The 55,492-nt window shown below is 60.3% G+C and carries 57 protein-coding genes, 4 tRNA genes and 1 pseudogene (1 of these 62 cut by a window edge); 52 read left to right on the top strand and 10 right to left on the bottom strand.

The window, feature by feature from the left end:
- Window positions 1–129 precede the first annotated feature (129 nt).
- Window positions 130–2,940 (bottom strand): Rne/Rng family ribonuclease, encoded by a 2,811-nt coding sequence (locus MKZ91_RS28775; protein ID WP_336174464.1) that lies wholly within the window; start codon window positions 2,938–2,940, stop codon window positions 130–132.
- A 749-nt stretch (window positions 2,941–3,689) separates the two neighbouring features.
- Between MKZ91_RS28775 and MKZ91_RS28780 the strand changes: the two genes are divergently transcribed.
- From MKZ91_RS28780 to prfB, 3 genes are all read left to right on the top strand, one after another.
- Window positions 3,690–4,934, top strand: coding sequence for an N-acetylmuramoyl-L-alanine amidase (locus MKZ91_RS28780; protein WP_336174465.1), 1,245 nt, complete (start codon window positions 3,690–3,692; stop codon window positions 4,932–4,934).
- A gap of 334 nt (window positions 4,935–5,268) precedes the next feature.
- Window positions 5,269–7,722, top strand: a complete 2,454-nt coding sequence (locus MKZ91_RS28785; RefSeq protein ID WP_336174466.1) for a penicillin-binding protein 1A — start codon at window positions 5,269–5,271, stop codon at window positions 7,720–7,722.
- Between the two features lie 97 nt (window positions 7,723–7,819).
- Window positions 7,820–8,951, top strand: a protein-coding gene (gene prfB / locus MKZ91_RS28790) for a peptide chain release factor 2 (RefSeq protein ID WP_336174467.1) whose coding sequence is annotated in 2 segments (ribosomal slippage) — window positions 7,820–7,888 and window positions 7,890–8,951 — 1,131 coding nt in all. Because the reading frame shifts where the segments join, the coding sequence is not laid out codon by codon here.
- A gap of 85 nt (window positions 8,952–9,036) precedes the next feature.
- On the opposite strand, the gene MKZ91_RS28795 is transcribed toward prfB, so the two are convergent.
- Both MKZ91_RS28795 and MKZ91_RS28800 read right to left on the bottom strand, forming a co-directional pair.
- Window positions 9,037–9,537 carry a hypothetical protein gene (locus MKZ91_RS28795; protein ID WP_336174468.1) on the bottom strand — a complete coding sequence of 167 codons (501 nt, stop codon included), beginning with the start codon at window positions 9,535–9,537 and terminating at the stop codon, window positions 9,037–9,039.
- Between the two features lie 107 nt (window positions 9,538–9,644).
- Window positions 9,645–10,418, bottom strand: a complete 774-nt coding sequence (locus MKZ91_RS28800; protein ID WP_336174469.1) for an NAD kinase — start codon at window positions 10,416–10,418, stop codon at window positions 9,645–9,647.
- Between the two features lie 157 nt (window positions 10,419–10,575).
- Between MKZ91_RS28800 and MKZ91_RS28805 the strand changes: the two genes are divergently transcribed.
- Window positions 10,576–10,651, top strand: a tRNA-Thr gene (locus MKZ91_RS28805).
- A 362-nt stretch (window positions 10,652–11,013) separates the two neighbouring features.
- Here MKZ91_RS28805 and MKZ91_RS28810 read toward each other — a convergent pair.
- A complete protein-coding gene (locus MKZ91_RS28810; protein ID WP_336174470.1) occupies window positions 11,014–11,955 on the bottom strand; it encodes a LysR family transcriptional regulator in 942 nt (313 codons plus the stop codon).
- 136 nt (window positions 11,956–12,091) lie between these two features.
- Between MKZ91_RS28810 and MKZ91_RS28815 the strand changes: the two genes are divergently transcribed.
- Together MKZ91_RS28815 and MKZ91_RS28820 are read left to right on the top strand one after the other, a co-directional pair.
- A complete protein-coding gene (locus MKZ91_RS28815; protein ID WP_336174471.1) occupies window positions 12,092–12,712 on the top strand; it encodes an FMN-dependent NADH-azoreductase in 621 nt (206 codons plus the stop codon).
- A 130-nt stretch (window positions 12,713–12,842) separates the two neighbouring features.
- Window positions 12,843–13,106 (top strand): hypothetical protein, encoded by a 264-nt coding sequence (locus MKZ91_RS28820; RefSeq protein WP_442892363.1) that lies wholly within the window; start codon window positions 12,843–12,845, stop codon window positions 13,104–13,106.
- Between the two features lie 70 nt (window positions 13,107–13,176).
- Here the strand turns inward: MKZ91_RS28820 and MKZ91_RS28825 are convergent, their stop codons facing one another.
- Entirely contained in the window at window positions 13,177–14,052 is an 876-nt protein-coding gene (locus MKZ91_RS28825; RefSeq protein ID WP_336174472.1) for a TrmH family RNA methyltransferase, read from the bottom strand.
- 218 nt (window positions 14,053–14,270) lie between these two features.
- Between MKZ91_RS28825 and MKZ91_RS28830 the strand changes: the two genes are divergently transcribed.
- From MKZ91_RS28830 to tuf (MKZ91_RS28840), 3 genes are all read left to right on the top strand, one after another.
- Window positions 14,271–14,355 (top strand) — tRNA-Tyr (locus tag MKZ91_RS28830).
- A gap of 23 nt (window positions 14,356–14,378) precedes the next feature.
- Window positions 14,379–14,452: transfer RNA gene (locus tag MKZ91_RS28835), tRNA-Gly, on the top strand.
- A 276-nt stretch (window positions 14,453–14,728) separates the two neighbouring features.
- The gene (gene tuf / locus MKZ91_RS28840) at window positions 14,729–15,904 is read left to right on the top strand and encodes an elongation factor Tu (protein WP_336174473.1); all 1,176 of its coding nucleotides are present in this window, start codon (window positions 14,729–14,731) and stop codon (window positions 15,902–15,904) included.
- A 114-nt stretch (window positions 15,905–16,018) separates the two neighbouring features.
- Here the strand turns inward: tuf (MKZ91_RS28840) and MKZ91_RS31695 are convergent, their stop codons facing one another.
- Entirely contained in the window at window positions 16,019–16,168 is a 150-nt protein-coding gene (locus MKZ91_RS31695) for a GrpB family protein (RefSeq protein WP_442892364.1), read from the bottom strand.
- A 536-nt stretch (window positions 16,169–16,704) separates the two neighbouring features.
- Between MKZ91_RS31695 and MKZ91_RS28845 the strand changes: the two genes are divergently transcribed.
- The 9 genes from MKZ91_RS28845 to rpoC all read left to right on the top strand — a co-directional run bounded on the left by MKZ91_RS28845 (window position 16,705) and on the right by rpoC (window position 29,158).
- Window positions 16,705–16,780, top strand: a tRNA-Trp gene (locus MKZ91_RS28845).
- Between the two features lie 198 nt (window positions 16,781–16,978).
- On the top strand, window positions 16,979–17,179 hold the full coding sequence (secE, locus tag MKZ91_RS28850) for a preprotein translocase subunit SecE (RefSeq protein ID WP_173516242.1): 201 nt from the start codon (window positions 16,979–16,981) through the stop codon (window positions 17,177–17,179).
- Window positions 17,180–17,195: 16 nt separating this feature from the next.
- Complete coding sequence (gene nusG / locus MKZ91_RS28855; protein ID WP_034795476.1) at window positions 17,196–17,726, top strand: transcription termination/antitermination protein NusG; 531 nt, start codon at window positions 17,196–17,198, stop codon at window positions 17,724–17,726.
- Between the two features lie 215 nt (window positions 17,727–17,941).
- Complete coding sequence (rplK, locus tag MKZ91_RS28860; protein WP_336174474.1) at window positions 17,942–18,373, top strand: 50S ribosomal protein L11; 432 nt, start codon at window positions 17,942–17,944, stop codon at window positions 18,371–18,373.
- A gap of 4 nt (window positions 18,374–18,377) precedes the next feature.
- On the top strand, window positions 18,378–19,076 hold the full coding sequence (gene rplA, locus MKZ91_RS28865; RefSeq protein ID WP_336174475.1) for a 50S ribosomal protein L1: 699 nt from the start codon (window positions 18,378–18,380) through the stop codon (window positions 19,074–19,076).
- 330 nt (window positions 19,077–19,406) lie between these two features.
- A complete protein-coding gene (gene rplJ, locus MKZ91_RS28870) occupies window positions 19,407–19,925 on the top strand; it encodes a 50S ribosomal protein L10 (RefSeq protein ID WP_034795485.1) in 519 nt (172 codons plus the stop codon).
- 58 nt (window positions 19,926–19,983) lie between these two features.
- On the top strand, window positions 19,984–20,361 hold the full coding sequence (gene rplL, locus MKZ91_RS28875) for a 50S ribosomal protein L7/L12 (RefSeq protein ID WP_064329845.1): 378 nt from the start codon (window positions 19,984–19,986) through the stop codon (window positions 20,359–20,361).
- Between the two features lie 267 nt (window positions 20,362–20,628).
- Window positions 20,629–24,768, top strand: coding sequence for a DNA-directed RNA polymerase subunit beta (gene rpoB, locus MKZ91_RS28880; protein WP_336174476.1), 4,140 nt, complete (start codon window positions 20,629–20,631; stop codon window positions 24,766–24,768).
- Window positions 24,769–24,952: 184 nt separating this feature from the next.
- Window positions 24,953–29,158 carry a DNA-directed RNA polymerase subunit beta' gene (rpoC, locus tag MKZ91_RS28885; RefSeq protein ID WP_336174478.1) on the top strand — a complete coding sequence of 1,402 codons (4,206 nt, stop codon included), beginning with the start codon at window positions 24,953–24,955 and terminating at the stop codon, window positions 29,156–29,158.
- A gap of 230 nt (window positions 29,159–29,388) precedes the next feature.
- On the opposite strand, the gene MKZ91_RS28890 is transcribed toward rpoC, so the two are convergent.
- Complete coding sequence (locus MKZ91_RS28890) at window positions 29,389–29,685, bottom strand: transcriptional regulator (RefSeq protein WP_336174479.1); 297 nt, start codon at window positions 29,683–29,685, stop codon at window positions 29,389–29,391.
- Between the two features lie 563 nt (window positions 29,686–30,248).
- Between MKZ91_RS28890 and rpsL the strand changes: the two genes are divergently transcribed.
- From rpsL to rplQ, 31 genes are all read left to right on the top strand, one after another.
- Entirely contained in the window at window positions 30,249–30,620 is a 372-nt protein-coding gene (gene rpsL, locus MKZ91_RS28895; RefSeq protein WP_003507760.1) for a 30S ribosomal protein S12, read from the top strand.
- 77 nt (window positions 30,621–30,697) lie between these two features.
- Window positions 30,698–31,168, top strand: a complete 471-nt coding sequence (rpsG, locus tag MKZ91_RS28900) for a 30S ribosomal protein S7 (protein ID WP_336174481.1) — start codon at window positions 30,698–30,700, stop codon at window positions 31,166–31,168.
- Window positions 31,169–31,201: 33 nt separating this feature from the next.
- A complete protein-coding gene (gene fusA / locus MKZ91_RS28905; RefSeq protein ID WP_336174482.1) occupies window positions 31,202–33,301 on the top strand; it encodes an elongation factor G in 2,100 nt (699 codons plus the stop codon).
- A gap of 70 nt (window positions 33,302–33,371) precedes the next feature.
- Window positions 33,372–34,547, top strand: a complete 1,176-nt coding sequence (tuf, locus tag MKZ91_RS28910; protein ID WP_336174473.1) for an elongation factor Tu — start codon at window positions 33,372–33,374, stop codon at window positions 34,545–34,547.
- A gap of 320 nt (window positions 34,548–34,867) precedes the next feature.
- Window positions 34,868–35,176 (top strand): 30S ribosomal protein S10, encoded by a 309-nt coding sequence (gene rpsJ / locus MKZ91_RS28915; protein ID WP_003507767.1) that lies wholly within the window; start codon window positions 34,868–34,870, stop codon window positions 35,174–35,176.
- Between the two features lie 139 nt (window positions 35,177–35,315).
- A complete protein-coding gene (gene rplC, locus MKZ91_RS28920) occupies window positions 35,316–36,002 on the top strand; it encodes a 50S ribosomal protein L3 (RefSeq protein ID WP_065776811.1) in 687 nt (228 codons plus the stop codon).
- Window positions 36,003–36,014: 12 nt separating this feature from the next.
- Window positions 36,015–36,635, top strand: a complete 621-nt coding sequence (gene rplD, locus MKZ91_RS28925; protein ID WP_034795521.1) for a 50S ribosomal protein L4 — start codon at window positions 36,015–36,017, stop codon at window positions 36,633–36,635.
- Complete coding sequence (locus tag MKZ91_RS28930) at window positions 36,632–36,925, top strand: 50S ribosomal protein L23 (RefSeq protein WP_057255571.1); 294 nt, start codon at window positions 36,632–36,634, stop codon at window positions 36,923–36,925. Before rplD ends, MKZ91_RS28930 begins: the two co-directional genes overlap by 4 nt.
- Window positions 36,926–36,968: 43 nt before the next feature.
- A complete protein-coding gene (gene rplB / locus MKZ91_RS28935; protein ID WP_336174484.1) occupies window positions 36,969–37,808 on the top strand; it encodes a 50S ribosomal protein L2 in 840 nt (279 codons plus the stop codon).
- A gap of 15 nt (window positions 37,809–37,823) precedes the next feature.
- Window positions 37,824–38,102, top strand: coding sequence for a 30S ribosomal protein S19 (gene rpsS / locus MKZ91_RS28940; RefSeq protein ID WP_018239488.1), 279 nt, complete (start codon window positions 37,824–37,826; stop codon window positions 38,100–38,102).
- A 2-nt stretch (window positions 38,103–38,104) separates the two neighbouring features.
- Window positions 38,105–38,494 carry a 50S ribosomal protein L22 gene (gene rplV, locus MKZ91_RS28945; RefSeq protein WP_057255573.1) on the top strand — a complete coding sequence of 130 codons (390 nt, stop codon included), beginning with the start codon at window positions 38,105–38,107 and terminating at the stop codon, window positions 38,492–38,494.
- Window positions 38,494–39,228 carry a 30S ribosomal protein S3 gene (gene rpsC / locus MKZ91_RS28950; RefSeq protein ID WP_113541392.1) on the top strand — a complete coding sequence of 245 codons (735 nt, stop codon included), beginning with the start codon at window positions 38,494–38,496 and terminating at the stop codon, window positions 39,226–39,228. Before rplV ends, rpsC begins: the two co-directional genes overlap by 1 nt.
- A 38-nt stretch (window positions 39,229–39,266) precedes the next feature.
- Window positions 39,267–39,680 (top strand): 50S ribosomal protein L16, encoded by a 414-nt coding sequence (rplP, locus tag MKZ91_RS28955; protein ID WP_011975175.1) that lies wholly within the window; start codon window positions 39,267–39,269, stop codon window positions 39,678–39,680.
- Between the two features lie 11 nt (window positions 39,681–39,691).
- The gene (gene rpmC / locus MKZ91_RS28960; RefSeq protein WP_034795543.1) at window positions 39,692–39,892 is read left to right on the top strand and encodes a 50S ribosomal protein L29; all 201 of its coding nucleotides are present in this window, start codon (window positions 39,692–39,694) and stop codon (window positions 39,890–39,892) included.
- Between the two features lie 12 nt (window positions 39,893–39,904).
- Window positions 39,905–40,141, top strand: coding sequence for a 30S ribosomal protein S17 (gene rpsQ, locus MKZ91_RS28965; protein ID WP_034795546.1), 237 nt, complete (start codon window positions 39,905–39,907; stop codon window positions 40,139–40,141).
- Window positions 40,142–40,319: 178 nt separating this feature from the next.
- Window positions 40,320–40,688 (top strand): 50S ribosomal protein L14, encoded by a 369-nt coding sequence (gene rplN, locus MKZ91_RS28970; RefSeq protein WP_034795548.1) that lies wholly within the window; start codon window positions 40,320–40,322, stop codon window positions 40,686–40,688.
- Window positions 40,689–40,702: 14 nt separating this feature from the next.
- Window positions 40,703–41,014 (top strand): 50S ribosomal protein L24, encoded by a 312-nt coding sequence (gene rplX, locus MKZ91_RS28975; RefSeq protein ID WP_025426674.1) that lies wholly within the window; start codon window positions 40,703–40,705, stop codon window positions 41,012–41,014.
- Window positions 41,007–41,564 (top strand): 50S ribosomal protein L5, encoded by a 558-nt coding sequence (rplE, locus tag MKZ91_RS28980; RefSeq protein WP_077961503.1) that lies wholly within the window; start codon window positions 41,007–41,009, stop codon window positions 41,562–41,564. Before rplX ends, rplE begins: the two co-directional genes overlap by 8 nt.
- Window positions 41,565–41,598: 34 nt before the next feature.
- Window positions 41,599–41,904: a 30S ribosomal protein S14 gene (rpsN, locus tag MKZ91_RS28985; RefSeq protein ID WP_104667131.1), complete on the top strand. Its 306-nt coding sequence runs from the start codon at window positions 41,599–41,601 to the stop codon at window positions 41,902–41,904.
- A 12-nt stretch (window positions 41,905–41,916) separates the two neighbouring features.
- Complete coding sequence (gene rpsH, locus MKZ91_RS28990; protein WP_104667132.1) at window positions 41,917–42,315, top strand: 30S ribosomal protein S8; 399 nt, start codon at window positions 41,917–41,919, stop codon at window positions 42,313–42,315.
- Between the two features lie 46 nt (window positions 42,316–42,361).
- Window positions 42,362–42,895, top strand: a complete 534-nt coding sequence (rplF, locus tag MKZ91_RS28995; RefSeq protein ID WP_043623391.1) for a 50S ribosomal protein L6 — start codon at window positions 42,362–42,364, stop codon at window positions 42,893–42,895.
- Between the two features lie 12 nt (window positions 42,896–42,907).
- Complete coding sequence (gene rplR, locus MKZ91_RS29000) at window positions 42,908–43,270, top strand: 50S ribosomal protein L18 (RefSeq protein ID WP_336174485.1); 363 nt, start codon at window positions 42,908–42,910, stop codon at window positions 43,268–43,270.
- A gap of 137 nt (window positions 43,271–43,407) precedes the next feature.
- Complete coding sequence (rpsE, locus tag MKZ91_RS29005; protein WP_336174486.1) at window positions 43,408–43,977, top strand: 30S ribosomal protein S5; 570 nt, start codon at window positions 43,408–43,410, stop codon at window positions 43,975–43,977.
- A 12-nt stretch (window positions 43,978–43,989) separates the two neighbouring features.
- The gene (rpmD, locus tag MKZ91_RS29010; protein ID WP_336174487.1) at window positions 43,990–44,193 is read left to right on the top strand and encodes a 50S ribosomal protein L30; all 204 of its coding nucleotides are present in this window, start codon (window positions 43,990–43,992) and stop codon (window positions 44,191–44,193) included.
- 13 nt (window positions 44,194–44,206) lie between these two features.
- Window positions 44,207–44,677 (top strand): 50S ribosomal protein L15, encoded by a 471-nt coding sequence (gene rplO / locus MKZ91_RS29015; protein ID WP_336174488.1) that lies wholly within the window; start codon window positions 44,207–44,209, stop codon window positions 44,675–44,677.
- Window positions 44,678–44,909: 232 nt separating this feature from the next.
- Entirely contained in the window at window positions 44,910–46,250 is a 1,341-nt protein-coding gene (gene secY, locus MKZ91_RS29020; RefSeq protein WP_336174489.1) for a preprotein translocase subunit SecY, read from the top strand.
- Window positions 46,247–46,825 carry an adenylate kinase gene (locus MKZ91_RS29025; RefSeq protein WP_336174490.1) on the top strand — a complete coding sequence of 193 codons (579 nt, stop codon included), beginning with the start codon at window positions 46,247–46,249 and terminating at the stop codon, window positions 46,823–46,825. Before secY ends, MKZ91_RS29025 begins: the two co-directional genes overlap by 4 nt.
- Window positions 46,826–47,057: 232 nt before the next feature.
- The gene (gene rpsM / locus MKZ91_RS29030) at window positions 47,058–47,426 is read left to right on the top strand and encodes a 30S ribosomal protein S13 (protein ID WP_034795586.1); all 369 of its coding nucleotides are present in this window, start codon (window positions 47,058–47,060) and stop codon (window positions 47,424–47,426) included.
- 228 nt (window positions 47,427–47,654) lie between these two features.
- Window positions 47,655–48,044, top strand: coding sequence for a 30S ribosomal protein S11 (gene rpsK / locus MKZ91_RS29035; RefSeq protein ID WP_003536496.1), 390 nt, complete (start codon window positions 47,655–47,657; stop codon window positions 48,042–48,044).
- A gap of 103 nt (window positions 48,045–48,147) precedes the next feature.
- Window positions 48,148–49,158, top strand: coding sequence for a DNA-directed RNA polymerase subunit alpha (locus MKZ91_RS29040; protein WP_034795592.1), 1,011 nt, complete (start codon window positions 48,148–48,150; stop codon window positions 49,156–49,158).
- Window positions 49,159–49,262: 104 nt separating this feature from the next.
- Window positions 49,263–49,688, top strand: coding sequence for a 50S ribosomal protein L17 (gene rplQ / locus MKZ91_RS29045; protein ID WP_336174491.1), 426 nt, complete (start codon window positions 49,263–49,265; stop codon window positions 49,686–49,688).
- Window positions 49,689–49,820: 132 nt separating this feature from the next.
- On the opposite strand, the gene msrQ is transcribed toward rplQ, so the two are convergent.
- Window positions 49,821–50,474, bottom strand: coding sequence for a protein-methionine-sulfoxide reductase heme-binding subunit MsrQ (gene msrQ / locus MKZ91_RS29050; protein ID WP_336174492.1), 654 nt, complete (start codon window positions 50,472–50,474; stop codon window positions 49,821–49,823).
- Between the two features lie 2 nt (window positions 50,475–50,476).
- Window positions 50,477–51,421, bottom strand: a complete 945-nt coding sequence (gene msrP, locus MKZ91_RS29055) for a protein-methionine-sulfoxide reductase catalytic subunit MsrP (protein WP_336174493.1) — start codon at window positions 51,419–51,421, stop codon at window positions 50,477–50,479.
- Between the two features lie 199 nt (window positions 51,422–51,620).
- Here msrP and MKZ91_RS29060 point away from each other — a divergent pair, with 199 nt between their 5' ends.
- Both MKZ91_RS29060 and MKZ91_RS29065 read left to right on the top strand, forming a co-directional pair.
- A complete protein-coding gene (locus MKZ91_RS29060) occupies window positions 51,621–53,018 on the top strand; it encodes a DegQ family serine endoprotease (protein ID WP_336174494.1) in 1,398 nt (465 codons plus the stop codon).
- The gene (locus MKZ91_RS29065) at window positions 53,015–54,328 is read left to right on the top strand and encodes a replication-associated recombination protein A (protein WP_336174495.1); all 1,314 of its coding nucleotides are present in this window, start codon (window positions 53,015–53,017) and stop codon (window positions 54,326–54,328) included. Before MKZ91_RS29060 ends, MKZ91_RS29065 begins: the two co-directional genes overlap by 4 nt.
- A 136-nt stretch (window positions 54,329–54,464) precedes the next feature.
- Here the strand turns inward: MKZ91_RS29065 and MKZ91_RS29070 are convergent.
- Window positions 54,465–55,007, bottom strand: a pseudogene (locus MKZ91_RS29070) (dihydrofolate reductase family protein).
- A gap of 301 nt (window positions 55,008–55,308) precedes the next feature.
- Between MKZ91_RS29070 and sugE the strand changes: the two are divergent.
- Window positions 55,309–55,492, top strand: the 5' portion of a protein-coding gene (gene sugE, locus MKZ91_RS29075; RefSeq protein ID WP_336174496.1) for a quaternary ammonium compound efflux SMR transporter SugE. The gene runs 131 nt beyond the window's last position; the window shows 184 of its 315 coding nt (coding positions 1–184); its start codon is at window positions 55,309–55,311; the stop codon falls past the right edge of the window.

Genomic DNA, 55,492 nt, shown 5'->3' on the forward strand with positions numbered 1-55,492 from the left:
GCCGGGTTTCTTCAACATGGCCCACTGAATCACAAACCCCCAGCTCTCGCCAGGGGTTTGTCAGCAGTCTGAAGGCCCGGAGCGATCCGGGCCTTTGTATTTAGAGCGTTTCCCTTCGGGAGCGGTTTCTTAGAAGAAGCCGCGGCGCTGCCACCAGCCGCCCTTTTTGGGCTTGGCCGGGTCTTCTTCTTCGCCTTCGGGTTTCGTCGCGCTCGACGTCACCACCGGCTCGGAAGCAATCTTCGAAAGGTCGCGGTTTGCCCGCGCCGGCTTGGTTTCGGCAAGATCGGCCGCTGCTTCTTCCACCGCTTCGACAGCGACGTCCTCTCCGGCAGGCTGGTCTTCGATGGCCGCCTGAGCAGCTTCGTCGACGCTTGCAACCGGCTCCTCGGCCTTGGCAGCCTTCTTGCGGGTCCGCTTCGGCTTGGCAGGCTTTGCTTCCACTTCCTCGGCTACTTCAGCGACCACGGCCGCTTCTTCAACGGCGACGACCACTTCCACCTCGGCCGCCTCGGTCGAAGCTACAACGGTTTCCGCTTCGTCTGCGTCATCGCCATCTGCGTCCGCGCCAGCTTCGATCTGGCCTTCGCCGTCACCTTCGCCTTCCGGACGGTTGCGGCGTCCACCGCGCTTGCCGCGGCGGCGACGCTTGCGCTTCTGGTCGCCATCGGTCGAAACGGCTTCGGCATCTACGCCTTCGTCGTCTGCCTCACCCTCGTCGGAACCTTCATCGCCTTCCGACGCAGCATCGGAAACCTGGGTGACGGTGCCTTCGGCCTGCTGACCGCCCTTGCCGCGACGGCGGCGACGGCGCTTGCGCTTACGCCCGCCTTCGTCAGACTGGGCGGCAGCCTTCGGCTGCTCCTGGCGCTGTTCGCCGGCGATTTCTTCGGCTTCTTCGTCGTCGAGATCCTCTTCGATCACGACATCGTCTTCTTCCGGCTCCGGCTCGAAATGCAACAGCTGTTCGATCTTGACCGGGTTTTCGACCGGCTCGCCACGATCGATCGCGAAGTGCTGCGCGCCGACATGGGCGTCAGCCTCAATGATGATCGAGACGCCGAAGCGGCCCTCGTAATCCATGATCGTGCCGCGCTTCTGGTTGAGCAGATAGAGCGCAATATCAGGGATCGTGCGCACGGTGATGTCGTGCGTCGTGTTCTTGAGCAGATATTCCTCGATGCCGCGAAGCACATGCAGGGCGACGGAGGATTGCGAGCGGACATGACCCGTGCCGTTGCAGTGCGGGCAGGTCTGCATCGTCGATTCAAGCACCGAGGCGCGGATGCGCTGGCGCGACATTTCGAGCAGGCCGAAATGCGAGATGCGGCCGACCTGGATGCGGGCGCGATCATTCTTCAGGCAGTCCTTCAGCTTCTTCTCGACGGCGCGGTTGTTGCGCTTTTCTTCCATGTCGATGAAGTCGATAACGACGAGGCCGGCGAGGTCGCGCAGACGCAGCTGGCGTGCCACTTCCTCGGCCGCTTCCAGGTTCGTCTGCAGCGCGGTGTCTTCGATCGAGTGTTCGCGGGTCGAGCGACCGGAGTTGACGTCGATCGACACCAGCGCTTCGGTCTGGTTGATGATGATGTAGCCGCCGGACTTCAGCGTCACCTGCGGCTGCAGCATGCGGTCAAGCTGCGCCTCGATGCCGGAGCGCGAGAAGATCGGGTGCACGTCGCGGTAGGGCTGAACCACCTTGGCGTGGCTAGGCATCAGCATCTTCATGAAGCCCTTGGCTTCCTTGTAGCCTTCCTCGCCGGAGACGATGATCTCGCCGATGTCCTTGTTGTAAAGGTCGCGGATCGAGCGCTTGATCAGGCTGCCTTCCTCGTAGACGAGGCAGGGGGCGGTGGAGTTCAGCGTCAGGGTGCGGACGTTCTCCCACAGGCGCATCAGGTATTCGAAGTCGCGCTTGATCTCGACCTTGGTGCGGTTGGCACCGGCGGTGCGCAGGATAACGCCCATGCCCTGCGGCACTTCGAGGCCGCGGGCGATTTCCTTCAGGCGCTTGCGGTCCTGCAGGTTGGTGATCTTGCGGGAAATGCCTCCACCACGCGCCGTGTTCGGCATCAGCACCGAGTAGCGGCCGGCAAGCGACAGATAGGTCGTCAGCGCCGCGCCCTTGTTGCCGCGCTCTTCCTTGGCGACCTGGACGAGCAGGATCTGCCGGCGCTTGATGACTTCCTGGATGCGGTACTGCTTGCGCGGCTTGCGGATCTGGCGATCCGGAACCTCTTCCATGGCGTCTTCGGCGCCGACGGATTCGATGATTTCCTTTTCCCCGTCGTGGCCGTCGTCGTCATCGTCGTCGTCGTCGTGGCGGCGACGGCTGTCGACGTCCTCGGAGATCATGTCGGTGTCGACCATGGCGGCCATCTCGCCGCCATTGCTTTCGTCGCCGTCGACGGAAGCGGCTGCCGCTTCTTCCGCGGCCTTCGCCTTGGTCTTGCGGGTGCGCTTCGGCTTGGCTTTCGGCTTTTCGGCCGGGACTTCAGCTTCGGCTTCGACGGCCGGTTCGGCTACGGCGACTTCTGCCGCCTGCACTTCAACCTCGGTCTCGGTGGCGATTTCAAGATCGACAGGGACCGAAAGCTCGCTTTGCGGCGCCGGTGCGGTCTCGACATGTTCGATGTCGTCGTCGCGGCGCGCCTCTTCAGCCTCGGCCTTCAACAGTGCCTGACGATCGGCCAGCGGAATCTGGTAATAGTCAGGGTGGATTTCGGCAAACGCCAGAAAACCGTGGCGGTTGCCGCCGTAATCGACGAAAGCGGCCTGGAGCGACGGCTCCACCCGGGTGACCTTCGCCAAATAGATATTGCCGCGGATTTGCTTCTTATGTTCCGACTCGAAGTCGAATTCTTCTATGCGGTTCCCGCGTACGACAACGACGCGCGTCTCCTCGGAGTGAGACGCATCGATAAGCATTTTCTCTGCCATCTAAGCTGTGCTCCTCGGCGCGCCAGCGGAACGGGAGACAGACTTGCTTCCTTGGGAAGACTGCCAAACACGTCAGAAGGTGCGCCGGATATGAAAGTTCCTGTTTGGCGCAGGCGATGGTGCAGCAGCCAGACGACAGCCGGAACATGTGTGTCCCGGGGCCGCGCTACTTCTGACCGATACTGCTGAGTCAACATCAATGACCAAACAAGAATGCCAATGTCCAAGGTCTCATGAAGACCCGATGAATGCGCCCGCTTGCGGGCGTTGGTGAAAAATCACCATCAAGAACTCCGGCCACCGCCGGAAATTTGCGATCCAGTATACGGGGAGGAAATGCAGCGACGGCGGATGAACATCTTGCGACCGCGGAAGTGCGATGCGTTTCAACCGGTTAAACCGGTTCGACCACTCCCTGGCGCCAAGCTTTGGAGAAGCTCCGGCTGCCCGGTCGACTGTTCTATCCCGTCAACACTTTCTCCTTGTGACGCTTTTATGTTTTCTATGTCACATTGGCAAGGGAAAAGCCCGTGCCGCCACAATAATGATCGATTCGCTTGAACACGTGGAGTAGCTCGATGCGTGTCGAATCGATCGCGTTGAAGCCGAGCAGCGGATGATCTTTGTCAAGCTTTGGTTAACCATAAGGGTTCATTGATCAGACTGTGCGTTTGGCGGCCGTGCGTCGGCCGCCTTTTGGTTCGTGCGAAAGTGGTGGAGAGCCCAAGGTGAGACCTTTGGCGTTTGGTATGCGTCGTTCGCTGTTGTCGTTTTTATCGCGCGGGGCCGGGCGCATCGTCGGTGCGTCACTGCTTGCCGGCAGTCTCCTGTTGACGGCGCCTGCGTCGAACGCCGTCGAGTCCGGACCGCTTCTTGCTTTTGCCGCGCGGATTGCCGGTGACGATGCCCGCACACGCGTTGTCGTCGAGTTCGATCGCAAGCCCGACTTTTCCATTCACTACGTCGCTGACCCGGTTCGCGTGGTTGTTGACCTGCCGGAGACGGCGTTCGGCCTCAAGGCCGACAGTCTCGAGCCGCGGGGCTTGTTCGATGCGATCCGCTATGGCGGCATGGGCGCCGGCAGTTCGCGCATCGTTCTTTCGGCAAAGGGGCCCGTGGCGGTTACGCACGCCGACGTCGTGGCGGAGGAGGGGGGCAAGGGCTATCGCCTCGTTCTCGACGCTGAGCGCGTCGACCAGGCGCGGTTTGACGCTCTGCTTGGCGAACAGCAGTGGACCGGCTCGGTCGCTGCCGCCAAGACGGACAGGCCGGTCGCGGTTGCGCCGACGACGGCGGGCGGTCCCTTTGTCATCGCGATTGATGCCGGTCATGGCGGTATCGACACCGGAGCCCTGGCCAGCGAGACGAAGACAGAGGAAAAGCACGTCACCCTTGCTTTTGCCAAGGATCTCGTCGAGGCGCTCAACCGCGGGCCCGGCATCGAAGCTTTCCTTACCCGTGACAAGGACGTCTTCCTCTCGTTGCCGCAACGTGTCCAGGTCGCCCGCAACAAGGGCGCCAATCTCTTCATCTCGCTGCATGCGGATGCGCTCAGGCAGAAAGATATTCGCGGCGCGACGGTCTATACGATCTCCGACAAGGCTTCCGACCACCTGGCGGCAAGCCTGGCGCAGCGCGAAAACCTGTCCGATGAAATCGCCGGGGTGCCGCTCCAGAGCGAGCCGGCCGAAGTGGCCGACATTCTCATTGACCTCACGCGCCGCGAAACGCAGGCCTTCTCGGTCAATTTGGCTCGCGCGGTCGTCTCGTCCTTTGAGGGCCAGATCAACCTCATCAACAACCCGCACCGTTTTGCCGGCTTCCGCGTGCTGCAGGCGCCCGACGTGCCGTCGATCCTGTTGGAACTGGGCTTCCTTTCGAACAAGGAGGACGAGAAGCTGCTCTTGGATCCGGAGTGGCGCAAGAAGGTTGCCGAGCGCCTTGCCGTTGCCGTCGAGCGCTACCGCGAGCAGGCGGTCGCCAGCGGCGGCTGACGTCTGAAGGCAAGCGCGGCGACGAAGTGATTTGTGTCGCCCCGGTAACAGCGCTATGGTTTTCAACTGGATGCGCACGCGATAATCGGAATCAAGCCCTATTTTACGCACATTCCGGGACCTAACCGGAATTGCGCCCGGTTTTGTTGAGAAACAGAGTTGATGCCCGGGTTTCCTCGCCATATGAGGAGCCGGGCAGGCGGGTAGCCGCGATGACAGGCGATTTCTGACGGAAGAGTTTGGTCGGACGCTATAAAGCCGGTGGGACAGAGCATGTGCTGTCGGCTGAACGGTCCGGCGATTGGACAATAATTAAGGTACCGGTATCTGACTGATGATCAGGCTGATTGGATATTTCTTCGGGATTGGTGCGTTTCTGCTGCTTGGCGTGGCTGCGGCCGTAGCGCTTTATCTGGGCGTCGTCACCAAGGATCTGCCGGACTACGAAGTTCTGGCCAAGTACTCGCCGCCGGTGACCACGCGCTTTCATGCCGGAAACGGCGCGCTGATGGCTGAGTATGCTCGCGAACGGCGTCTCTATCTGCCGATCCAGGCCATTCCCGATCGCGTCAAGGCCGCCTTCATCTCGGCGGAAGACAAGAACTTCTACCAGCATCCGGGCGTCGACATCACCGGCCTGGCGCGTGCCATCGCCGTGAACCTGCAGAACTTCGGTTCCGGCCGCCGCCCGGTTGGTGCGTCGACCATCACCCAGCAGGTGGCGAAGAACTTCCTTCTGTCCTCCGACCAGACGATCGACCGCAAGGTCAAGGAAGCGATCCTCTCCTTCCGCATCGAGCAGGCCTACAGCAAGGATCGCATTCTCGAGCTTTATCTCAACGAGATCTTTTTCGGCCTGAACTCCTACGGCATTGCCGGCGCTGCGCTCACCTATTTCGACAAGTCGGTCACCGAACTCACCATTGCCGAAACGGCCTATCTCGCCGCTTTGCCGAAGGGACCGGCCAACTACCATCCGTTCCGCAAGACCGAAGCTGCGCTTGAGCGCCGCAACTGGGTGATCGACCGCATGGTCGAGAATGGCTACGTCACCAAGGCCGATGGCGAAGAGTCCAAGAAGCAGCCGCTCGGTGTCAATCCGCGTCGCGGCGGCGCACATCTCTTTGCGTCCGACTTCTTCGCCGAGGAAGTCCGCCGGCAGATCATCCAGAAGTATGGCGACAATGCTCTTTACGAAGGTGGCCTCTCGGTCCGCACCTCGCTCGATCCGCGCCTGCAATCCGCGGCGCGCAAGGCCCTTCAAGCCGGCCTGTTGACCTATGACGAGCGCCGTGGCTTCCACGGCCCGGTCAAGACCATCGAGATCGGCGGCGATTGGGGCGAGCCCCTCGGCGCGGTTGTCGCCTTCAGCGATGTGCCTGAATGGAAGCTCGCTGTCGTTCTCTCCGTCGACGCGCAGGGCGCCGAAATCGGCATCCAGCCGGACAAGGAAGCCTCGGGCAAGATCGTCGCCGACCGTGTCACCGGGCACATCTCGGCCAAGAACATGCAGTGGGCCTATCGTTCGGCCAATGGTGATCGCAAGTCCGCGAAGTCCCCCGAAGGCGTGTTCGGTGCTGGCGATGTCGTCTATGTCGAACCGCTCGCCGAAAAGGGCGAATACCGTCTGCGCCAGCCGCCGAAGGTTCAAGGTGGCCTCGTCGCGATGGATCCGCAGACCGGACGCGTTCTGGCGATGGTCGGCGGCTTCTCCTACGGCCAGTCGGAATTCAACCGCGCGACCCAGGCGATGCGCCAGCCGGGCTCGTCGTTCAAGCCGTTCGTCTATGCGGCAGCACTCGACAATGGCTATACCCCGGCGTCGGTTATCCTCGACGCCCCGATTGAAATCGTCGCGGGTGGTCAGGTCTGGCGTCCGGAAAACTATGGAGGCGGCTCGGCCGGTCCGTCGACGCTGCGTCTCGGCATCGAGAAGTCGCGTAACCTGATGACGGTGCGCCTTGCCAACGACATGGGCATGAACCTGGTTGCCGAATATGCCGAGCGCTTCGGCATCTACGACAAAATGCCGCCGCTATTGGCGATGTCGCTCGGCTCGGGCGAAACGACCGTGCTGCGCATGGTCTCGGCCTATTCGGTTCTCGCCAACGGCGGCAAGCAGATCAAGCCGTCGCTGATCGACCGGATTCAGGACCGTTACGGCAAGACGATCTTCCGCCACGAGGACCGCACCTGCGACAACTGCAATGCAGGCGACTGGCAGGACCAGGACGAGCCGGTGTTGACCGACAATCGCGAGCAGGTGCTCGACCCGATGACCTCCTATCAGATCACCTCGATGATGGAGGGCGTGGTGTTGCGCGGCACGGCTGCCGGCAAGATCAAGCTCGATCGTCCGGTTGCCGGCAAGACCGGTACCACCAATGACGAAAAGGATGCCTGGTTCGTCGGCTACACCCCGGATCTGGTTGCCGGTCTCTATCTTGGCTTCGACAACCCAGCGCCGCTCGGCCGTGGTGCCACCGGCGGCAGCCTCGCCGTGCCGATCTTCAACGACTTCATGACCGAAGCGGTCAAGGGCACGCGCCCGAGCAAGTTCGTCGTGCCCGAAGGCATGAGCATGGTCGCGGTCAACCGCAAGACCGGCATGGCCGCCCAGGAGGGTGAGCCGGACACGATCATTGAGGCCTTCAAGCCCGGTACCGGCCCGGCCGACACCTTCTCGGTCATCGGCGGGCTCGACCAATACGTTCCGCCGGAGGAAATCCTGAAGAACTCGCCGCAGGCAAACCAGGCGGTCACTTCCGGTTCCAACGGCCTGTTCTAAGCCATTCCACCTCACTCAATGCCCGCCGCCTTTACATCAGCGGCGGGCATCGTTATTTGACGCTCACTTTCATATCGGGTTCACAAGAAGCAGGATCATGCGCAGCGAAATCGAGAATATTGTCGACGAAATCAAGCAGGCCATAAGCCTGCTGAGGAGGCATCTTTGACTGGGATCAGGCGGTAAGACGACTGGACTGGTTGAACAACAAGGCGGAAGATCCGACCCTGTGGAACGATGCTTCCGAAGCGCAGAAGCTGATGCGCGAGCGCCAGCAGCTCGACGATGGCATCAACGGACTGCGTCGTTTCGAGCAGCAGCTCAACGACAACATCGAACTCATCGAACTCGGTGAGGAAGAGGGTGACGCCGCGATCGTGGCCGACGCCGAACAGGCGTTGCGCGAGCTCAGAAACGAAGCGGCCAAGAAGCAGGTCGAAGCCATGCTTTCGGGCGAGGCCGACCAGAACGACACCTATCTCGAAGTGCATTCGGGTGCTGGCGGCACCGAAAGCCAGGACTGGGCCAACATGCTTCTGCGCATGTACACCCGCTGGTCCGAACGCCAGGGATACAAGGTCGAGCTTCTGGAAATCCAGGACGGCGAAGAAGCCGGCATCAAGTCCGCGACGCTGCTCGTCAAGGGCCACAATGCCTATGGCTGGCTGAAGACCGAATCGGGCGTGCATCGCCTCGTGCGCATTTCGCCCTACGACAGCAACGCCCGCCGCCACACCTCGTTCTCCTCGATCTGGGTCTATCCGGTCGTCGACGATTCGATCCAGATCGACATCAACGAGAGCGATTGCCGGATCGACACCTACCGTTCGTCGGGTGCCGGCGGTCAGCACGTCAACACGACCGACTCGGCGGTTCGCATCACGCACATGCCGTCGGGCATCGTCGTGCAGTGCCAGCAGGAGCGTTCTCAGCACAAGAACCGGGCGAAGGCTTGGGACATGCTGCGCGCGCGTCTCTACGAGGCCGAGTTGAAGAAGCGGGAAGAGGCGGCCAACGCCGAAGCCGCGTCGAAGACGGATATCGGCTGGGGCCACCAGATCCGCTCCTACGTTTTGCAGCCCTACCAGTTGGTCAAGGACCTGAGGACCGGCGTCGAAAGCACGGCCCCCGGCGATGTTCTCGATGGCGAACTCAACGAGTTCATGGAAGCGGCTCTGGCGCACCGCGTGAACGGCGGCGCCGATGCCGCGGTCGATGACCTGAATTGACGGAGAGTTCTAAGGGCCGGGATCGGCCTTTGGTGCGATTTTCTAGAAGGCCGGGTGTTGCACTCGGCCTTTTTCTTTGGCCGCATCAGTTCGATGCGCGCTCGATCTTGATATCGCCGAGGTCATCGATGAGCACGGTCCAGGTTTCCGGCTCGCGTTCGTTTGGATCGGTTTTCAGAAAGACGGTTGCAAACATTCCGGGCTGCGCGCTGACACCGGTCGAGGTTTCCGGGCGAATGTCTGTCACATAGGCCTTGAGCGTGGAAAACTCTTCGAGCTCCGCCGAGGATCGGACAACCGGACCGCCCGGCGTCGCCTCGATCTGCTGCAGGTGGATCTGCGCCGTACCGTCGGCCTGGCGCAGCGCGATCAGCTTGTAGTAGCCGCGCCGGGCAGGGCCTTGCTTGTCTGCCGCCTCGCCGGTGGCCGCATTCGGATCGAGAGCCGAAAGCGGTTCGCCGCTTTCCTCCCAATAGCCAGTGCTCGTGACAAAGGTGACCTGTGGCGGCACGACGGCTGCGTCCTCGGCCTTGGCTCCGGCGCTGCTCATGAGAAGGACAAGCGCGAGTAGGGCGGGTCTGTGCATTTGCTTTCGTGTCCTTTCAAGCCGCAGGTCTGAGGCGCTGCCCGATGGAAAGGGCGTGCCGAAGTCCAACGCGACCATACCACATCTCGTGCGCGGGCTACGTGCGCTCAGTTGGAGAACTGCTCGGCCAGGATGCGGTCAGACCAGGAATGATCGGGATCCGAGAGAATTCGTGCGGTCATGTTTTCCGATTCGGCGATCCGCACTTTGACAACGGATTTCACTTCCTGATGGTCGGCAACGGCGTTGACCGGCCGCTTGTCGGCTTCGAGGATTTCGATCTCGACGGTGACATGGTTGGGCAGGAGCGCGCCGCGCCACCGGCGCGGACGAAAGGCGCTGACCGGCGTCATGGCCAGAAGCGGTGCCTCAAGCGGCAGGATGGGCCCGTGCGCTGAGAGGTTGTAGGCGGTCGATCCCGCCGGGGTCGCCACAAGCAAACCGTCGCAGGTCAGTTCCTCGAGCCTGGTCTTTCCGTCGATCAGCACGCGCAGCTTCGCCGCCTGGTAGGATTGGCGGAAGAGGTAGACCTCGTTGATCGCAAGCGCCGTAAAACTCTCGCCGTAAACGTCGGTCGTCTGCATTTCCAGCGGATGGAACGCGTTCTCGACCGCCTGGCAGATGCGATCCGTCAGGTTTTCCGTGCTGTAGCGATTCATGAGGAAGCCGACCGATCCGCGGTTCATGCCGTAGACCAGCTTGCCGCTGTTCATGGTCTGATGCAGCGTCTGCAGCATGAAGCCGTCGCCGCCAAGCGCGACGATCACGTCGGCCTTCGCCGGATCATGGTCGCCATAGATCGCCTTGAGATCCGCCGCAGCCTTTTGCGCATCTTCCGCAGACGAGGCGAGAAAGGCGAAGGAATTGAACGTTCGGGCCATGAAATTCTAGTCCGCTCGATGTGTTGCCCGCCGCTTACGGCGATCTCTCATCATCGTTTCTGGCATGGCCTGAAACTGAACGCATCTGAAAAATTGGGAGAAATCGCAATTTTGCTTTACTCTGAACGAGATTATGGTAACTCCCACCGAAGCAAGTGCCCTTATAGCTCAGTTGGTAGAGCGGCTGATTTGTAATCAGTAGGTCGGGAGTTCGAGTCTCTCTGGGGGCACCATTCTTCATCCACATTTCTGCGGCCCTTGTTTCAGGTGCCGGGCTCGATCGTCGTCAGATCTTGGTGGAACCCATTGTTCGCATTATCCGTTTGGCAACGATAGCGAGCCTAGGCTCAGCCGACGCGGGAGGGAGCGTTTCGGCGGTCTTTTGCCACGCTGCCGGCGCATTCGAATCATGAGGTCGAGTTCTTCGCATTGGAACCGTGACCTCGCTTTTATCTCAATATGCGAGGTCTCGCCGCGGCCCCACCCGAACGGTCTTGAGATCGTGACGGCGGTGCAATTCGACCTATGGTTCACGGTCCGCAATCCCGATGCGTCGTGCTGATGATCGGCCGATGTCGAGAGGGGGCAGGTGGGTTCAGATCTCGAACGACGGCCCCATCCGTACCGGAACTTCGCGGCACTTCTGCAAGGCGTTGAGCAGGTTCTCGGCGAGATAGTCGATCAGCGCCCGGGTTGCCGGCAGCATACCCTGGCGGGAGGGGAAGACCAGGTGCACGACGACGTCGTTCGACGTCCATTCGGGCAACACGGGAACGAGCACGCCGGCACGGAAGGCGCGTTCGCAGATATGGTCCGGCAACAGCGCCACCCCCATACCCTCGATCGCCGAGCGTTCGAGAATCAGGAAGTCGCTGCAGCCGATGATCGGGCGGTGGGTGATCTCCGTCGCGTCTCCATCGGCAGAAACGAGCCGCCAGACGTCGGTCGGGTGCTGCTCGTTCATCGACAACGTTGCCTGCTGGGCGAGATTGTCGATGGTGATCTCACCCGAGCGGGCAAGATAAGTTGGGCTTGCCGCGAGCCGCTCGCGCACCTCGCCGAACCTGCGGATGATCAACTGGTTATCCGTATCGAGCTGACCGCGGGCGCGCAGCGCCACGTCTATCCGCTCCTCGATCAGGTCGATTCGCCGGTTGGTGGCGGTGATCAGCAGGCGGACACCGGGATAGCGGCGGTGGAAGGCCGGAAGGATATCGGCAAGCATCGGAGTGAAGCCAAGCGGGCAGGCGAGCCTGACCGTGCCCGAGGGCTCGGCCCTGACCGCGGCGATCTCGGCTTCGGCTGCGGCGACCCCGTCGAGCAGGCCCTGGCAGTGCTCGTAGAACACACGGCCGATGTCGGTAACGCGCAGCTTGCGGGTCGAGCGCTCAAGCAGCCTCACGCCAAGCTGCTCTTCGAGGCGCGCCACATGTTTGCTGAGCTTGGATTTGGGTATATTGAGGTCGCGTGCGGCGGCGCTGAAGCCGTTGTTGCGCACCACGGCGGCAAAAAGCCCGAGATCGTTTAGATCCTGCATGTCCTGTCTCCGAAGTCCGGATCGTTTGGCCGATTGTTTCCTTCTGGAAACAGTATGTCAAATATCCGCTGGCTTATCGGTTGATTGTTTTCCCCTCATATGTGGATCACCGCAACGCAAACACAAAGGTGTTCCCATGAACGTTCTTCACATCGACTCCGGTATCCTCGGTGATCATTCCGTTTCCCGTCGCCTGACCGCAGCACTTGCCTCCCAGGTCAAGGCCGACCGTCCCGATGCCAAGGTCACCTATCGCGACCTCGCAGCCAGCGCGCTCCCGCACCTGACCGGCGCCCAGATCATGGCCCCCGCTGATCTCGAAGGTGTCGATGCCGCTCTCGCCGCTGACGTCAAGCTCGGCCGTGACATGCTGGAAGAGTTCCTCGCAGCCGATACGGTCATCATCGGCGCTCCGATGTACAACTTCGGCATCCCGAGCCAGCTCAAGGCCTGGATCGACCGCATCGCCGTCTCCGGCAAGACGTTCCGCTACACCGAGGCTGGCCCGGAAGGCCTCGCCAAGGGCAAGAAGGTGATCATCGCCTCGACCCGTGGCGGCCACTACTCCGCCGGCCCGGCTGCCGTCATGGACCACCAGGAATCCTACCTGAAGACGGTGTTCGGTTTCCTGGGCGTCACTGACGTGGAGTTCGTCCGCGCAGAAGGTCTGAACCTCAGCGCCGACAGCAAGCAGTTCGCCATTGCTGAGGCCGAAAAGACCATCTCCGAAGGCAACGTTCTTCGCCTCGCGAGCTAATCATTGAAATCAGCGGGTCGCGAGAGCGGTCCGATGATGGGGCGTTGGCCCCGCGTGCGGACGGTGCCGGTTGCCCATGCAGCCGGCATTGTCCGTTTTAGGATTCTACAATCTGCTTTATAATGCGGTGATGGTGGACCGGCGGGCAATTCTGTTGGGCATGACCGCCGCGGTGGCTGCGCTGCTTGCCGCCGAGGTTGCCAGCGCACATAACTGCACGTGCCGCAACCGCGACGGTTCGAAGTATCAGCTCGGACAGATCGCCTGCCTAAGGGTAGACGGCAACGTCTATTTGGCGCGCTGCGAAATGAACCTCAACGTCTCCACCTGGAGGAAGCTCCGGGACGGCTGCCCGACAGCGGCGCGCAGCGGAGCTACGCTGACGGCACGCTGAACGGTTTCCGCCTGCCTCGGCAGGGCGCCGACGCTTGGATCGTTTGCACGGCACCGCGCTCTCAGCGCCGTCAGCGGTTGAGGAACTGGCGGGCGGCATACATGGCGATGGCGGCCGCGTTCGAGACGTTCAGCGACTTGATCGCGCCGGGCATGTCGAGCCGGGCGAGATCGGTCACGATCGAACGGGTCTTCTGCCGCAATCCCTTGCCCTCGGAACCGAGAACCAGCGCGATCTTCTCACCGCTGAAAGTTCCCTCCAGCGGCTGCGGTCCTTCCGAATCAAGCCCGATCGTCTGGAAGCCGAGGCGATGTAGTTCCTCGATCGTATCGGCGAGGTTTGTGATCTGGATATAGGGAATCATTTCCAGTGCGCCGGACGCGGACTTGGCAAGCACGCCCGATTCGGTCGGGCTGTGTCGCATGGTGGTGATCAGCGCTCCGGCGTCGAAGGCGACCGCCGAGCGCATGATTGCGCCGACATTGTGCGGATCGGTGACCTGGTCGAGCACGAGGATCAGCGGGCAGTCGCGAAGCGCGTCAAGCCTGCGCACCGGCAACGGACGGGTTTCCAGCATGACACCCTGGTGGATGGCGTCCGGTCCGAGGATCCCGTCGAGGTCCTGTGGCGTCACGGTTTCTACGGGGAAGGGCAGTTCCGATAGTTCGCCGAGCTCCAGCCGGGCCGCGGCGTTCTGGGTGACGCTCAGCCGCACGATCTGGCGCGCCGGATTGTCGAGAGCGGCTCGAACCGTGTGCAGGCCATAGAGCAGAACCTGCTCGGGGGCGAGCGGCTGCGGCTTCCAGTCCGCCGGCTGCTTGCGGCGCCTGTCCTGCTTCGGGGTCGGAATTTCACCGCGCTCGCGTTTGGCGTCGCGGTGTGCGCGCCTAAGGTTGGCGTAGTGGGTGTCCTTGGCGCTCTTGTCGCCGGTGCGATCTTTGCTCATCGCCGTCTTATAGAGAGGTTGATCGCTCGACGAAATGGTTTTCCGCACGGCCTCAATTTTTGCGACTGTGGAGAAATTCCGAAATTTTCCACTGAGCCGTGTTGACAGGACGAAACGGGGCAGTCATATACCCGGCCACAGATCGAGAGGCGGCAACGACATGTCGCAGGTTGTCTCGCGATCTCAATTGCTTGGTCGAAAGATCCCGACAGAATAATGGAGGGATGCCCGAGTGGTTAAAGGGGACGGACTGTAAATCCGTTGGCTCAGCCTACGTTGGTTCAAATCCAACTCCCTCCACCATTCTGCTTCTGGATCGAAGGCCCGCGGGTATAGCTCAATGGTAGAGCAGCAGCCTTCCAAGCTGAATACGCGGGTTCGATTCCCGCTACCCGCTCCAGCAGCGAACGCTCCCTCCCACCGAATTAATCTTGCTTCTTAATGCTTCGCGACAAGCTCTTGTTTGTCTTGCGTGCTTGGTCGTTCTTGATTCGCGGATGCTCGGTCTTGCATCCCGATTTTACTCTTCTTACATAATGGCTCGAAAACGCCGTTGGCGAGCGGTCCGGGCGTACGCAATTAAGTCTTGCGCAAATCCCCTGAAACCCTTAAACGGCTCCACAAACCGGCCCTGCCGGCTGATCATTATTCATACTTGACCACAGGAAACGTACCCATGGCAAAGAGCAAATTTGAGCGCAACAAGCCGCACGTTAACATTGGCACGATTGGCCACGTTGACCATGGCAAGACGTCGCTGACGGCAGCGATCACGAAGTACTTCGGCGAGTTCAAGGCGTATGACCAGATCGACGCCGCTCCGGAAGAAAAGGCCCGTGGTATCACCATTTCGACGGCCCACGTTGAGTATGAGACGCCGAACCGTCACTACGCCCACGTTGACTGCCCCGGCCACGCCGACTACGTCAAGAACATGATCACCGGTGCCGCCCAGATGGACGGCGCGATCCTGGTTTGCTCGGCTGCTGACGGCCCGATGCCGCAGACCCGCGAGCACATCCTGCTCGCTCGCCAGGTTGGCGTTCCGGCCATCGTCGTGTTCCTCAACAAGGTCGACCAGGTTGACGACGCCGAGCTTCTCGAGCTCGTCGAGCTTGAAGTTCGCGAACTGCTGTCGTCCTACGAATTCCCGGGCGACGACATTCCGATCATCAAGGGCTCGGCTCTTGCTGCTCTGGAAGATTCGGACAAGAAGATCGGCGAAGACGCGATCCGCGAGCTGATGGCCGCGGTTGACGCCTACATCCCGACGCCTGAGCGTCCGATCGACCAGCCGTTCCTGATGCCGATCGAAGACGTGTTCTCGATCTCGGGCCGTGGTACGGTTGTGACCGGTCGCGTTGAGCGCGGTATCGTCAAGGTCGGCGAAGAAATCGAAATCGTCGGCATCCGTCCGACGACGAAGACGACCTGCACGGGCGTTGAAATGTTCCGCAAGCTGCTCGACCAGGGCCAGGCTGGCGACAACATCGGCGCGCTGCTGCGCGGTGTCGACCGTAACGGCGTTGAGCGTGGCCAGATTCTCTGCAAGCCGGGTTCGGTCAAGCCGCACAAGAAGTTCAAGGCCGAAGCCTACATCCTGACGAAGGAAGAAGGCGGCCGTCATACGCCGTTCTTCACCAACTACCGTCCGCAGTTCTACTTCCGCACGACGGACGTGACGGGCATCGTCACGCTGCCGGAAGGCACGGAAATGGTTATGCCGGGCGACAACGTCACGGTTGACGTCGAGCTGATCGTTCCGATCGCGATGGAAGAAAAGCTGCGCTTCGCGATCCGCGAAGGCGGCCGTACCGTCGGCGCAGGCATCGTTGCCTCGATCGTCGAGTAATCTTTTCGATTACACCTCTTCGGAAGGCCCCGTTGGCGACAGCGGGGCCTTTTGCGCTGTTGCGCGTGCCAATGCCTCGACAATGAAGGCGCGCTTGCCGTTGTTGTAGATCTCTCAATCGTCGACGGCCTGCGCTGCGAGCCGGCGCTTCAGCGCCTCGTGGCGGTGTGCGCGGTCCGGGCACTCACGAAGGGCATCCCGAAACTGCAGGAGCGCGACATGGGCGCTGTTGCCTTGTTTGCACAGACAAGCCGCGTTCCGCAGGGGGGTCTATTCATCGTGAAGGTCCAGAGGCCGTTTGCATACGGGTCGCCAAGAAAGGCGTAGTCGGCGCCTCGAAGGCGCGCAATGAGCTCCGGCAGCGCGCTCTCATTGCAAATAGCCGAGCCGCTATTGATTCGCGGCTTGGCCGCCAGCCGGGTATCGCGGTGCTGCCGATGTGGTGGATCTGCAATACAAAAGGCGAGAGCAGGGGGGCGATGACTGCGGCACGTTCGGCGAAGAACGAGGGTCAGCGCGAATCGTATTCAACCAGTGTGATGCGCGACTTACGAATCGGGTCCGACAACGAGGCTCCAGGCAGGATAGGCGATCCTTGGCGTCTGCCGCTGCGGGAATTTCTGGGAGGCGTGGCAATGACTTGCTGCTCCATCCTGGCGGGAACGCCGGCAGGGAAGGGCGGTCGACACTTTGCCTGAGGATTTTTTTGGATCTTCGCCGAAAGACGCTTGTCATCGCCAGGCAAACTGAATATTAAGCCGCTGACTTGAGGCGGCGACACAACGAAGTCGTAGCTGAATAGGGGTATAGCTCAGTTGGTAGAGCGGCGGTCTCCAAAACCGCAGGTCGGGGGTTCGAGCCCCTCTGCCCCTGCCATTCTCTTCATCCTTGCGTAGAGGTTGAGGGTTCGGCAGAATAAAGCTTAACGGCCGGTTAGCCGGTCGACGAAATTCACAAAAAAGACTGATTGGCTCTTGTGGTTTTTAGAATCGGTCTTTATGTAGGGTCCAAACAGACACGCGGTGCGTGGGGCTGAATCATCGGCTTTACGCGCCGTAATGGCGTGAGCATTACATGGCATCCAAAACGAATCCGGTAACGTTTCTGCAGCAGGTTCGCTCTGAGACGTCGAAAGTGACTTGGCCTTCCCGGCGCGAGACGATGATCTCGACGCTGATGGTTTTTGTCATGGTCTTTTTTGCCGCCGCCTTCTTCTTTGCTGCGGACCAGTTGATGGGGTGGCTGATCGGCCTCGTCCTCAACGTTGGCGCTTGATTGGGTGGAGAGTAGCATGGCTGCGCGCTGGTATATTGTTCACGCCTATTCGAACTTCGAAAAGAAGGTCGCTGAATCAATCGAGGAAAAGGCCAAGCAGAAGGGTCTCGAGCACCTGTTCGAGAAGATTCTGGTGCCGACCGAGAAGGTTGTTGAAGTGCGCCGCGGCCGCAAGGTTGACGCTGAGCGCAAGTTCTTCCCGGGCTACGTTCTGGTTCGCGCCAATCTGACGGACGAGGCCTTCCACCTCATCAAGAACACGCCGAAGGTAACGGGCTTCCTCGGTACCGACAGCAAGCCGGTTCCGATTCCGGACCATGAGGCGGAGCGCATCCTTGGTCAGGTCCAGGATGGCGTCGAGCGGCCGAAGCCGTCGGTCTCCTTCGAGATCGGTGAGCAGGTTCGCGTTTCCGACGGTCCGTTCGCCTCGTTCAACGGCGTCGTTCAGGATGTCGACGAGGAGCGTTCGCGCCTCAAGGTCGAAGTTTCGATCTTCGGCCGCGCAACGCCGGTCGAGCTAGAATACGGTCAAGTCGAGAAGGTCTGAGAAGATCTTTTTTAAAGAGATAGAGCGGGTTACGACCCGTTCTGGCGGAGCGATCCGCATGCGCGTGGGAGGGTGCCGGCCTTAGCCGGGTCGGATGTCCCGCACCACGCAACCGCAGCCGCCGATCCTCATGGGTCGGCAAGAGGCCGGGAAACCGGCGCAACTGATCCCGGAAGCGATCCGTCGCGATGGGATTTTAGAAAAGGCAGAGAGAAATGGCTAAGAAAGTTGCAGGCCAGCTCAAGCTGCAGGTGAAGGCTGGGTCGGCCAATCCGTCCCCGCCGATCGGTCCTGCGCTCGGTCAGCGTGGCATTAACATCATGGAATTCTGCAAGTCGTTCAACGCGGCTACGCAGGAAATGGAAAAGGGTATGCCGATCCCGGTCGTCATCACCTATTACCAGGACAAGTCCTTCACCTTCGTCATGAAGCAGCCGCCGGTCAGCTACTTCCTGAAGAAGGAAGCGAAGATCCAGTCCGGTTCGAAGACCCCCGGTAAGGGCGGTTCGGCCGGCAAGCTCACCAAGGCTCAGATCAAGTCGATCGCCGAAGCCAAGATGAAGGATCTCAATGCTGCCGATATCGAAGGCGCAATGGCCATGATCGAGGGCTCTGCCCGCGCTATGGGCCTGGAAGTGGTAGGCTAAGACCATGGCGAAGATTGCAAAGCGAGTACAGAAGTCCCGCGAAGGCGTCGATCCGACGAAGATCTACGGCCTCACCGAAGCCGTTTCGATGGTCAAGGACCGTGCGACCGCCAAGTTTGACGAGACCATCGAAGTTGCGATGAACCTCGGCGTTGATCCGCGCCACGCCGACCAGATGGTCCGCGGCGTTGTCAACCTGCCGAACGGCACCGGCCGCTCGGTTCGCGTCGCCGTTTTCGCACGTGGCGCCAAGGCTGACGAAGCCAAGGCTGCTGGTGCAGACGTTGTTGGCGCAGAAGAGTTGGTCGAAATCGTCCAGGGCGGCAAGATCGATTTCGATCGCTGCATCGCGACCCCGGACATGATGCCGCTCGTCGGCCGTCTCGGTAAGGTTCTCGGCCCGCGCGGCATGATGCCGAACCCGAAGGTCGGAACGGTCACCATGGACGTTGCCGGTGCTGTCAAGGCTTCCAAGGGCGGCGCCGTTGAGTTCCGCGTCGAGAAGGCCGGTATCGTTCACGCTGGCATTGGCAAGGCATCCTTCGACGCCAAGGCGCTGGAAGAAAACATCCGCGCTTTCGCTGACGCCGTGATCAAGGCCAAGCCGACCGGCGCCAAGGGCAACTACGTCAAGCGCGTCGCGATTTCGTCGACCATGGGCCCGGGCCTCAAGATCGACCCGGCCACGCTCAGCGTCGCCTAATGAATTTCGGGCTTCGGCCCGAGACTGAATTCCCGGCCTTTCGGGGCCGGGAATCCGGACGTCAAGTCCGGAACTCCTGTCCGAGATTGCGGGTGGTTTTACCTTAATCACTTCGGCCTGCATGAGACGGGTAAGATCTGAATTTCAAAATGACGCCGGAGGCGTCGAAATTCGGTTCGAACCTCGCTTGCCTTGTGTCAGACCCGGCTCTTCCGGGAACGCCAAGGGACAGGATCCTTAAGCGTTACTAGGGATCGAGCTCGATCTCGGGTGACAAAGGCAAACCCGATGGGGTTGCATTATTGCAACCCTGTCTACTGGAGACAGACAGTGGAAAGAGCGGAAAAACGCGAATTCGTCACGGAGCTGAACGAAGTCTTCAAGGCTTCCGGTTCGGTTGTCGTGGCCCACTATGCTGGTGTCACAGTTGCGCAGATGAACGACTTCCGTTCGAAGATGCGCGCTGCTGGCGGCACCGTCAAAGTCGCGAAAAACCGCCTGGCCAAGATCGCTCTTCAGGGCACCGAGTCGGAAGGGATGACAAATCTCTTCAAGGGTCAGACGCTGATCGCATACAGCGAAGACCCGATCACGGCTCCTAAGGTTGTCATGGATTTCGCCAAGACCAACGACAAGCTCGTTGTTCTCGGTGGCGCCATGGGAACGACCACGCTCAACGCCGAAGCAGTCAAGTCGCTTGCGACCCTGCCTTCGCTCGACGAGCTGCGCGCAAAGCTGCTGGGCCTTCTCAATGCCCCGGCAACCCGCGTCGCAACGGTTGTTCAGGCACCGGCAAGCCAGCTTGCTCGCGTGTTCTCGGCCTATGCCAAGAAGGACGAAGCCGCCTAAGGCGGATTTTCGCTGTTGTATTTAAAACCAGTTCGAACCGAACAAAAGGAAAAGTAAAATGGCTGATCTCGCAAAGATCGTTGAAGACCTCTCCTCGCTGACCGTCCTGGAAGCTGCTGAGCTTTCCAAGCTGCTCGAAGAGAAGTGGGGCGTTTCGGCTGCTGCTCCTGTAGCTGTTGCTGCTGTTGGCGGCGGCGCTGCTCCGGCTGCTGCTGAAGAAGAAAAGACCGAGTTTGACGTTATCCTCGTTGACGCTGGCGCCAACAAGATCAACGTCATCAAGGAAGTTCGCGGCATCACCGGTCTCGGCCTCAAGGAAGCCAAGGACCTGGTCGAAGGCGCTCCGAAGCCGGTTAAGGAAGCAGTTTCCAAGGCTGAAGCTGCTGACCTCAAGAAGAAGCTCGAAGACGCTGGCGCCAAGGTTGACGTCAAGTAATTCGACTACATGCAAGGGGAGGTGGCCTTTTCAGGCCGCCTCTCTTTGACCGTTTTTAGAACATATTACCCAAGAGCCTGTCGAAAAACGGCTCTTGGGTAATGGGTTCTTCAAGAGGATGGTCTCGAACGGAAATCGGCACAGCAATCCGCGCTGAGTGTTTTCCGTTAGCTGGACGAGATTGAACTACTCATTGATTGACGGGGTCGACTGGCCATCGGTTCCCGTCCGTTGCAGGCCCGGATGCAAGATTGACAAGGAGCGACGATGGCTCAGACCCTTTCGTTTAACGGTCGCAGGCGCGTACGCAAGTTTTTTGGTAAAATTCCAGAAGTCGCAGAAATGCCGAACCTCATTGAGGTTCAGAAGGCTTCCTACGACCAGTTTTTGATGGTTGAAGAGCCCAAGGGCGGTCGCCCGGACGAAGGGCTCCAAGCTGTTTTCAAGTCGGTTTTCCCGATCAAGGATTTCTCGGGCGCATCGATGCTTGAATTCGTCTCCTACGAATTCGAGCCGCCGAAGTTCGACGTCGAGGAATGCCGTCAGCGCGACCTGACCTACGCAGCGCCGCTGAAGGTGACGCTGCGCCTCATCGTGTTCGATATCGACGAGGATACCGGCGCGAAGTCGATCAAGGACATCAAGGAACAGAACGTCTACATGGGCGACATGCCGCTCATGACCGACAACGGTACCTTCATCGTCAACGGCACCGAGCGCGTTATCGTTTCGCAGATGCACCGTTCGCCGGGCGTGTTCTTCGACCACGATAAGGGCAAGAGCCACTCGTCGGGCAAGCTTCTGTTTGCGGCCCGCGTCATCCCCTACCGCGGTTCCTGGCTCGACATCGAGTTCGACGCCAAGGACATCGTGCATGCCCGTATCGACCGCCGCCGCAAGATCCCGGTATCTTCGCTGTTGATGGCGCTTGGCATGGACGGCGAGGAAATCCTCGACACCTTCTATACGAAGTCGCTCTACCAGCGCGACGGCGCAGGCTGGCGCGTTCCGTTCCAGCCGGATGCACTGAAGGGTCAGAAGGCCATCACCGACATGATTGACGCCGACACCGGCGAAGTCGTGGTCGAAGCTGGCAAGAAGCTCACCCCGCGTCTGCTTCGCCAGTTGCAGGACAAGGGCCTGAAGGCACTCAAGGCGACCGATGACGATCTCTACGGCAACTACCTTGCCGAAGACGTGGTCAACTACGGCACCGGTGAGATCTATCTCGAAGCCGGCGACGAAATCGACGAGAAGACCCTGCCGGTCATCCTCTCGGCTGGTTTCGACGAGATCCCGGTTCTCGACATCGACCACATCAATGTCGGCGCTTATATCCGCAACACGCTTGCGGCCGACAAGAACGAGAACCGCCAGGACGCCCTGTTCGACATCTACCGCGTCATGCGTCCGGGTGAGCCGCCGACCATGGATTCTGCGGAAGCCATGTTCAACACGCTGTTCTTCGATGCAGAGCGCTACGATCTTTCGGCCGTCGGCCGCGTCAAGATGAACATGCGCCTCGACCTCGAGGTTGCCGACACCGTGCGCATCCTGCGCAAGGAAGACATCCTGGCTGTCGTCAAGATGCTCGTCGAGCTGCGTGACGGCAAGGGCGAGATCGACGACATCGACAACCTCGGCAACCGCCGTGTTCGTTCGGTCGGCGAACTCATGGAGAACCAGTACCGTCTCGGCCTGCTCCGCATGGAGCGCGCGATCAAGGAACGCATGTCCTCGATCGAAATCGACACGGTCATGCCGCAGGATCTGATCAACGCGAAGCCGGCGGCTGCCGCCGTTCGCGAATTCTTCGGCTCCTCGCAGCTGTCGCAGTTCATGGACCAAGTGAACCCGCTTTCGGAAATCACCCACAAGCGCCGTCTTTCGGCACTTGGCCCGGGTGGTCTGACCCGCGAGCGCGCAGGCTTCGAAGTCCGCGACGTTCACCCGACCCACTACGGCCGTATTTGCCCGATCGAAACGCCGGAAGGCCCGAACATCGGTCTGATCAACTCGCTTGCAACCTTCGCCCGCGTCAACAAGTACGGCTTCATCGAAAGCCCGTACCGCAAGATCGTTGACGGCAAGGTGACAAACGACGTCGTCTATCTGTCGGCAATGGAAGAGGCGAAGTATCACGTCGCCCAGGCAAACTCGGTTCTCGAGGACGATGGCTCCTTCGTTGAAGAGTTCGTCGTTTGCCGTCACTCCGGCGAAGTTATGCTGGCACCGCGCGACAACATCAACCTGATGGACGTTTCGCCGAAGCAGCTCGTTTCGGTCGCAGCGGCGCTCATCCCGTTCCTTGAGAACGACGACGCCAACCGCGCACTGATGGGCTCGAACATGCAGCGTCAGGCCGTGCCGCTGCTGCGCGCCGAAGCACCGTTCGTTGGTACCGGCATGGAGCCGGTCGTTGCCCGTGACTCCGGCGCTGCGATCGCAGCCCGTCGTGGCGGCGTCGTCGACCAGGTTGACGCGACCCGTATCGTTATCCGCGCCACCGAAGACCTCGATCCGTCGAAGTCGGGCGTCGATATCTACCGGCTGCAGAAGTTCCAGCGTTCGAACCAGAACACCTGCGTCAACCAGCGCCCGCTGGTCACCGTCGGTGACGTCCTGAACAAGGGTGACATCATCGCGGACGGTCCGTCGACTGACCTCGGTGACCTGGCCCTCGGCCGCAACGCGCTCGTCGCGTTCATGCCGTGGAACGGCTACAACTACGAAGACTCGATCCTCTTGTCCGAGCGCATCGTGCGCGACGACGTGTTCACCTCCATCCACATCGAAGAGTTCGAAGTGATGGCGCGTGACACCAAGCTCGGTCCGGAAGAAATCACCCGCGACATTCCGAACGTTTCGGAAGAAGCGCTGCGCAACCTCGACGAAGCCGGTATCGTTTATATCGGTGCTGAGGTTCAGCCGGGTGACATTCTCGTCGGCAAGATCACGCCGAAGGGCGAAAGCCCGATGACGCCGGAAGAAAAGCTTCTGCGCGCCATCTTCGGTGAAAAGGCCTCCGACGTTCGCGACACCTCGATGCGCATGCCGCCTGGCACCTTCGGTACCGTCGTCGAAGTTCGCGTCTTCAACCGCCACGGCGTTGAGAAGGACGAGCGCGCGATGGCGATCGAGCGCGAGGAAATCGAACGCCTCGCCAAGGACCGCGACGACGAACAGGCGATCCTCGACCGTAACGTCTACGCACGTCTCGTCGACATGCTGCGTGGTCACACGGCCGTCGCCGGCCCGAAGGGCTTCAAGAAGGGCACCGAGCTTTCGAACCTCGTCGTCAGCGAATACCCCCGCTCGCAGTGGTGGATGTTCGCCGTCGAAGACGAAAAGGCTCAGGGCGAGATCGAAGCTCTGCGCGCCCAGTACGACGAGTCCAAGTCGCGCCTTGAACAGCGCTTCATGGACAAGGTCGAGAAGGTCCAGCGCGGCGACGAAATGCCTCCGGGCGTCATGAAGATGGTCAAGGTCTTCGTCGCTGTTAAGCGCAAGATCCAGCCGGGCGACAAGATGGCCGGCCGTCACGGCAACAAGGGTGTCGTGTCGCGCATCGTGCCGATCGAAGACATGCCGTTCCTGGAAGACGGCACGCATGTTGACGTCGTTCTGAACCCGCTCGGCGTGCCTTCGCGCATGAACGTCGGCCAGATCCTCGAGACGCACCTCGGCTGGGCTTGCGCCGGCATGGGCAAGAAGATCGGCGCAATGCTTGATGCCTACAACGAGAGTGGGGACATCAAGCCGCTGCGTGCGACCATCGACGACGTCATCGGATCCGGTCCGAAGGGCGAGCCGATCAAGCAGTACGACGACGAGTCGATCGTGCGCCTGGCCGAGCAGACCCGCCGCGGCGTATCGATCGCGACCCCCGTCTTCGACGGTGCTGTCGAAGCCGACGTCAACGAGATGCTGGCCAAGGCCGGCCTCAAGGTGACCGGTCAGTCGACGCTCTATGACGGCCGTACCGGCGATCAGTTCGACCGCCAGGTGACCGTGGGCTACATCTACATGCTGAAGCTCAACCACCTGGTCGACGACAAGATCCACGCCCGTTCGATCGGTCCGTACTCGCTCGTCACCCAGCAGCCGCTGGGCGGTAAGGCGCAGTTCGGCGGTCAGCGCTTCGGGGAAATGGAGGTCTGGGCGCTGGAAGCCTACGGCGCCGCCTACACCCTGCAGGAAATGCTGACGGTCAAGTCGGACGACGTTGCCGGTCGTACCAAGGTCTACGAAGCGATCGTCCGTGGCGACGACACCTTCGAAGCGGGCATTCCGGAGAGCTTCAACGTTCTCGTCAAGGAAATGCGCTCGCTGGGCCTTTCGGTCGAGCTCGAAAACTCGAAGGTCGACGACGCCAGCGCGGCACAATTGCCGGACGCAGCCGAGTAAAGGGACCCAAGGTGCGTGCCGCATGAGCGGCGCGCACCGTTTCCGCCTGGAGACGCTTCCGTCTCCGGCAGGAACAGAACCGCAGCCGATGCGGTTTTAGCTGTTTATGGGGCAGGGGCCGGCGCCCGGGATTAGCCGGCACCCTCGCCAAGCTCAGGGCGTAAAGCCCGTAAAGGAGACAGGCATGAACCAAGAGGTCATGAATCTTTTCAATCCGCAGGTGCCTGCACAGACCTTCGATTCCATCCGGATTTCGATCGCCTCGCCGGAGAAGATTCTTTCCTGGTCTTACGGTGAGATCAAGAAGCCGGAGACGATCAACTACCGCACGTTCAAGCCGGAACGCGACGGTCTGTTCTGCGCGCGCATCTTTGGCCCGATCAAGGACTACGAGTGCCTGTGCGGCAAGTACAAGCGCATGAAGTACAAGGGCATCATCTGCGAAAAGTGCGGCGTTGAAGTCACGCTGTCGCGCGTTCGCCGTGAGCGCATGGGCCACATCGAGCTTGCCGCTCCCGTTGCCCACATCTGGTTCCTGAAGTCGCTGCCGAGCCGTATCGCTACGCTGCTTGACATGACGCTGAAGGATGTAGAGCGCGTCCTCTACTTCGAAAACTACATCGTCACCGAGCCGGGTCTGACGTCGCTGAAGGAAAACCAGCTCCTCAGCGAAGAAGACTACATGCTCGCCGTTGACGAATTCGGCGAAGACCAGTTCACCGCCATGATCGGCGCCGAAGCGATCTATGAAATGCTCGCTTCGATGAACCTGGAGAAGATCGCTGGCGATCTGCGCGCTGAGCTTGCGGAGACGACTTCGGATCTGAAGCAGAAGAAGCTGATGAAGCGCCTGAAGATCGTCGAGAACTTCATGGAATCCGGCAACCGTCCGGAATGGATGATCATGAAGGTCGTTCCGGTGATCCCGCCGGACCTGCGCCCGCTGGTTCCGCTCGACGGCGGCCGTTTCGCGACGTCGGATCTGAACGATCTCTATCGCCGCGTCATCAACCGTAACAACCGTCTGAAGCGCCTGATCGAGTTGCGTGCTCCGGGCATCATCATCCGCAACGAAAAGCGCATGCTGCAGGAATCTGTCGATGCGCTGTTCGACAACGGCCGTCGCGGCCGCGTCATCACCGGCGCCAACAAGCGTCCGCTGAAGTCGCTGTCCGACATGCTCAAGGGCAAGCAGGGCCGCTTCCGCCAGAACCTGCTCGGCAAGCGCGTCGACTATTCCGGCCGTTCGGTTATCGTGACCGGTCCGGAACTGAAGCTGCACCAGTGCGGCCTGCCGAAGAAGATGGCGCTCGAGCTGTTCAAGCCGTTCATCTATGCCCGCCTTGACGCCAAGGGTTACTCCTCGACCGTCAAGCAGGCCAAGAAGCTGGTTGAAAAGGAAAAGCCGGAAGTCTGGGATATCCTCGACGAGGTCATCCGCGAGCATCCGGTTCTCCTGAACCGCGCGCCGACGCTGCACCGCCTGGGCATCCAGGCCTTCGAACCGACCCTGGTCGAAGGCAAGGCGATCCAGTTGCATCCGCTCGTCTGCACGGCCTTCAACGCCGACTTCGACGGTGACCAGATGGCCGTTCACGTGCCGCTGTCGCTCGAAGCCCAGCTTGAAGCCCGCGTGCTGATGATGTCGACGAACAACATTCTGCACCCGGCAAACGGCGCGCCGATCATCGTTCCGTCGCAGGACATGGTTCTGGGTCTCTACTACTTGTCGATCCTGAACCAGAACGAGCCGGGCGAAGGCATGGCGTTCTCGGACATGGGCGAGTTGCATCACGCGCTCGAAACCAAGGCCGTGACCCTGCATGCCAAGATCCGTGGCCGCTTCAAGACCGTCGACGCCGAGGGCAACCCGGTTTCGAAGATCTATGAAACCACGCCTGGCCGCATGATCATCGGCGAACTCCTGCCGCGCAACGTCAACGTGCCGTTCGACATCTGCAACCAGGAAATGACCAAGAAGAACATCTCCAAGATGATCGACACGGTCTACCGCCATTGCGGCCAGAAGGACACGGTTATCTTCTGCGACCGCATCATGCAGCTCGGCTTTGCCCATGCCTGCCGCGCCGGCATTTCGTTCGGCAAGGACGACATGGTCATCCCGGACACCAAGGTGAAGATCGTCGGCGATACTGAAGCGCTCGTGAAGGAATACGAGCAGCAGTACAATGACGGCCTCATCACCCAGGGCGAGAAGTACAACAAGGTCGTTGATGCCTGGGGCAAGGCTACCGAAAAGGTTGCCGACGAAATGATGGCCCGCATTAAGGCGGTGGAATTCGACGACAACGGCCGTCAGAAGCCGATGAACTCGATCTACATGATGTCGCACTCGGGTGCTCGTGGTTCTCCGAACCAGATGCGTCAGCTGGGCGGCATGCGCGGCCTGATGGCCAAGCCGTCGGGTGAAATCATCGAGACGCCGATCATTTCGAACTTCAAGGAAGGCCTGACCGTTAACGAGTACTTCAACTCGACCCACGGTGCCCGTAAGGGTCTGGCAGACACCGCCTTGAAGACCGCGAACTCGGGTTACCTGACCCGTCGTCTCGTCGACGTGGCGCAGGATTGCATCGTCAACTCCGTTGATTGCGGTACCGAAAACGGCCTCACCATGACGGCTATCGTTGACGCCGGTCAGGTTGTTGCCTCGCTCGGCGCCCGTATTCTCGGCCGTACGGCGCTCGACGACATCGATCACCCGATCACGGGCGCTCGCATCGTCGATGCCGGCCGGATGATCCTTGAAGCCGACGTCATCGAGATCGAAAAGGCTGGTATCCAGTCGATCCGTATCCGTTCGGCACTGACCTGCGAAATCCAGACGGGCGTCTGCGGCGTCTGCTACGGCCGCGACCTGGCACGTGGTACGCCGGTCAACATGGGCGAAGCGGTCGGTGTTATCGCCGCGCAGTCGATCGGTGAGCCGGGCACCCAGCTCACCATGCGTACCTTCCACCTGGGTGGTACGGCGACCGTGGTCGACCAGTCGTTCCTGGAAGCGTCGTACGAAGGTACGGTGCAGATCAAGAACCGCAACATGCTGCGCAACTCGGACGGCGTTCTCGTCGCCATGGGCCGCAACATGGCCGTCCAGATCCTGGACGAGCGCGGCGTCGAGCGTTCGTCGCAGCGCGTTGCCTACGGTTCGAAGATCCTCGTCGACGATGGCGACAAGGTGAAGCGCGGCCAGCGTCTCGCCGAGTGGGACCCCTACACCCGTCCGATGATGACGGAAGTGGAAGGTACCGTTCACTTCGAAGACGTCGTCGACGGCATCTCGGTGCTCGAAGCAACCGACGAATCCACCGGCATCACCAAGCGTCAGGTTATCGATTGGCGTTCGACGCCGCGCGGTACCGACCTGAAGCCAGCGATCGTCATCAAGGATAAGAACGGCGCCGTCGCGAAGCTTTCGCGCGGTGGTGACGCACGCTTCATGCTTTCGGTCGACGCCATTCTGTCGGTCGAGCCGGGCACGAAGGTCTCCCAGGGTGACGTGCTTGCACGTTCGCCGCTCGAAAGCGCCAAGACCAAGGACATCACCGGTGGTCTGCCGCGCGTTGCCGAACTGTTCGAGGCTCGCCGTCCGAAGGATCACGCCATCATCGCTGAGATCGATGGTACCATCCGCTTCGGCCGCGACTACAAGAACAAGCGTCGCGTTCTGATCGAGCCTGCGGAAGACGGCGTCGAGCCGGTCGAGTACCTGATCCCGAAGGGCAAGCCCTTCCATCTTCAGGATGGCGACTACATCGAAAAGGGCGACTACATCCTCGACGGCAACCCGGCGCCGCACGACATCCTGGCGATCAAGGGCGTGGAAGCACTCGCTTCCTACCTGGTCAACGAAATCCAGGAAGTCTACCGACTGCAGGGCGTTGTCATCAACGACAAGCACATCGAGGTCATTGTCCGTCAGATGCTGCAGAAGGTTGAAATCACCGACGCCGGTGACTCGACCTACATCGTCGGTGACAATGTCGATCGTATCGAGCTGGAAGACGTCAACGACAGCCTGATCGAACAGGGCAAGAAGCCGGCCTACGGCGATCCGGTCCTGCTCGGCATCACCAAGGCGTCGCTGCAGACACCGTCCTTCATCTCGGCAGCTTCGTTCCAGGAAACCACCAAGGTCCTGACCGAAGCGGCGATCGCCGGCAAGACGGACGGCCTGCAGGGCCTGAAGGAAAACGTCATCGTCGGCCGTCTGATCCCGGCCGGTACGGGTGGCACGATGACGCAGATCCGCCGCATCGCAACCGCGCGCGACGAGATGATTCTCGAAGAGCGTCGTCGCGGCACCGGTGCAGATGTCGCAACGCCGATGCTTGCCGATCTCGCCAACGAGAACGCCGCAGCAGAGTAAATGGGGAAGGGCGAGCTCCGCCCCCTCTGACCCCGACCAAGGAAAAGCCGCCGAGAGCGATCTCGGCGGCTTTTCGTTTTCGACTGCGCCGCGCGTCTTATCAGACGCGCAAAGGTCGCTGTGGCACTTTGAAGTGCTGCATGTTTTTGTCCTCTAATCGGCTACGATCAAGGTCAACATGCAGCGGTGCCTTCGCGCGGGAGGTGCGCAAGAGACCGATCTCGCGGAAATCAATTGAAGCGGATAATCGCCACTTCGCCCTCGAGCGCGCCCTGATAAGCCGAGGCGTGGGGCTCCTCGCTCGGGACATCGGTCAAGGTGCCGATCTGGTCCAGGTCAGCCTCGAGGAAGCCTTCTTCCGCAAGGGCGTTGAGCGCTTCACGAACGGCGGTGTCGTCGTCGGGTGCCTTCAGCATCACGTGAATGTCCACGCCGTCTTCGTCGCCGTCGGTCTCATAGGCCTTGCCGATGATGATGAAGACCATCGGTTCGTCCGGGGCATTGTCGTTGTCAGGGGTGACGGCCATTCTTAATCCTTTCGATTGGGCTGTCGCGACCTTAGCGTCCTTTTTGGTCCGGCGCGACGGAAATGCGACCTGATACAAGCTTCCGCGCAGGGCGACTCAAAGACGGTGGAAAACCCCCACAAAGTGGTTGCCGATTCCTTAACCCTGTCTGACACTGCTGATGTCGAGGGACGGTTGCCAACGCGATCCGGTGGCATACCATGTGCAAAAGCCTTGTTTTGCAGGCATATCGGCCATGGGCGGGACACATTATTTCTTAATTGCCCTTGACTGTTGGCCTTGAAATCAGTACACCCCGCCGCATCGGAGCCCATGTGAGGCTGGCTGGTTCGGAACGTCGCGTTCTGGAGTTCGCCTCAAACAAGGTTCGAAACGCACGCCGACGACTACAATGCTGCACGCAAGACGCGCGAAATAGTGCGTCCTCTGCTTTATTTGGGGCCATCTGCGGAAAGGCGGATCGGCCCCTGTTTTGCGCATTTCATGAGGCGTTCGACATCGCCGGCGACGGCAATGATCCGCCCGCAAGGGTAACGTGAAAAGATTTTGCAAGGGATGGGTATATGCCTACCGTAAACCAGCTGATCCGTAAGCCTCGTCAGGCACAGGTAAAGCGCAACAAGGTTCCTGCTCTGCAGGAAAACCCGCAGAAGCGTGGCGTTTGCACCCGCGTTTACACGACGACCCCGAAGAAGCCGAACTCGGCTCTCCGTAAGGTTGCCAAGATCCGCCTGACGAACGGCTTCGAAGTCATCGGCTACATTCCGGGTGAAGGTCACAACCTTCAGGAGCACTCGGTTGTAATGATCCGTGGCGGCCGCGTTAAGGACCTTCCGGGCGTTCGTTACCACATCATCCGTGGTGTTCTCGATACCCAGGGTGTCAAGAACCGTAAGCAGCGCCGTTCGAAGTACGGTGCAAAGCGTCCGAAGTAATTCGGTTTCGAAAATCCTGGCGCTGCGCGAGGTCCTCCGCGTGGTAAAGCGCTGACACAGTTTAAGAGACGAGAAGTATGTCCCGACGTCATAAAGCAGAAAAGCGTGAGATCAATCCGGATCCGAAGTTCGGCGATCTGGTTGTCACGAAGTTCATGAACGCCATCATGCTGCACGGCAAGAAGTCCGTTGCGGAAAGCATCGTTTACGGCGCGTTCGATGCGGTTCAGGCCAAGCTGAAGCAGGAGCCGATTGCCGTATTCCATTCCGCGCTCGACAACATTGCGCCGCACGTTGAAGTGCGTTCGCGCCGCGTCGGTGGTGCTACTTACCAGGTTCCGGTCGATGTTCGTCCGGAGCGTCGCCAGGCCCTCGCCATCCGTTGGTTGATCACGGCCGCACGCAAGCGCAACGAAACGACCATGGTCGATCGCCTCTGCGGCGAACTCATGGACGCAGCGAACAACCGTGGTAGCGCCGTGAAGAAGCGCGAAGACACGCACAAGATGGCTGATGCCAACCGTGCGTTCTCGCATTATCGCTGGTAATTCCTGCGCGAACGTCTCAAGAGGCAGTCCACTATGGCACGCGAATATAAAATCGAAGACTACCGTAACTTCGGTATCATGGCGCACATCGACGCTGGCAAGACCACGACGACCGAGCGCATCCTTTACTACACCGGCAAGTCCCACAAGATCGGCGAAGTCCACGACGGCGCCGCTACCATGGACTGGATGGAGCAGGAGCAGGAACGCGGTATCACCATCACGTCTGCTGCGACCACGACCTTCTGGAAGGGCCGTGACGGCAAGACCCGCCGCTTCAATATCATCGACACCCCCGGCCACGTTGACTTCACGATCGAAGTCGAGCGTTCGCTGCGTGTTCTCGATGGCGCGATCGCACTGCTCGATGCCAACGCAGGCGTTGAGCCGCAGACGGAGACCGTCTGGCGTCAGGCTGAGAAGTACAACGTTCCGCGCATGATCTTCTGCAACAAGATGGACAAGACCGGCGCGGACTTCTACCGCTCGGTCGAGATGATCAAGACCCGTCTTGGTGCGACCGCTGTCGTCATGCAGCTGCCGATCGGCGCTGAAAGCGACTTCAAGGGCGTTATCGATCTGATCGAGATGAACGCTCTTGTCTGGCGCGACGAATCTCTCGGCGCCCAGTGGGACGTCGTCGAGATCCCGGACGACATGAAGGACAAGGCCGAAGAATATCGCGAAAAGCTGATCGAGACCGTTGTCGAGATTGACGAAGCTGCGATGGAAGCCTACCTCGAAGGCAACATGCCGTCGAACGACAAGATCCGCGAACTCGTTCGCCGCGGCACCATCGACGTGAAGTTCCACCCGATGTTCTGTGGTACCGCGTTCAAGAACAAGGGCGTTCAGCCGCTTCTCGACGCCGTTGTTGACTTCCTGCCGTCGCCGCTCGACATTCCGGCGATCAAGGGCATCGACGCCAAGACCGAAGCTGAAATCGAGCGTCACGCTGATGATGCCGAGCCGCTCTCGATGCTGGCGTTCAAGATCATGAACGACCCCTTCGTCGGCTCGCTGACCTTTGCGCGCATCTACTCGGGCAAGCTCGAGAAGGGCTCGTCGGTCATGAACACGGTCAAGGACAAGCGCGAGCGCGTCGGCCGCATGCTGCAGATGCACTCCAACAGCCGTGAAGACATCGAAGAAGCCTTTGCCGGCGACATCGTTGCTCTGGCTGGCCTCAAGGAAACCACCACGGGTGACACGCTCTGCGACCCGCTGAAGCCGGTTATCCTCGAGCGCATGGAGTTCCCTGAGCCGGTTATCCAGATCGCGATCGAGCCGAAGTCCAAGGGCGACCAGGAAAAGATGGGCCTCGCGCTCAACCGCCTGGCTGCTGAAGACCCGTCGTTCCGCGTCAAGACCGACCAGGAATCCGGTCAGACGATCATCGCAGGCATGGGCGAACTTCACCTCGACATCATCGTTGACCGCATGCGTCGCGAGTTCAAGGTTGAAGCAAACGTCGGCGCCCCGCAGGTTGCTTACCGCGAAACCATCACGCGTCTGCACGAAGAAGACTACACGCACAAGAAGCAGTCCGGTGGTACCGGTCAGTTCGCGCGCGTCAAGCTCGTGTTCGAACCGAACCCGGATGGCGAAGACTTCAAGTTCGAGTCCAAGATCGTCGGCGGTGCTGTTCCGAAGGAATATATCCCGGGCGTTCAGAAGGGTATCGAAAGTGTACTGTCTTCGGGTCCGCTCGCGGGCTTCCCGATGCTGGGCGTCAAGGCGACCCTCATCGACGGCGCATTCCACGACGTCGACTCGTCGGTTCTGGCCTTCGAAATCGCATCGCGTGCTTGCTTCCGTGAAGCCGCCAAGAAGGCTGGTGCACAGCTTCTTGAGCCGATGATGAAGGTCGAAGTCGTAACGCCGGAAGACTACGTCGGTGACGTTATCGGCGACCTGAACTCCCGCCGTGGCCAGATCCAGGGCCAGGAATCGCGTGGCGTTGCTGTTGTGATCAGCGCAAACGTACCGCTCGCGAACATGTTCAAGTACGTCGACAACCTGCGTTCGATGTCTCAGGGCCGTGCGCAGTACACGATGACCTTCGATCACTACGCGCCGGTTCCGTCGAACGTCGCGCAGGAAATCCAGGCGAAGTATTCCGGTCAGAAGTGACCGGAATACCCAGACGCTGACAGAGATTAAGAGTTTTCCCCGATAGGGGATAGAAAACGGAGAGCCGGAAATGGCAAAGAGCAAATTTGAGCGCAACAAGCCGCACGTTAACATTGGCACGATTGGCCACGTTGACCATGGCAAGACGTCGCTGACGGCAGCGATCACGAAGTACTTCGGCGAGTTCAAGGCGTATGACCAGATCGACGCCGCTCCGGAAGAAAAGGCCCGTGGTATCACCATTTCGACGGCCCACGTTGAATATGAGACGCCGAACCGTCACTACGCCCACGTTGACTGCCCCGGCCACGCCGACTACGTCAAGAACATGATCACGGGTGCGGCGCAGATGGACGGCGCGATCCTGGTTTGCTCGGCTGCTGACGGCCCGATGCCGCAGACCCGCGAGCACATCCTGCTCGCTCGCCAGGTTGGCGTTCCGGCCATCGTCGTGTTCCTCAACAAGGTTGACCAGGTTGACGACGCCGAGCTTCTCGAGCTCGTCGAGCTTGAAGTTCGCGAACTGCTGTCGTCCTACGAATTCCCGGGCGACGACATTCCGATCATCAAGGGCTCGGCTCTTGCTGCTCTGGAAGATTCGGACAAGAAGATCGGCGAAGACGCGATCCGCGAGCTGATGGCCGCTGTTGACGCCTACATCCCGACGCCTGAGCGTCCGATCGACCAGCCGTTCCTGATGCCGATCGAAGACGTGTTCTCGATCTCGGGCCGTGGTACGGTTGTGACCGGTCGCGTTGAGCGCGGTATCGTCAAGGTCGGCGAAGAAATCGAAATCGTCGGCATCCGTCCGACGACGAAGACGACCTGCACGGGCGTTGAAATGTTCCGCAAGCTGCTCGACCAGGGCCAGGCTGGCGACAACATCGGCGCGCTGCTGCGCGGTGTCGACCGTAACGGCGTTGAGCGTGGCCAGATTCTCTGCAAGCCCGGTTCGGTCAAGCCGCACAAGAAGTTCAAGGCTGAAGCCTACATCCTGACGAAGGAAGAAGGCGGCCGTCATACGCCGTTCTTCACCAACTACCGTCCGCAGTTCTACTTCCGCACGACGGACGTGACGGGCATCGTCACCCTGCCGGAAGGCACGGAAATGGTTATGCCGGGCGACAACGTCACGGTTGACGTCGAGCTGATCGTTCCGATCGCGATGGAAGAAAAGCTGCGCTTCGCGATCCGCGAAGGCGGCCGTACCGTCGGCGCAGGCATCGTTGCCTCGATCGTCGAGTAATCGACGAGACTGAGGGCGGGAAGAGGCGAGGCGCATGTGCTATGCGCCTCGAACATACCCGCCCCGAAAGATTTAGTTGGTCGCACGGCTTGCCGAAGACGACGAAATAGTGCAAATGGCGCCCACGCGTGATTTGCACGGTGCTTCGACGTTGTGCGCTCACAAAAAGTCAGGCCGGCCACGGCCGCTCAAATAGGAAGGGGCAGGGGAAACCCTGTCCCTCCGATCTTTGAAAAGTTAGCGGACTGGCCGAAATTAAACGAAGTTCACTGCGTGTTTTTCCACGGAAACCGCAAGTAACCTGAACAAGGATAAGTCGTATGAACGGCCAGAACATCCGCATCCGCCTCAAGGCGTTTGATCACCGGATCCTCGACGCCTCGACGCGTGAAATCGTGTCGACTGCAAAGCGTACCGGTGCAAGCGTGCGCGGTCCCGTACCGCTGCCGACGCGCATTGAAAAGTTTACGGTCAACCGCTCGCCGCACGTCGACAAGAAGAGCCGTGAACAGTTCGAAATGCGCACCCACAAGCGCCTTCTCGATATCGTAGACCCGACCCCGCAGACCGTTGACGCGCTGATGAAGCTCGATCTGGCGGCCGGCGTCGACGTGGAAATCAAGCTTTAATAACAAGGAAGGTACGTGGACCCCGGTCCAACGGCTTCCGAAAACGGGCGACCTCAAGATCGGATGATCTCGAGGAGACCTTAAACCAGAGATGCGAAGGGGCTTTGTCCCGTCGCTAACTCTCAAGAGGAATGAACCGATGCGTTCAGGTGTGATTGCACAGAAAGTGGGAATGACCCGCGTCTATAACGACGCCGGTGAGCATATCCCGGTTACAGTATTGAAGCTGGAAAACTGCCAGGTGGTGGCCCAGCGCACGGAAGAAAAGAACGGCTACGTTGCTGTCCAGCTCGGTGCTGGCCGCTCCAAGGTCAAGAACACGCCGAAGGCGATGCGCGGCCATTTTGCTGCTGCCAACGTCGAGCCGAAGGCGAAGCTCGTCGAGTTCCGCGTTTCCGCGGACAACCTGATCGACATCGGTCTCGAACTGACGGCGAACCATTTCGTTGCCGGTCAGCTCGTTGACGTCACCGGTACCACGATCGGTAAGGGCTTTGCTGGCGCCATCAAGCGCCACAACTTCGGCGGTCTGCGTGCAACGCACGGCGTTTCCGTATCGCACCGCTCGCATGGTTCTACCGGTTCCAACCAGGATCCGGGCCGTGTTTGGAAGGGCAAGCGCATGGCTGGTCACATGGGCCAGACGCGCGTTACCACCCAGAACCTGGAAGTCGTATCGACCGATGAAGATCGCGGTCTGATCCTGGTCAAGGGCGCTGTCCCCGGCTCCAAGGGTGCCTGGATCGTCGTTCGTGACGCCATCAAGTCGGGCACTCCGGAAGGCGCTCCGCGTCCGGCCGCTGTGCGCGCCGAAGCATCGAAGTAAGGGAGCCGAATAATGGATCTCAACGTCAAAACCCTCGAGGGCAAGGACGCGGGAAAGGTTTCCCTTTCTGACGCCATTTTCGGCCTCGAACCCCGTGAAGACATCATTGCCCGCGTCGTTCGCTGGCAGCTCGCCAAGAAGCAGCAGGGCACGCACAAGGCCAAGGGCCGCGCTGAAGTTTCCCGCACCGGCGCCAAGATGTACAAGCAGAAGGGTACGGGCCGCGCCCGCCACCACTCCGCTCGTGCTCCGCAGTTCCGTGGCGGTGGTAAGGCTCATGGCCCGGTTGTCCGCAGCCACGCCCATGACCTTCCGAAGAAGGTTCGCGCACTCGGTCTGCGCCATGCGCTCTCGGCCAAGCTGAAGGCAGAAGAGATCATCGTCATTGACGATCTCGTTGCCAAGGAAGCCAAGACGAAGGCTCTCGCCGGCGTATTCGCGTCGCTCGGCCTCACCAATGCTCTCATCATCGGCGGCGCCGAGATCGAGAACAACTTCAAGCTCGCAGCCCAGAACATCCCGAACGTGGACGTTCTGCCGGTTCAGGGCATCAATGTTTACGACATTCTGCGCCGTGGCAAGCTCGTGCTTTCCAAGGCTGCCGTGGAAGCTCTGGAGGAGCGGTTCAAATGACGGATCTTCGCCACTACGACGTGATCGTGTCCCCCTCGATCACCGAAAAGTCGACGCTGGTTTCCGAACAGAACCAGGTCGTCTTCAATGTCGCCAAGGACGCTTCGAAGCCTGAGATCAAGGCTGCTGTCGAAGCTCTGTTCGGCGTCAAGGTTACGGCCGTCAACACGCTCGTCCGCAAGGGCAAGACGAAGCGTTTCCGCGGCTTTGCCGGAAAGCAGAAGGACGTGAAGAAGGCGATCATCACGCTCGCCGACGGTCAGTCCATCGACGTCTCCACCGGTCTCTAACGGATAGGCCCATTAGGGTAAAAACCCAAAAGGGAACAAGAAAATGGCATTGAAAAATTTCAATCCGACGACCCCGAGCCAGCGTCAGCTGGTCATCGTTGACCGGTCCGGCCTCTACAAGGGCAAGCCGGTGAAGGCGCTGACCGAAGGCCTGTCCTCCAAGGGCGGTCGCAACAACCTCGGTCGCATCACCGTCCGCTTCCAGGGCGGCGGTCACAAGCGGACCTACCGTCTGGTCGACTTCAAGCGTCGCAAGTTCGACGTTGAAGGCACCGTCGAGCGTCTGGAATATGACCCGAACCGCACCGCGTTCATCGCGCTGGTCAACTACGCCGATGGCGAACAGGCCTACATCCTCGCTCCGCAGCGCCTCGCTGCCGGCGACAAGGTCATCGCTTCGGAAAAGTCGGCTGTCGACGTGAAGCCGGGCAACACCATGCCGCTCCAGTTCATCCCGGTCGGCTCGATCATCCACAATGTGGAGATGAAGCCGGGCAAGGGTGGTCAGCTGGCACGTTCGGCCGGTACCTACGCTCAGCTCGTTGGTCGTGACCAGGGCATGGCTATCCTCCGCCTGAACTCGGGCGAGCAGCGCCTGGTGCACGGCTCCTGCCTTGCTTCGATCGGCGCTGTATCGAACCCCGACCACGGCAACATCAACGACGGTAAGGCTGGTCGTTCGCGTTGGCGCGGCAAGCGCCCGCACGTTCGCGGCGTCGTCATGAACCCGGTTGACCACCCGCACGGCGGTGGTGAAGGCCGTACCTCGGGTGGTCGTCACCCGGTTACCCCGTGGGGCAAGCCCACGAAGGGTAAGCGTACGCGCTCGAACAAGTCGACCGACAAGTTCATCATGCGCTCGCGCCACCAGAAGAAGAAGTAAGAGAGGAAGTCTCGAATGACTCGTTCAGTATGGAAAGGTCCGTTCGTTGACGGTTATCTTCTCAAGAAGGCTGAGAAGGTCCGCGAAGGCGGCCGTAACGAAGTGATCAAGATTTGGAGCCGCCGCTCCACGATCCTTCCGCAGTTTGTTGGCCTCACCTTCGGCGTCTACAACGGCAGCAAGCACGTTCCGGTCAGCGTCAACGAAGACATGGTCGGACATAAGTTTGGTGAATTCTCTCCGACCCGGACCTACTACGGTCATGGCGCGGACAAGAAGGCAAAGAGGAAGTAACAATGGGCAAGGCAAAAGCCGAACGCCGGCTGAAGGATAATGAGGCGCAGGCAATTGCGCGCACGATCCGCGTCAGCCCCCAGAAGCTCAACCTGGTTGCCGCGATGATCCGCGGCAAGAAGGTCGACCGCGCTCTGGCCGAACTGGAATTCTCGCGCAAGCGCATCGCAGAAACGGTCAAGAAGACCCTTGAATCTGCAATCGCGAACGCCGAGAACAACCACGATCTCGACGTCGATTCGCTCGTCGTTGCAGAAGCTTACGTTGGCAAGTCGATCGTCATGAAGCGCTTCCACGCCCGTGGTCGCGGTCGTGCATCGCGCGTCGAAAAGCCGTTCTCGCACTTGACGATCGTCGTCCGTGAAGTGGAAGCCAAAGGGGAGGCCGCATAATGGGTCAGAAGATTAATCCGATCGGTTTCCGTCTCGGCATCAACCGGACTTGGGATAGCCGTTGGTTTGCGGACAACGCGGAGTACGGCCAGCTTCTTCATGAAGACCTGAAGATCCGCGCTTACCTGATGGAAGAGCTGAAGGCCGCTGGCATTGCCAAGGTCGTCATCGAGCGCCCGCACAAGAAGTGCCGCGTTACGATCCACTCGGCGCGCCCGGGTCTCATCATCGGCAAGAAGGGCGCCGACATCGAAAAGCTCCGCAAGAAGCTTTCCGAGATGACCAACTCCGAAACGCACCTCAACATCGTTGAAGTGCGCAAGCCGGAAGTTGACGCAACGCTCGTTGCACAGTCGATCGCCCAGCAGCTCGAGCGCCGCGTGGCTTTCCGCCGTGCGATGAAGCGCGCTGTTCAGTCGGCCATGCGTCTTGGCGCCGAAGGCATCAAGATCACCTGCGCCGGTCGCCTCGGTGGCGCCGAAATCGCTCGTACCGAATGGTACCGCGAAGGTCGCGTTCCGCTGCACACCCTGCGTGCGGACATCGACTACGGCACGGCTGAAGCGGAAACCGCTTTCGGCATCTGCGGCATCAAGGTCTGGATCTTCAAGGGCGAAATCCTTGAGCACGATCCGATGGCTTCCGAGCGTCGCGCGATCGAAAGTGACAACCAGGGCCCGGCTGGCCGTGATCGCGACCGTGGCGATCGTGACCGCCGTCGTGAAAACGCGTAACATTCGCGTTTGGCAGCCAATATCGGAGAAGTAAAAAAATGTTGCAGCCAAAGCGTACGAAGTATCGCAAGCAGTTCAAGGGCCGCATCAAGGGCGTAGCCAAGGGCGGATCTGATCTCGCTTTCGGCGAATTCGGCCTGAAGGCTCAGGAACCCAACCGCGTGAATGCGCGCGAGATCGAAGCGGCCCGCCGCGCGATCACGCGTCACATGAAGCGCGCCGGCCGTGTGTGGATCCGCGTGTTCCCCGACGTCCCCGTTACCGCCAAGCCGACGGAAGTCCGCATGGGTAAGGGTAAGGGCTCGGTCGAATACTGGGCATGCAAGGTCAAGCCTGGTCGTATGATGTTTGAGATCGATGGTGTCAGCGAAGAACTTGCCCGTGAGGCACTTCGTCTTGGCGCTGCCAAGCTCTCTGTCAAGACGCGCTTCGTGCAGCGTATCGCAGAGTAAGGAGTGAACTCATGAAAGCCGTAGATGTTCGCGCTCTGAGCGCTGATCAACTCAACGAAGAGCTCGCCAAGCTGAAGAAGGAGCAGTTCAACCTGCGCTTCCAGAAGGCAACCGGCCAGCTCGAAAAGTCTTCGCGTATCAACGAAGTCCGCAAGGACATCGCACGCGTCAAAACCATTGCCCGCCAGAAGGCGGCAGAAGCCAAGGCCTAAGGACCAGAAAATATGCCGAAACGCATTCTGCAGGGCACTGTTGTCAGCGACAAGAACGACAAGACCGTCGTCGTCAGGGTCGAGCGCCGCTTTGCGCACCCGATCCTCCAGAAGACCGTTCGCCGTTCGAAGAAGTACAAGGCGCACGACGAAAACAACCAGTACAAGGTTGGTGACGTTGTTTCCATTGAGGAATGCGCGCCGATCTCGAAGGATAAGCGCTGGACGGTAGTCGCCGCCCACGCTTGATTTCTGCAGGTTTTGTCCTGAAGACCCTTGCGTCTTGGGCAAATACCTGTATGAAGCACGCAATTGAAGCAGGGGAACGCTCGATTCCGGGCGTTCTTTTGCTTTGAGATGAGCACTATAAGCCAGGCGAGGGGGTTTCGACCCAACCGGCCTGGTAACAACAAGAAGGCGACCTGACATGATTCAGATGCAAACAAACCTCGACGTGGCGGATAATTCCGGCGCGCGTCGTGTCATGTGCATCAAGGTGCTGGGCGGCTCCAAGCGCAAGTATGCGTCGGTCGGCGACATCATTGTCGTTTCGATCAAGGAAGCCATTCCGCGCGGCCGCGTAAAGAAGGGTGATGTCATGAAGGCTGTTGTCGTTCGCACTGCGAAGGACATCCGCCGTCCGGATGGCTCTGTCATCCGTTTTGACACCAACGCAGCCGTTCTTATCGATAACAAGAAAGAGCCGATCGGCACCCGTATCTTCGGACCGGTTCCGCGCGAACTCCGCGCCAAGAACCACATGAAGATCATCTCGCTGGCTCCAGAAGTACTCTAAGGGAGCGTTGAGAGATGCAAAAGATTCGCAAAGGCGACAAAGTCGTCGTTCTCACCGGTAAGGACAAGGGCCGTACCGGCGAAGTAGTCCAGGTTATGCCGAAGGAAGACCGGGCTGTTGTGCGTGGCGTCAACATGGTGAAGCGTCACCAGCGCCAGACCCAGAGCCAGGAAGCCGGCATCATCAACAAGGAAGCCTCGATCCATCTTTCGAACATCGCGATTGCCGATCCGAAGGACGGCAAGCCGACCCGCGTCGGCTTCAAGATCGACGGTGACAAGAAGGTCCGCGTGGCCAAGCGTTCGGGAGTAGTGATCGATGGCTAAGTCCGCTTATGAGCCCCGGCTCAAGAAGGAATATGTCGAGCGTATTCGTGCGGCTATGCAGGAGAAGTTCTCCTACGCCAACGAAATGCAGATCCCGCGTCTCGACAAGATCGTCATCAACATGGGTGTTGGCGAATCGACGGGCGACTCGAAGAAGCCGTCCGTTGCTGCTGCTGACCTCGCTGCAATTGCTGGCCAGAAGCCGGTAATCACCCGCGCTCGCAACTCCATCGCAGGCTTCAAGCTTCGCGAAGGCATGCCGATTGGTGCCAAGGTTACCCTGCGCGGCGTTCGGATGTTTGAGTTCCTCGATCGCCTCGTGAACATTGCGCTTCCGCGCGTTCGCGACTTCCGTGGCCTCAACCCGAAGTCCTTTGACGGACGTGGCAACTTCGCCATGGGCGTCAAGGAACACATTGTGTTCCCTGAGATCAACTACGACAAGGTTGATCAGATGTGGGGCATGGACATCATCGTTTGCACGACGGCAACTAACGACGACGAAGCTCGCGCTCTGCTCACAGAGTTCAACTTCCCGTTCCGTCAGTAATCCGTAACGACAAGCGTAAAGAAGGATAACTGTAATGGCGAAAACGAGCGCAGTTGAAAAGAACAAGCGCCGCCGCAAATTGGTTGCCTCGCAGGCTGCAAAGCGTGCCGCTCTGAAGGCGACCATCATGAACCAGTCTCTGCCGATTGAAGAGCGGTTCAAGGCAACCATCAAGCTGGCAGGTCTGCCGCGCGATGGATCCAAGACCCGCATCCGCAACCGTTGCGAAGTTACCGGCCGTCCGCGCGCCTTCTATCGTAAACTTCGTATGTCGCGTATTGCGCTTCGCGAACTGGGCAACCTCGGCAAGGTGCCGGGCGTCGTCAAGTCGAGCTGGTAAGGAGACGGGCACATGGCAATGACTGATCCGCTGGGCGATATGCTCACCCGTATCCGCAACGGTGCGGCCCGCCGCAAGTCGAGTGTTTCGACGCCGGCTTCGAAGCTCCGCGCACGTGTGCTGGATGTCCTTCAGGCTGAAGGCTACATCCGCGGGTACTCTGAAGTCGTATTCGGCAACGGCAAGACCGAGCTGAACATCGAGCTGAAGTACTACGAAGGCGCTTCCGTAATCCGTGAGATCGGACGCGTTTCCAAGCCGGGCCGCCGAGTTTATGTCTCGGTTAAGTCCATTCCGCAGGTCGCGAACGGCCTCGGCATCACCATCCTTTCGACCCCGAAGGGCGTGATGGCCGATCACCAGGCACGCGAACAGAATGTTGGTGGCGAGATCCTTTGCTCCGTCTTCTAATTGAAGACGGTAGCAAGTTCTCCATAGCGAACAGACAGGTATAAAAATGTCTCGTATCGGTAAGAAGCCCGTTCAGGTTCCGGCAGGCGTCACGGCAAGCGTTGATGGCCAGAAGGTAACGGCGAAGGGCCCGAAGGGCGAACTGTTCTTCGTTGCAAACGACGAAGTCTCGGTAAAGCTCGAAGAAAATGCGGTTGTTGTTCAGCCGCTCAGCCAGAGCAAGGATGCTCGTTCGAAGTGGGGCATGTCCCGCACGATGATCGAGAACATCTTCAAGGGCGTCAAGGATGGTTACGAGCGCAAGCTCGAAATCAACGGCGTTGGTTATCGCGCGTCGATGCAGGGCAAGAACCTGCAACTGGCGCTCGGCTTCAGCCACGACGTCGTCTACCAGACCCCGGAAGGCATCACGATTGCTGTTCCGAAGCCGACCGAAATCATCGTGTCCGGCATCAACAAGCAGCAGGTCGGCCAGGTTGCCGCGGAAATCCGCGAATACCGTGGCCCCGAGCCCTACAAGGGCAAGGGCGTCAAGTATGCCGAAGAGCGGATTGTCCGCAAAGAAGGCAAGAAGAAGTAAGGATCACGCGAAATGGCTAGCAGGAAAGATACTCTTGTGCGTCGCGCCAGCCGCGTGCGCCGTCAAATCAAGGCGGTCGCCAACGGCCGTCCGCGCCTGTCGGTTCATCGCTCGTCGAAGAACATCTACGCGCAGATCATCGATGACGTTGCGGGCAAGACCCTTGCTTCGGCTTCGACCCTTGATACCGATCTGCGGTCTTCGCTGAAGACCGGCGCAGACTCGGCAGCCGCTACGGCTGTTGGCAAGCTCCTCGCGGAGCGTGCCTCGAAGGCTGGCGTCAAGGACGTTGTCTTTGACCGCGGCGCCTTCATCTACCACGGCCGCGTCAAGGCGCTGGCCGAGGCAGCTCGCGAAGGCGGCCTGAACTTCTAAGTTCAAATGCCCGGGCGCTTTAGCCCGGGCTCTCCAGCCGGTTTCGCAAATCTCAAGCCGTTTCCATCTCGAAAAGAGGGGAAGCGGCTTAAAGTCAATCTGCCGATTGCACCCGGAAAAGAAAAAGGAAGAGGACAATGGCACAGAAAGAACGTGGCCAGCGCGATGAGCGCCAGGGCCGTGAAGAGCGCGACAGCGAATTTGTCGATAAGCTCGTAGCAATTAACCGCGTCGCCAAGGTGGTGAAGGGCGGTCGTCGTTTCGGTTTCGCCGCTCTCGTCGTCGTTGGCGACCAGAAGGGCCGCGTCGGCTTCGGTCATGGCAAGGCACGCGAAGTGCCGGAAGCCATCCGCAAGGCGACTGAAGCTGCCAAGCGCGACCTGATCTTCGTCCCGCTGCGTGGTGGTCGTACCCTGCATCACGACGTCCATGGCCGTCACGGCGCCGGCAAGGTGCTGCTGCGTTCGGCCAAGGCCGGTACCGGTATCATCGCAGGTGGCCCGATGCGCGCCGTCTTCGAAACGCTCGGCGTTCATGACGTCGTTGCGAAGTCGACCGGTTCGTCGAACCCCTACAACATGGTTCGTGCAACCTTCGACGCCCTCAAGAACCAGATGCACCCGAAGGACATCGCAGCTCAGCGCGGCATGAAGTACGCTACGCTCCAGGCTCGTCGTGTCGCCTCCGGCGCTGCTTCCGAAGAATAAGGGAGCTGACAGATGGCTAAGAAAGAAGTCGCCATGAAGACGGTTACCGTCGAGCAGATCGGTAGCCCCATTCGCCGTCCGGCCGTACAGCGTGCGACGCTTATCGGCCTGGGCCTCAACAAGATGCACCGGGTTAGCACGCTGGAAGACACTCCGTCCGTCCGCGGCATGATCCGGACCGTCCAGCACCTCGTTCGCGTCGTCGACGAGAAGTGAGGGGGATACGCTCATGAAACTCAATGAAATCAAGGACAACGAAGGCTCGACCCACAGCCGCAAGCGTCTTGGCCGTGGTATCGGCTCGGGCTCCGGCAAGACGGCCGGCCGCGGTGTAAAGGGTCAGAAGGCTCGTTCGGGCGTCGCCATAAACGGCTTCGAAGGCGGCCAGATGCCGATCTACCGTCGCCTGCCGAAGCGCGGCTTCAACAACATCTTCGCTTCGGAGTTTGTTGTCGTGTCGCTCGGCCGCATCCAGACGGCAATCGACGCCAAGAAGCTCGATGCTTCCAAGACCGTCGATGCCGCAGCCCTCAAGGCTGCCGGCGTCATCCGTCGCGAAAAGGACGGCGTCCGCGTTCTCGCTGACGGCGAACTGAAGGCGAAGGTTTCGCTCGAAGTTGCAGGCGCTTCCAAGTCGGCGATCGAAAAGATCGAAAAGGCCGGCGGTTCGGTCAAGCTGCTCGCAGCGGCCGCTGAATAATATTATTGATGAACCGCCCGGGGTGCTTCACTCCGGGCGGTTTTGCTCCCATATGTGAGCCTCACGTCCGCAGGCGCGAATCACTCGCTGCGCGGACATAGCGGAAACCACGGTGAGGCATCCGATTGCAGACACAATCGCCTCGCGTCCGGTTTTCAAGACGAAAAGTTACTCCTTCCGGAACGGACCGGGTGTTCCCGCTGATTCCGAGATTTGGTACGCGGAGAATTGCATGGCTTCTGCAGCGGAACAGCTCGCCTCGAACCTGAATTTCTCGACTTTCGCCAAGGCGGAAGATCTGAAGAAACGGCTTTGGTTCACGCTTGGTGCGCTTCTGGTTTACCGTCTTGGCACCTATATCCCGCTGCCCGGTCTTAACCCGGACGCGTTTGCCCAGGCATTCCGCGGCCAGAGCGGCGGTATCCTCGGCCTCTTCAACATGTTTTCGGGCGGTGCAGTTGAGCGCATGGCGATCTTCGCGCTCGGCATCATGCCCTACATCTCTGCCTCGATCATCGTTCAACTGATGACCTCCGTCGTTCCGGCGCTGGAACAGCTGAAAAAGGAAGGCGAGCAGGGCCGCAAGATCATCAACCAGTACACCCGTTACGGCACGGTGCTTCTGGGTACGGCGCAGGCTTACGCCATCGCTGTCGGCCTCGAGAGCGGCAACGGCCTCGTCAACGATCCAGGTTGGTTCTTCCGCATTTCGACCGTCATTTCGCTGCTCGGCGGCACCATGTTCCTGATGTGGCTCGGTGAGCAGATCACCTCGCGTGGCATCGGTAACGGTATCTCGCTGATCATCTTCGCCGGTATCGTCGCGCATCTGCCGACGGCTCTGGCCGGCACGCTCGAACTTGGCCGCACCGGCGCTCTGTCGACGCCGCTGATCCTTGCAATCATCGTCATGGTCGTTGGCGTCATCGCGCTTATCGTCTTCGTCGAGCGGGCGCAGCGTCGACTGTTGATCCAGTACCCGAAGCGCCAGGTCGGTAACCGCATGTTCCAGGGCGATACCTCGCACCTTCCGCTGAAGCTGAACACCTCGGGTGTTATCCCGGCGATCTTCGCATCGTCGCTGCTTTTGCTGCCGGCAACGCTTGCAGGCTTCGCCAATACGGCGACGCTGCCGGGCTGGGCAACGAGCATCGTAAGCGCGCTCGGCCACGGCAAGCCGCTCTACATGGTGCTTTACGGCGCGATGATTGCGTTCTTTGCTTTCTTCTACACGGCCATCGTCTTCAACCCGAAGGATACGGCCGATAACCTCAAGAAGCACGGCGGCTTCATTCCGGGTATCCGCCCGGGCGAGCGCACCGCAGAATATATCGACTATGTTCTGACACGCATCACCGTGCTCGGCGCGATCTACCTGATCTTCGTCTGCATTCTGCCTGAAGTTCTGATCGCTCAGACCGGCGTGCCGTTCTACCTTGGTGGTACGTCGCTTTTGATTGTTGTCAGCGTGACCCTTGATACGGTAGCACAGATCCAGGGCCACCTCATCGCTCAGCAATATGAGGGGCTGATCAAGAAGTCGAAGCTGCGCGGAGGAAAGAGGGGACGATGAGACTTATTTTTTTGGGACCGCCGGGCGCTGGCAAGGGGACACAGGCCAAGCTTCTGACGGAGAGATACGGCATTCCGCAGCTTTCCACAGGTGATATGCTGCGGGCCGCCGTTGCCCAGGCGACCGAAGTTGGCAAGCGTGCCAAGGCGGTCATGGACGCTGGCCAGCTCGTCTCCGACGAGATCGTCAACGAAATCGTGTCGGACCGAATCGATCAGGCGGACTGTGCGAAGGGTTTCATCCTCGACGGATACCCGCGCACCGTTCCGCAGGCGATTGCGCTCGGCAAGATGCTCGACGGCAAGGGCCTGAAGCTGGACGCCGTTATCGAGCTGAAGGTCGATGAAGCGGCTCTTGTGAAGCGGATGGAGAATCGCGTAGCGGAGACCATCGCAGCTGGCGGTGCTGTTCGTTCGGACGACAATCCGGAAGCCTTCAAGCGCCGGTTGACCGAGTACCGCGAAAAGACTGCGCCTTTGTCTGAGCACTATGCCGGCACGGGGCAGCTCAGAACGGTCGATGGCATGGCGGATGTGAACACCGTCACCGCCGAGATCGAGAAGATTCTGGCTTAGACACTGGTCTTTGCCGAAAAGGAACTGCCGGGGAGTTGACTTTCTCGGCCGATTCCGCCAAAGACTGCGCCAACTCGCGACATGAGAGCGATCGGCGCGGTCTTCAAAGAAAATGAAGTCCGGGTACGGTCGTTTTTGACGTGTCTCGAACCTCAATCAACGTGCGGCTCTTCGAGGTCGCGTAACGAAGCACCTATTGCCGGATGGCAACTGGAACGCAAGGAGAATAGACGTGGCACGTATCGCTGGCGTCAACATCCCGACGGCGAAGCGCGTAGTTATCGCGCTGACCTACATTCACGGGATCGGCCCGAAATTCGCACAGGAAATCATCGAGAAGGTCGGTATTCCGGCTGACCGTCGCGTGCATCAGCTGACGGACGCTGAAGTCCTGCAGATCCGCGAAACGATCGACCGTGACTACCAGGTCGAAGGTGACCTGCGTCGCGAGACCTCGATGAACATCAAGCGCCTGATGGACCTTGGCTGCTACCGCGGCCTGCGTCACCGTCGCGGCCTGCCGGTTCGCGGTCAGCGCACCCATACCAACGCTCGCACCCGCAAGGGTCCGGCGAAGGCGATTGCCGGTAAGAAGAAGTAATTTCCCGACATGGGAGATCAGGAGGCTGGTGTTTCACGCCGGCCTCCTTTTGCAGTTTGGAAGGGTGTTTGCCTGACCATTGTTTGGCCGGCCTCGGCCGAGCGAAATATGCGCAGGTCCGGTTCCTCCGGTCTGTGAATGGAAGTATGCAGGGTAGGGGACGACAAATCCTTTTCCCGGTGGAGCCGCTGGAATTACGGCGGTGCAGAGATCTAAGAAAGGGATCCTATGGCCAAGGAAGCCACCCGCGTTCGCCGTCGCGAACGCAAGAACATCACGTCTGGCGTTGCACACGTCAACTCGTCGTTCAACAACACCATGATCACCATCACCGACGCACAGGGCAACGCAATTGCCTGGTCGTCTGCCGGTGCCAAGGGTTTCAAGGGTTCGCGTAAGTCGACCCCGTTTGCCGCTCAGATCGCCGCTGAAGACTGCGCCAAGAAGGCTCAGGAGCACGGCATGAAGTCGCTGGAAGTCGAAGTTTGCGGTCCGGGTTCCGGCCGTGAATCTGCACTTCGCGCGCTGCAGGCTGCGGGCTTCATGATCACCTCGATCCGCGATGTGACCCCGATCCCGCACAACGGCTGCCGTCCGCGCAAGAAGCGCCGCGTCTGATCATTTGCATTCAACATGCCGGTGAGGGTGCTGAGGCTCTCTCCCGGTCTTCGGGGCTCGGTTGTCACGATTGGATGGTGACAACGAACGGAAGGCAGAAAACATGATCCAGAAGAATTGGCAGGAACTGATCAAGCCGAACAAGGTGGAGTTCGTCTCCTCCGGCCGCACCAAGGCAACGCTGGTTGCGGAACCGCTTGAACGCGGCTTCGGTCTGACGCTCGGCAACGCGCTTCGCCGCGTTCTGTTGTCGTCGCTGCGCGGTGCTGCTGTCACCGCAGTGCAGATCGACGGCGTCCTGCACGAGTTCTCCTCTATCCCGGGCGTCCGGGAAGATGTGACGGACATCGTGCTCAACATCAAGGAAATCGCCATCAAGATGGATGGCGACGACGCAAAGCGCATGGTCGTGCGCAAGCAGGGGCCGGGCGTTGTTACCGCCGGTGACATCCAGACGGTTGGCGATATCGAAATCCTCAACCCGAACCATGTGATTTGCACCCTCGACGAGGGCGCGGAGATCCGCATGGAGTTCACCGTCAACAACGGCAAGGGCTACGTGCCGGCTGATCGCAACCGTTCGGAAGATGCTCCGATCGGCCTGATCCCGGTCGACAGCCTGTACTCGCCGGTCAAGAAAGTGTCCTACAAGGTGGAAAACACCCGCGAAGGCCAGGTTCTTGACTACGACAAGCTGACGATGTCCATCGAGACGGACGGTTCCGTTACCGGTGAAGATGCGATCGCTTTTGCGGCCCGCATCCTTCAGGACCAGCTGTCGGTTTTCGTCAACTTCGACGAGCCGCAGAAGGAAGCAGAGGAAGAGGCAGTCACCGAACTCGCCTTCAACCCGGCGCTCCTCAAGAAGGTCGACGAACTGGAACTTTCGGTCCGTTCGGCCAACTGCCTGAAGAACGACAACATCGTCTACATCGGCGACCTCATTCAGAAGACCGAAGCAGAAATGCTCCGCACGCCGAATTTTGGTCGCAAGTCGCTGAACGAAATCAAGGAAGTTCTCGCTTCCATGGGCCTGCACCTCGGCATGGAAGTGCCGTCCTGGCCGCCCGAGAACATCGAAGATCTCGCCAAGCGTTACGAAGACCAGTACTAACAGAAAAAAGGCAGCTTGTTCTGCCTTTCCCCGTCAAACAGCAGGTGTAGCACCTGTATGTGCCAGGAAACGGCAGGCAAAGCCTGCATTGAAGGAGAATAGCCATGCGCCACGCTAAAGCCGGCCGCAAGCTGAATAGAACCGCCAGCCACCGCAAGGCGATGTTTGCCAACATGGCAGCTTCGCTGATCGAGCACGAGCAGATCGTAACGACCCTGCCGAAGGCCAAGGAAATCCGCCCGATCGTTGAAAAGCTCGTGACCCTCGGCAAGCGCGGCGACCTGCACGCTCGCCGCCAGGCGATCTCGCAGATCCGCGACGTTGCCGTCGTTTCGAAGCTGTTCGACACGATCGCTTCGCGCTACGCCACCCGCAACGGCGGCTACCTGCGCATCATGAAGGCTGGCTTCCGCCACGGCGACAACGCCGCTCTCGCCGTCATCGAATTTGTTGACCGCGACGTCTCGGCAAAGGGCGCGAAGGATCTCGCCCGCGTTGCCGCTGAAGCCGAAGCTGCTGAAGCAGCCTAAGCCGATCGAAAGCAGTAAATCAAAGCGGCCGGGTGGTGACCACCCGGCCGCTTTTTTATGCGCGGTACTGAAGAGCCTGCCGCCGATGCGCTGAAAGCGCTGACATTCAGGACGCTGCTGGCGTCAAGTCCTTCAGGCTTTCCCGGCGGCGGCCCTGACCGGAACACCGGCGACTTGCCGCTTGCGCTTGAGATAGGGTTTGCGCGCCAGTCGCCAGGCAAGCAGGGTAGCGACGAGGCCCAGATAGAGCATCTGCTCGGGACCAACGACCTTCACCGACATGGCAAAATGCACGGCGCCGGCCGCGGCGATCACATAGGCGAGCCGGTGCAACTTGTTCCAGCGCGGACCAAGCCTGCGGATCGACCAATTGTTCGACGTCAGCGCCAGCGGGATCAGCATCACGAGCGCAGCCATGCCGATGGTTATGAACGGGCGGCGGGCGATATCGGCGAGGATGCCCGAAAAATTTAGCCGTTGATCGAGCAGCATGTAGGCGAGGAAGTGCATCAGCACGTAATAGAAGGCAAGCAGTCCCAGCGCCCGGCGGTAGCGCAGCCAGTTGACGCCGAAGAGATCGCGGATCGGGGTGATCGCCAAGGTCGCGACGAGGAAGCGAAGCGCCCAGAGGCCGAGTAGGTGCTCGAATTCCTTGACCGGGTTGCCCGGAAGCTGCCCGGTCGCGCCGAGATAGAAGGCATAGACGGCCGGCAGCAGGCCGAGGCCGTAGAGTGCCCAGACCGAGGCCGAATGGTAGCGTTTCGGAAGGGCAGGCAAATGGGCCATGATCAATAGTTCGCTCTCAGATCCATGCCGGCATAGAGGCTTGCTACTTCGTCGGCATAGCCGTTGAAGGGCAGGGTATCACGGCGATTGGAGCCGAAGAAGCCGCCGCCGCCGATCCTGTTCTCCGTCGCCTGGCTCCAGCGCGGATGGTCGACGGCCGGATTGACGTTGGCGTAGAAGCCATACTCGTTGGGCGCCGAAAGGTTCCAGGTCGAGGGTGGCTGGGTTTCCGTGAGCGAGATGCGCACGACCGACTTGATGCCCTTGAAGCCATACTTCCACGGGGTGACGAGCCGGATTGGAGCGCCATTCTGGTTCGGTAGCGTCTTGCCGTAGACTCCGACGGACAAAAGGGTGAGGGGGTGGCGGGCCTCGTCGAGCCTGAGCCCTTCGCGATAAGGCCACGGCAGCGGCTGGAAAAAGCCGGACTGGCCGGGCATTTCCGAAGGGCGTACCACCGTTTCGAAGGAAACATACTTGGCGCTGCCGAGCGGCTCCACCTTGTCGAGCAGGGTCGAAAGCTGAAAACCCGTCCACGGAATCACCATCGACCAGGCTTCGACGCAACGCATCCGGTAGACACGCTCCTCGATCGGGAACTTCAGGAGTTCCTCGAGTCCGAATTCCTTCGGCTTGCCGACCAGACCATCGACCGTCACCGTCCAGGGTGTCGGTTTGAATGGCGCGGAATTGGCTGCAGGGTCGCCCTTGCCGGTCCCGAATTCGTAGAAGTTGTTGTAGCTCGTGACGTCGGCCTCCGGGGTCAGATCCTCGTCGACGACGTATTTGCCTTTGGGGGCGTTGAGCGCGCCTGCCAGACCCGCTCCGCTGCCTGCGAGGAGGGCAGCACCGCCCGCCGTGGCTGCGAGGAATGTGCGGCGGTTGAGGAAAATGCTCTCCGGGGTGATTTCGGAGGAGACGATTCGTGGCAGGCGATAGGATGGCATAATCTTTTCCGAGGGTGATTTATGAGCCTTGTCTTGTACGACCTCACCAGACTTTCGATCACCGTGAAAGGGGCGCCGAACCACGTTTTCGTGTGCAGAGCGTGAAGCTCGCCGGTTTGCGTATCTTGCGCCAACATTTGCCTTTTTTCCCGCGAAATCCTATCTGAACGTAGCCGCGACGAATAGGAGAATGCTTCATATGAACTTGGGTCAAAGAGCGATTGCTTCGCTCGTTATCGCCGTTTCACTCGCCTGTCCGGCATTCGCCCAGGACGCCAAAATCGTCCCTCAGTCGCGCACGGAAATGCAGCTGTCTTTCTCGCCGCTCGTCAAGCAGACGGCAAATGCGGTGGTCAACGTTTATGCCGAGCGGGTGGTCGAACGGCGCTCGATCTTTTCCGGCGACCCCTTCTTCGAAGAGTTTTTCGGCCAGCGCATGCCGAACCGCTCGGAGAAGCAGTCTTCGCTCGGCTCCGGCGTCATTGTCGGCAAGAACGGCATCGTGGTCACCAACAACCACGTCATCGAAGGTGCCGACGACATCAAGGTGGCGTTGGCAGACGGCCGTGAATTCCCGTGCAAGATCGTGCTCAAGGACGACCGGCTCGATCTCGCCGTATTGAAGATCCAGTCGGATGGTCCTTTCGAAATTGTGCCGCTGGGTGATTCCGACGCCGTCGAGGTCGGCGACCTCGTGCTTGCGATCGGCAACCCCTTTGGCGTCGGCCAGACGGTGACGAGCGGGATCGTCTCGGCTCTGGCGCGCAATCAGGTTTCATCGGGCGATTTCGGCTTCTTCATCCAGACGGACGCAGCCATCAACCCGGGCAACTCGGGTGGCGGCCTTATTGACATGGACGGTGAACTCATCGGCATCAACACCGCGATCTTCTCGAAGGGCGGCGGCTCGAATGGCGTCGGCTTCGCTATCCCCGCCAATCTGGTGAAGGTGTTCGTTGCGTCGGCAGAAGGCGGCAACGGCGCCTTTGTGCGCCCCTTCATCGGGGCAAGCTTCGAGCCGGTAACCTCTGAAGTGGCCGAAGCGCTCGGCCTCAACAGAGCGCGTGGCGCGCTGGTGACTGCGGTCGTCGATGGCGGCCCTGCTGCTCAGGCCGGCATCAAGCCCGGGCAGGTGATCACGGCCGTCAACGGCATTGATGTCGAGCATCCGGATGCGCTCGGCTACCGGTTGACGACCGTCGGCATTGGCCACGAGGCGCGCGTGACGGTGTCGGAGAACGGCAAGCCGCATGAGGTGACGCTGAAGCTCGATAGGGCACCCGAAACCGCGCCGCGCGATGAGCGGTTGATCGAGGGACGCAACCCGTTCGCGGGCGCTGTCGTCGCCAATCTCTCGCCGCGCCTTGCCGACGAACTGCGCATGTCGACGTCGCTCAAGGGGGTGGTCGTCACCGCGGTCAATCGTGGCTCTCCTGCAGCGCGCATCGGTTTGGAGCCAAAGGACATCGTCCGCTCGGTCAACGGCGCCGCGATTGACAGCTCAAAGACGCTGGAGCAGGTGATGGCCGACGACGCTTCGTTCTGGCGCGTCGAGATCGAACGGGACGGGCAGATCATCCGTCAGTTCTTCCGATGAGCGACCTGTTCTCCGCCTCCGAACCGCCTGAGATGACGTCGGCGAGACCGCTTGCCGACCGTCTCCGTCCGCGCACGCTCGCAGAGGTCACCGGCCAGGAGCATCTGACCGGAGAGGATGGCGTGCTGACCCGAATGATTGCTTCCGGGTCGCTCGGTTCGATGATCTTCTGGGGGCCGCCGGGCACGGGCAAGACCACCGTTGCGCGGCTGCTCTCGGGAGAGGCGGGGCTCGCCTTTGAGCAGATCTCGGCGATCTTCTCGGGTGTCGCCGACCTGAAGAAGGTGTTCGAGGCGGCGCGCGCGCGGCGCATGTCCGGTCGACAGACTTTGCTTTTCGTCGACGAGATCCATCGTTTCAACCGGGCGCAACAGGACAGTTTCCTGCCGGTGATGGAGGATGGCACCGTCATTCTCGTCGGTGCGACCACCGAAAATCCGTCCTTTGAGCTCAACGCCGCTCTTCTGTCGCGCGCCCGGGTTCTGACCTTCAAGCCGCACGGTGAGGAGAGCCTGGCAGAGCTTTTGTCGCGGGCCGAACAGACGGAAGGCAAGGGGCTTCCGCTCGACGCGGACGCTCGCGCCAGCCTGATCCGCATGGCCGACGGCGATGGCCGCGCCGCCTTGACGCTGGCCGAGGAAGTGTGGCGCGCGGCACGGCGCGACGAAATCTTCGACGTCGCGGCGCTGCAAAACATCGTCCAGCGCCGGGCGCCGGTCTACGACAAGGGTCAGGACGGGCACTACAATCTGATCTCCGCCCTGCACAAGTCGGTTCGCGGTTCCGATCCCGATGCTGCACTCTACTACCTCTGCCGTATGTTCGATGCCGGTGAGGACCCGCTCTATCTCGGCCGACGCCTGGTGCGCATGGCGGTGGAGGATATCGGGCTTGCCGATCCTCAGGCGCTCGTCATCTGCAATGCCGCCAAGGATGCCTACGATTACCTGGGCTCTCCGGAAGGCGAACTGGCGCTGGCGCAGGCCTGCGTCTACCTGGCGACCGCGCCCAAATCGAACGGCGTCTACACGGCCTACAAGGCAGCGATGCGCTCGGCCAAGGAAAACGGCTCGCTGCTGCCGCCGAAGCATATTCTCAATGCGCCCACCAAGCTGATGAAGGGCGAAGGGTACGGCGACGGCTATCGCTACGACCATGATGAGCCGGATGCGTTCTCTGGCCAGGATTACTTTCCGGAGAAAATGGGGCGCCAGACCTACTACGATCCGCCGGAGCGCGGCTTCGAACGGGAAATCCGCAAGCGGCTGGAATGGTGGTCAAAGCTGCGCCGAGAGCGCAATTCGACCTAGATTGTCCACCGGTGACCGTGCAGCCGGGCCCGCCTTGTGGCGCACTGGACGAGGGCGAGGGGGTTGGTGGCGCGCCCGTGCCATTCGCGTTCCGTGCTCTCGGCGGGGCTGTGCGAAAAGGCGATCGCGCGGCCCGTCAATCCGGCGACTGAGCTGGAACATACGTTAAGCGGATGACATCCGCGCCAAACCGATCGCTTGCCACAAGCCGCAGCGGCGGCCGGGGACCGGCGAAGAACGGCTTGCCGCGGCCAAGCACGACGGGATGGATGTATAGCCGATACTCATCAACAAGGCCGAGGTCGGCCAGACTGTGGGCGAGCGCGGGTCCGGAGACTTCAATCTCTCCGTACAGTTGCGCTTTCAACCCGCGGATTACTGCCTCGGTGTCCTCTGCGACAAGAGTGGCATTCGGGCCAACGGACTTAAGCGAGCGTGACATAACTCACTTTGGCTGGTGCCGCCACGCCTCAGCATAGGCGCGCTCATCCTCGTCCCACTCCGGATGGTCGTCATCCCAATACCGCATGACTTCGTACATGCGGCGACCGTAAATGCTCCCGGTCAGGCCGCGCGTGTCCTCGATGAAGTGACGAAACAGCAGCCGATCGGGGGCGAACTCCGTGTGGTCGACATACCCATCCAGAGACTGGTTCAATGCGAACACGAGCTTCGCCATGCTGCAGGGTCTCCTCCGCAGTACCTCAATGGGGAATGGGCAATCCTAAGCAGAAATCAAGTTGGTTACAATCGGCCGCCGGCTTCAGTGTTGAGCCGTTTGAGGACGCGATGAGCTCTAAGTTCTGGAGCGGATTCCGCGTTTAGCCTTGCCGCCGATGCAAGTCTGATCTGCCCTTGGGAGCCTTGTTGTCGGAGTTGGAGTGTGAGATAGAAGCCGCATTGCAGACGGCTGCACGGTTCGAGTATGTCGATACCGAACATCCGCGGGGACGGCCTCGCTCCAACGTTAGGAGTTTGACATGGCCTGGTTCCTTCTTCTGCTTGCCGGTATCCTTGAAATCGGCTGGGCAATTGGTCTCAAATACACGGATGGTTTTACGCGCGTTACGCCGACGATCCTGACCGTCGGCTCGATGGTGCTCAGCGTCGCGCTGCTTGGTCTCGCAGTGCGGACCTTGCCGCTCGGCACGGCCTATGCCGTCT

The sequence above is a fragment of the Ensifer sp. MJa1 genome, from assembly GCF_037026475.1.
In the GTDB taxonomy this organism is placed as follows: Bacteria; Pseudomonadota; Alphaproteobacteria; order Rhizobiales; family Rhizobiaceae; genus Ensifer.

Coding starts and splice junctions, on each gene's coding strand:
- MKZ91_RS28775 (WP_336174464.1), bottom strand. CDS start 2,940: ATGGCAGAGAAAATGCTTATCGATGCGTCTCACTCCGAGGAGACGCGC.
- MKZ91_RS28780 (WP_336174465.1), top strand. CDS start 3,690: ATGCGTCGTTCGCTGTTGTCGTTTTTATCGCGCGGGGCCGGGCGCATC.
- MKZ91_RS28785 (WP_336174466.1), top strand. CDS start 5,269: ATGATCAGGCTGATTGGATATTTCTTCGGGATTGGTGCGTTTCTGCTG.
- MKZ91_RS28795 (WP_336174468.1), bottom strand. CDS start 9,537: ATGCACAGACCCGCCCTACTCGCGCTTGTCCTTCTCATGAGCAGCGCC.
- MKZ91_RS28800 (WP_336174469.1), bottom strand. CDS start 10,418: ATGGCCCGAACGTTCAATTCCTTCGCCTTTCTCGCCTCGTCTGCGGAA.
- MKZ91_RS28810 (WP_336174470.1), bottom strand. CDS start 11,955: ATGCAGGATCTAAACGATCTCGGGCTTTTTGCCGCCGTGGTGCGCAAC.
- MKZ91_RS28815 (WP_336174471.1), top strand. CDS start 12,092: ATGAACGTTCTTCACATCGACTCCGGTATCCTCGGTGATCATTCCGTT.
- MKZ91_RS28820 (WP_442892363.1), top strand. CDS start 12,843: ATGGTGGACCGGCGGGCAATTCTGTTGGGCATGACCGCCGCGGTGGCT.
- MKZ91_RS28825 (WP_336174472.1), bottom strand. CDS start 14,052: ATGAGCAAAGATCGCACCGGCGACAAGAGCGCCAAGGACACCCACTAC.
- tuf (WP_336174473.1), top strand. CDS start 14,729: ATGGCAAAGAGCAAATTTGAGCGCAACAAGCCGCACGTTAACATTGGC.
- secE (WP_173516242.1), top strand. CDS start 16,979: ATGGCATCCAAAACGAATCCGGTAACGTTTCTGCAGCAGGTTCGCTCT.
- nusG (WP_034795476.1), top strand. CDS start 17,196: ATGGCTGCGCGCTGGTATATTGTTCACGCCTATTCGAACTTCGAAAAG.
- rplK (WP_336174474.1), top strand. CDS start 17,942: ATGGCTAAGAAAGTTGCAGGCCAGCTCAAGCTGCAGGTGAAGGCTGGG.
- rplA (WP_336174475.1), top strand. CDS start 18,378: ATGGCGAAGATTGCAAAGCGAGTACAGAAGTCCCGCGAAGGCGTCGAT.
- rplL (WP_064329845.1), top strand. CDS start 19,984: ATGGCTGATCTCGCAAAGATCGTTGAAGACCTCTCCTCGCTGACCGTC.
- rpoB (WP_336174476.1), top strand. CDS start 20,629: ATGGCTCAGACCCTTTCGTTTAACGGTCGCAGGCGCGTACGCAAGTTT.
- rpoC (WP_336174478.1), top strand. CDS start 24,953: ATGAACCAAGAGGTCATGAATCTTTTCAATCCGCAGGTGCCTGCACAG.
- MKZ91_RS28890 (WP_336174479.1), bottom strand. CDS start 29,685: ATGGCCGTCACCCCTGACAACGACAATGCCCCGGACGAACCGATGGTC.
- rpsL (WP_003507760.1), top strand. CDS start 30,249: ATGCCTACCGTAAACCAGCTGATCCGTAAGCCTCGTCAGGCACAGGTA.
- rpsG (WP_336174481.1), top strand. CDS start 30,698: ATGTCCCGACGTCATAAAGCAGAAAAGCGTGAGATCAATCCGGATCCG.
- fusA (WP_336174482.1), top strand. CDS start 31,202: ATGGCACGCGAATATAAAATCGAAGACTACCGTAACTTCGGTATCATG.
- tuf (WP_336174473.1), top strand. CDS start 33,372: ATGGCAAAGAGCAAATTTGAGCGCAACAAGCCGCACGTTAACATTGGC.
- rpsJ (WP_003507767.1), top strand. CDS start 34,868: ATGAACGGCCAGAACATCCGCATCCGCCTCAAGGCGTTTGATCACCGG.
- rplC (WP_065776811.1), top strand. CDS start 35,316: ATGCGTTCAGGTGTGATTGCACAGAAAGTGGGAATGACCCGCGTCTAT.
- rplD (WP_034795521.1), top strand. CDS start 36,015: ATGGATCTCAACGTCAAAACCCTCGAGGGCAAGGACGCGGGAAAGGTT.
- MKZ91_RS28930 (WP_057255571.1), top strand. CDS start 36,632: ATGACGGATCTTCGCCACTACGACGTGATCGTGTCCCCCTCGATCACC.
- rplB (WP_336174484.1), top strand. CDS start 36,969: ATGGCATTGAAAAATTTCAATCCGACGACCCCGAGCCAGCGTCAGCTG.
- rpsS (WP_018239488.1), top strand. CDS start 37,824: ATGACTCGTTCAGTATGGAAAGGTCCGTTCGTTGACGGTTATCTTCTC.
- rplV (WP_057255573.1), top strand. CDS start 38,105: ATGGGCAAGGCAAAAGCCGAACGCCGGCTGAAGGATAATGAGGCGCAG.
- rpsC (WP_113541392.1), top strand. CDS start 38,494: ATGGGTCAGAAGATTAATCCGATCGGTTTCCGTCTCGGCATCAACCGG.
- rplP (WP_011975175.1), top strand. CDS start 39,267: ATGTTGCAGCCAAAGCGTACGAAGTATCGCAAGCAGTTCAAGGGCCGC.
- rpmC (WP_034795543.1), top strand. CDS start 39,692: ATGAAAGCCGTAGATGTTCGCGCTCTGAGCGCTGATCAACTCAACGAA.
- rpsQ (WP_034795546.1), top strand. CDS start 39,905: ATGCCGAAACGCATTCTGCAGGGCACTGTTGTCAGCGACAAGAACGAC.
- rplN (WP_034795548.1), top strand. CDS start 40,320: ATGATTCAGATGCAAACAAACCTCGACGTGGCGGATAATTCCGGCGCG.
- rplX (WP_025426674.1), top strand. CDS start 40,703: ATGCAAAAGATTCGCAAAGGCGACAAAGTCGTCGTTCTCACCGGTAAG.
- rplE (WP_077961503.1), top strand. CDS start 41,007: ATGGCTAAGTCCGCTTATGAGCCCCGGCTCAAGAAGGAATATGTCGAG.
- rpsN (WP_104667131.1), top strand. CDS start 41,599: ATGGCGAAAACGAGCGCAGTTGAAAAGAACAAGCGCCGCCGCAAATTG.
- rpsH (WP_104667132.1), top strand. CDS start 41,917: ATGGCAATGACTGATCCGCTGGGCGATATGCTCACCCGTATCCGCAAC.
- rplF (WP_043623391.1), top strand. CDS start 42,362: ATGTCTCGTATCGGTAAGAAGCCCGTTCAGGTTCCGGCAGGCGTCACG.
- rplR (WP_336174485.1), top strand. CDS start 42,908: ATGGCTAGCAGGAAAGATACTCTTGTGCGTCGCGCCAGCCGCGTGCGC.
- rpsE (WP_336174486.1), top strand. CDS start 43,408: ATGGCACAGAAAGAACGTGGCCAGCGCGATGAGCGCCAGGGCCGTGAA.
- rpmD (WP_336174487.1), top strand. CDS start 43,990: ATGGCTAAGAAAGAAGTCGCCATGAAGACGGTTACCGTCGAGCAGATC.
- rplO (WP_336174488.1), top strand. CDS start 44,207: ATGAAACTCAATGAAATCAAGGACAACGAAGGCTCGACCCACAGCCGC.
- secY (WP_336174489.1), top strand. CDS start 44,910: ATGGCTTCTGCAGCGGAACAGCTCGCCTCGAACCTGAATTTCTCGACT.
- MKZ91_RS29025 (WP_336174490.1), top strand. CDS start 46,247: ATGAGACTTATTTTTTTGGGACCGCCGGGCGCTGGCAAGGGGACACAG.
- rpsK (WP_003536496.1), top strand. CDS start 47,655: ATGGCCAAGGAAGCCACCCGCGTTCGCCGTCGCGAACGCAAGAACATC.
- MKZ91_RS29040 (WP_034795592.1), top strand. CDS start 48,148: ATGATCCAGAAGAATTGGCAGGAACTGATCAAGCCGAACAAGGTGGAG.
- rplQ (WP_336174491.1), top strand. CDS start 49,263: ATGCGCCACGCTAAAGCCGGCCGCAAGCTGAATAGAACCGCCAGCCAC.
- msrQ (WP_336174492.1), bottom strand. CDS start 50,474: ATGGCCCATTTGCCTGCCCTTCCGAAACGCTACCATTCGGCCTCGGTC.
- msrP (WP_336174493.1), bottom strand. CDS start 51,421: ATGCCATCCTATCGCCTGCCACGAATCGTCTCCTCCGAAATCACCCCG.
- MKZ91_RS29060 (WP_336174494.1), top strand. CDS start 51,621: ATGAACTTGGGTCAAAGAGCGATTGCTTCGCTCGTTATCGCCGTTTCA.
- MKZ91_RS29065 (WP_336174495.1), top strand. CDS start 53,015: ATGAGCGACCTGTTCTCCGCCTCCGAACCGCCTGAGATGACGTCGGCG.